We start from the raw sequence: 57671 nt of genomic DNA on the forward strand, positions 1-57671 counted from the left end.
TGGTGCAATCCGGTTCTACCATCGTTGGCATGGGCGAGGAAGAGACCGCGGCGGCGGAACCGGTGACCGAAACCAAGCCGTTGGGCGAGCGCGATCTCCGGGTGTCGGACGACGAACGGGAACACGTCGTCGGTGTGCTCCAGAAGGCGATCGGCCGCGGCATGATCGACCTCGACGAGTTCACCGAACGCACCGACCGCGCGCTCGCGTCGCGGACCCGCGGCGAGCTGAACGCGGTGCTGGCCGACCTCGCCGGCCTCTACCACCCGGCGGCAGCCATGGCTGCCGCTCCGTCGTACGCGCCTCCGGTGGGTTACGGCGGCGGCTACTCGACCGGGCAGCGGTTCGAGCTGAACGCGAAGTACTCGTCGCTGCACCGCGGCGGCCCGTGGGTGGTGCCGTCCGAGCTGGTCGTGCGCAACAAGTACGGCTCCACGAAGCTGGACTTCACCGAGGCCCAGGTGCAGTCGCCGGTGGTGCACATCGAGCTGGACGCCAAGTGGGGCTCGGTCGAGATCATCATCCCGGAGCACGCCGCGGTGGACCTCAACGCGATCAGCGACGTCAAGTTCGGCGCGATGGAGGACAAGACCCGCAGCAACGGGCGGATGGGCAACCCGCGGTACGTGCTGACCGGTCGCGTGCACGGCGGCTCGCTGGTCGTCCGCCACCCGCGGCGCGGGCTGTTCGGCTAGCCGGGGCCCCTCTGCCCCCGGCGTCAAGAAGGCCTCCCCACCCAGGCATCGGGTGGGGAGGTCTTCGCCCGTCAGGCGGCCAGCGGCCGGATCGACCGCAGGTGCCGGGCGACGAACCAGATCAGGGTGGCGAAGGCGACGGCGGCGAGCCCGGCGACGACGTGCAGCCCGTCGGGCAGGCCGTGGGTACGGACGACGGCGTTGCCCAGCGTGCCGACGGTCGCCAGGCCGAAGGCGTAGCCGAACTCGTTGACGGTCTGGGCCAGCGAAGCGGCGGCGCCGGCCTTGCGCACCGGAACCGACCCGACGACGAGGTCGGTGCCGAGGGCGACCATCGGCCCGACCCCCAGCGCCGTCACGGCGAACCCGAGCGCCGGCCACACGGGCCCGGCGGCGGGGTCGACGAGCGCGAGGACGACCATCCCGGACGCGGCGAGGGCGATGCCACCGGCGATCAGCGCACCGGGCCGCACGCGGCGGGCGAGCACGGGCGCGGCGAGGAAGCTGACGGTCGAGCAGGCCATCCCGGGCAGCAGCCCCAGCGCGGCCCCGACCGGCGACAGGTGCTGGGCGAGCTGGAAGAACTGCGCGACGAAGAGCATCGTGGTGCCGCCGAGCATGCTGAACACCAGCATCCCGCCGAGCGTGGTGCGGAACGCCTTCGCGGCGAACAGGCTGAAGTCGATCAGCGGGTCGTCGAGCGTCCGCTGCCGCTTGACGAAGACGTAGCCGACGGTGACACCGATGACGAGGGCGACGACGGGAGCGGTCCGGACGCCGTCGCGGGCGAGTTCCTTGACGCCGTAGACGGTGGGCAGGATCGCGGCGAGGGAGAGGCCGACGCTCGGCAGGTCGAGCCGCCCGGCGGTCTCGTCGCGGTATTCCGGCAGCAGCTTCGGCCCGACGACCAGCAGCAGCACCATGGCGGGCACGCCGAGCAGGAAGACCGAACCCCACCAGAAGTGTTCGAGCAGGAAGCCGCCGACCATCGGCCCGACGATCGCCCCGACGGAGAAGCAGCCGGCCCAGATCCCGATGGCTTCGGCCCGCTGCCGCGGGTTTTCGAACAGGGTCCCGATGAGCGAGAGGGTCGACGGAGCGAGCGTGGCCCCGGCGATCCCGAGCGCGGCCCGGGCGGCGATCAGCATGCCGGCACTGGTGGAGAAGGCGGCGACGACGGAGGCGCTCCCGAAGGCGGCGGCCCCGATGAGCAGCAGTTTCCGCCGCCCGATCCGGTCCCCGAGCGTCCCCATGGTGACCATGAACCCGGCGACCATGAAGCCGTAGGTGTCCATGATCCACAGTTGTTCGGTCCCGTCGGCGTGCAGGCTGACGGCAAGCTTCGGCAGGGCGAGCACGAGCACGAAGACGTCCAGCGAGACGAGCAGGGTGGGCAGCGCCAGCACGGCCAGCCCGGCCCACTCCCGGCGCCCGGCCCGTACGGCACCGGCCGGCGCGGCGATGGTGGCGGTCATGGTGAGGTCCTCTCGGCTCGATCGTTCCCTTTCACCCCTGCGTCGAGCGGCGACGGACGGGATCGACAACCAGCCGAGAGTTTTTGAAGGGAAGTCCGTGAAGGCCACTCGGGATGGCCGAGCAGGCCTTCACGGACTTCGGGCGAGTTGCCCACACCCCTCGATCAATGTGGACAACTACGCCGGTCCAGGTTCGCACAAGCCGGCACGGTCGGTGATGACCGATAGACTGAAAGTGGGGGGGCGCCCCTGCGGGTGGGTTGATTCGACGGGGGTCGAATAGAAGCGGCGGCCTGCCAACCCGCACGCAACAAGCGGCGCCGAGCCGCCCGAGGTCACCCGGCCACGAACAGCCGCGCGCCTACCCAGCCGTCGCCGACCGCCGACGCATCCCAGCCCGGCAGCGCCGTCAGGGGCGGGCCGCCGCGCGGGCTGCCGTCGGATCCGATGTCGCCAACGCCGCTTCCGCCAGGGCTTCGCACTCCGCGAGGCTCGTCGCCGCCAGGCTGGCTCCCACCGTGCGGATCGCCGGGGCGTTCATCGACAGGCTCGTCAGGCCCAGGCCCGTCAGGACCAGCGCCAGCCGCGGGTCGGCGGCCGCTTCGCCGCAGACGCCTGCCGGTTTGCCCGTGGCCTTGGCCGCGTCGCCGATCAGCTTCAGGAGGCGCAACAGGCCCGGCTGCCACGGGTCGTTGAGCTTGGCCACCGCGCCGAGCTGGCGGTCCGCCGCGAACGTGTACTGGGCCAGGTCGTTCGTGCCGACCGAGACGAAGTCCACCGCTTCGAGGATCTCGCGGGCGCTCAGCGCCGCCGCCGGGATCTCGATCATCACGCCCGCCCGGCTGATGCCCGCCGCGCGGACGCGGTCCGCGAACCACGCCGCCTCTTCGACCGTCGCGACCATCGGGGCCATCACCGAGACCTCGGCGCCCGAGTCCTCCGCGGCGCCCGCGATGGCCTCGAGCTGGCGGTCCAGCACCTCGGGGCGGTCGAACGCCACGCGCAGCCCGCGGACACCGAGCGCCGGGTTCAGCTCGGCGTCCGGCGACAGGAAGGCCAGCGGCTTGTCGGCGCCCGCGTCCAGGGTCCGCACGATCACCGGCTTGCCCGCGAACGGCGCGAGCACCGCCGTGTACGCGGCGCGCTGGTCGGCCACCGACGGCTCGTCCGAGGCGTCGAGGTAGCAGAACTCGGTGCGGAACAGGCCGACACCTTCGGCGCCCGCGTCGGCCGCGGCCTGCGCGTCGGCCGGGGAGCCGACGTTGCCGTAGACCTTCACGCGGTGACCGTCGGCCGTCGCGCCGGTGCCGTTCCACTCGGCCAGCTGCGCCACCGTCGCCGTGACGACCGGGGCCGACGGGTCCGCGACCTCGACCGCGCCCGTGTCGCCGTCGACCGCAAGCGCTTGCGCGTCCAGGGCCAGCAGGCCGCGGACCGCGACGACGGCCGGGATGCCGAGGGCACGCGCCAGGATCGCCGTGTGGCTCGTCGGGCCGCCCTCTTCGGTCACCAGGGCGAGCACCTTCGCCGGGTCGAGGCCCGCGGTGTCGGCCGGGGCGAGGTCACGCGCGACCAGCACGCTCGGCGACGCCAGCTCGGGCACCCCCGGCGGCGCGATCCCGAGCAGCTCGGCGATCAGCCGGTCGCGAACGTCCCGGACGTCGCGGACGCGCTCCGCCATGTACCCGCCGGCCGCGGCCAAGGCTTCGGCGAAGCCTTCGGCGGCCTGGTAGACGGCTCGCGCGGCGGGCAGCCCCTGCGTCTTGACCAGCGTTTCGGCCTGCGACGCCAGCGCCGGGTCGGCGGCCATCGCGGCCGTCGTGATCAGGATGGTCGCCGCTTCGCCGGTCGCGGTCTCGGCCTGCTTCTCCAGCCGGCCGGCGACGATCGCGGCCGCGGGGGCGATCCGGGCGGCTTCGGCGGCCGGATCGGCCGGGGCCGGGGTGGCTGCGGGCTCGCCGAGCGGCTCCGCGACACGAACGACGGGACCACTCGCACGGCCGGGGCTGACGGCGACCCCGGACAGAAGCTCAGACGACATGGTCTAGACCATAGCTCAGATAGGTGCGGATATCTCGTGGTGGCGGGCACAAACCGCGTTGACGCACCTGTTCGAACACCGGCCGGACCTCCTCGTGCCCCCAGGCGTCGGCCAGCTCGTCTCGGCTGCGCACCGGCCGTCCGGCCAGCATACGACGGAGGCTCCACGCCTCGGCCGAGCCGCATGATCGCGACGTGGTCCGGCCGCGATTGATCATTCCCCCAGGTCGGCGGCGGTGGGGTAGGACGGCTGGGCGCCGCGCCGCGTCACGCTGAACGCCGCGACGCGCACCGCCCGCTTCGCCGCCGAGACCAGGTCAGCGCCGTCGGCGAGCGACGCGGCGAGCGCGCCCGCGAAGGCGTCCCCAGCTCCGGTGGTGTCCACGGCCTCGACCGCCGGCGACTCGACCCGGCTCACCGAACCGGCCTCGACGACCACGGCCCCGGCCGCCCCGAGCGTGACGACGGCCGTCCGCGGCCCGAGGTCGAGCAGTTCCCGGAAGTCGGCGCCGGGACCGGTCAGCCAGGCGGCCTCGTGTTCGTTGACCAACAGGACGTCGAGCTTGGCCAACGTCTCCGGGGACAGCTTCGCCGCCGGCGAAAGGTTCAGGAGCACCTTCACGCCCTTTTCGGCGGCGCGCGCGACGGCGTGTTCGACGGTCGGCAGCGGCACCTCCAGCGAAACGACCATGACCTCGACCCCGTCGAACACGGCCTCGACGTCGGCGGGCTCCACGCTGGAGTTGGCGCCCGGGGAGACGAGGATCGAGTTCTCGCCGTCCGGGGTGACGGTGATGTAGGCGATGCCGGTCGGCCGGTCGCTGGTCCGCACGAGGCCGGTGTCGACGCCGGCGGCGCGGAGCGAGTCGAGCAGCAGCCGGCCGTAGGGGTCGTCGCCGACGGCACCCAGCAGCGCGACGTCCGCGCCGAGCCGCCCCGCGGCGACCGCCGTGTTGGCGCCCTTGCCGCCCGGCGAGAGCACGGTGTCCCCGCCGAGCACGGTCTCCCCGCCACCCGGCCGCCGGTCCACCGCGACGACCAGGTCGGCGTTGGCGGATCCCACAACGAGCACGTCAGAGTTCATGCCTGGCACTGTGCCACGAAAGCCGTGCGGACCAGGCCAGCACGGGCAAGGAAGGGAAAGTGAAGGTTTTTGTAACTTATCCGGGGCTGAGTGCGACAATCATGCGAGCAGCGGAAGCCCGTCACTCGATCGGGGGATGACCGTCCCCCGGCCGTCACTACGTGGCCCGGTCCCGCTCTCCTGGTGCGTCATCGCGGAGACGTGATGACGTTGCCCCAACCGGCGCAAGCCGGGCAGGGCATCGGGTCGCCGGCGTCGATCACGTAGCCCCCCGAGTGATCGGCGTCGGCGGCGCCCCGCCCCACCCGAGGGTCAACACGATGCCGCGGGGCAGCACCGCGGGCGCGCACTTGCTGAACTTCCGCGCGGCCGCGGCGCTCAACGGCCACGGCAGGCGGTACCAGCCATCGCCCAGCGCGAGGCGCTCGGCCTCGCCGTGGCGCAGCGGGAAATCGAGGTCGGCCGGCCGGAATTCCAGGTGACCGCCTGCCAGCAACCGCAGTTCGGCGACTTCGCGCCAGCTCAGTTCGAGCTTCCGGTAGTACGTGTCCCACAGGAAGCCCGTGTTCGAGAGCCGCAGGTCGACTCGGGACTCGCGCTTCTGGGTGTTGTATTCGGCGGCGTGGACGAAGGCGGCGAGCACGACGACGGCGCCCAGCAGGATCCGGCAGGCGGTGTGCAGGAAGCCGGACGGCCAGAATTCGGCTCCCGCGTATGCCACGCCACCGAGCAGCACCATGGCGAAGTCGAAAAGCCACACGCTGCGGCGATCCCACCCGTTGACGTGGATGTTGACGTGGTTCAGCTCGGGCGCCGGGCCGGGCGTGAGCGGGGGCGATGGTGCGGGCGGCACCGCGGCGACCGGCCGTTCGGTCACGCCGGCGTACTTCCCGGCGACCTCGCGGACACGGGCTGCTTCGGTGACCGACAGGGTGATTCCGGGTACGAGAAACCCGCCCTCGGCCACCGGTGTCAGGCCCTGGTGGCGCTCTGCGAACCGGGCGTCGGCCGGCTCGAGCACGACCCGGAACGACTTGTCGCCGCCAGGCTCCGCCGGAACCGCGACGGCTCCCAGTTCGTTCCAGCGCACGGCCCAGACGACCCCGCCGATGATCCGCGAAATCCCGGAGGCGTCGAGAACCAGTTCGTCGACCACCGGTTCCGGCAGCGAGCGGAAGACCAAGATCAGCCCGATCAGCCCGAACCCCCCGCCGAAGACGCAGCCGGCCACGCGCGGGCTCTGCTGGGACGCCGACAAGCCCGCCCACACGATTCCGGCGCCGACGGCGAGGAGTACCGCGGCCAGGATCCAGTGCCGCCCGGCCGTCCGCGAGACGACGACAAGGCGGCCGCTCTCCGGCGCGGTCACTCGATCGAACCTGAGATGCGCCGAGCCCCCTGGTTGTCGAAGAGGGGTGCCGCGGCCGCGGTCTCCTTCTCCGGCGGCTCGTCATCGTCGTCGCCGTCCCAGCCCTCGGCCACGTGCTTCAGAACCTCTTTGCCCGCCTCCTTCTTGACCGCCTTCGCCAGTTCCTCACCGAACTCCGGACCGAACTTGTCGCCGAACTCCCGCCGGGCGTCGGCCGCGAACTCCCGCCCGACATCGCGGAGGTTGTCGCCGATGGAGTGCTCCGAGGAAACGACTTGACCCCAGGTCCGCCGGTTGGGCCGGCCTTCTCGCACCTTGTCGGCGAAGGACTTCGCGTCCTTCGACTCGAGCAGGCCGCCGACACGCCGCAGCGGGCCGGGCAGCCTTTCGGCACCCCTGCGCAGCACGTCCCGCACCCGGCCGAAGATGCCGGTGATGCGGTGAAAGAGATCCTGCGCCTTCTTGAAGGCCTTGACCAGCTTCTTGATCCACTCCATGCACTTGCTGCCGGTCTTCACCGCCTCCGCAGTGCCTTCGGTGGCCATGCCCGCGGGCAACGCGGGACCGGGATACCGGCAGGCGATGCTGATCAGCTTGCCGACGCATTCTGAGATCAGGTCCCGCACGATCGAGCGCACGACGCTCAGGATCGTCTTGCAGATCTCAACCAGTTTCGAGATCGCATCGGCCCCGGTCGCCACGCCCGCGTACGTCGCCGCGCGGTCTTCGGCGAAGGCGCGATAGGCGTCCGCCGAGGCGCCTTCCCAGGTCGCGCTGTCCTTCTTGACGGTGTCCTGGAGGGCGGTGCTGATCTTCTCCAGCTCTTTGCCGACGTTCTCCCAGGTGCCGACCATGTTCTCCAACGCGGTCTGGTCACCGGTGAGCCAGTCGAGCGGCTCCCGCAACCACGGGAAGAACTCCATCGCCCAGCCGACGGCCGCGGAAGCGAGCGTCCCGATCGGGTCCGCGACGAGGCCCACGATGCCGGTGGCGCCGAACCCGGCGTTCACCAGGCCCTCGGCCCAGTTGCCGTCGGCGACGGCGGTGCCCGCGTCCCAGAAGTCCTGCAGGAGGCCGGCGCCTTCGAGCGCGCTGCGGTCGTCCGCCGCGTCCGTCTTGATCAACGGGTTGTCGGCCACGCCTCAGTCCTCCACCTTGAACAGGTCCTTGAACTCCGCCTCGTCGGCTTCCTTCAGCTGCTCCCACAGCTGGATGCGCGCCGAGTGGTCGTACGACGACGTCGACGCCGATTCGATCGCCATCTCCGCCACCTGCTGGGCAAACGCGCAGATCGCCGCGAGCGGGATACCGAGCAGACCGAACGCTTCGGGGTGCTCGGTCGCGCGGGCGGCTTCCTTGCACTTGTCGATCCGGTCGGTGATCGCCTCGATGTTCTCCCGGTGTTTCCGCAGCTCCTGTGGGTCGACCGCGAAGCCGGGGCCGCCTGGTCCGGTCATGGTTCCCTCCCCCCTTTCCGCGCGTCAGCGCAGGTAGTCGCCGTCGCCGAAGTAGTCGTCGTCGTGGCCTTCCTCCGCTGCCGGGCGAGCGGGCCGCGGCGGCTTCGGAGACGGCGGCAGTCTGCGCTCGGCTTCGGGGACGAACCGGGCGCCGTCGTCCGCCGGCGGCGCTGGTGGTGCGGCGAACCCCTCCGGCTCGGGCTCGGGGAACTGCCGCTCGAGGCGGCTGACCAGCTCGTTCATCACTTCCGGGCCGACCGGGTGGGCGACACCCGCCTGCACCGCCGTGGCGAGCTTGCTCTGCGCGGCCTTGACCGTGCGGAGGATTTCCTCGGCCAGATCCGGTTTGTCACGCACGCTCGTACCGATCGTCAGCCCGACCAGGTTGCCGGCGTGGTCGACCTCGACGGCGATCTGGCCGTCCCGGCTGCGCTCGGAGACCGTCACCGCCTCGATCTCGCTGACCATCAGCTCAGCCTTGCGCCGGGACTCGGCCATCCGGGCCTCGAAGTCCGCGATCAGCTGCTCAGGGTTCGTCACGCGAACCTCCCCGTTCACGTCAGTAGCCGTACGGCGACCGAGTGTGGCACACCGCACCGACAGTTATCGGCGTTTTCGCGCGGTGTGACGAAGGCCCCGTCGTTCCTGCCGCCCTGAACTGGTCCATTCTTCGTACAGCCGGTAACCGATGGCGTATTGTCCGTGACGCAAGAGGGGAGATCGAACGCGAGGGGAGCGCGGTTCGGTGGGGTTGTTCGGTGACATGCTCGACGCTGCCAAGCACGTCGGGTCGGAGATCGCGCGCACCGTGGAGTCGGGCGCCGACGGTCTCGGCAAGGTACTGACCGGCGCGGGCGTCGGCCTGGTCGCGGGCGGACCGGTCGGCGCGGTCGCCGGTGCGTACGTCGCGTCGCAGACCGGGACCGGTGCGGACAACCCGCAGGCCGCGGGGTTGTCGCCGGGGCAGCTGGTCAGGGCCGTGCTGAACGGCCCGGGCACCGAGTCGCTGCAGCAGGTGCACCAGGCGGGCGTCGAACAGTCGGATTACCAGCGCCGGCTCGAGCAGGGCACGCGCGAACTGACCGCCGGCCTCGAGTCCGCGTGGACCGGCGGCGCGTCGGACGCGGCCCGGGAGCGGCTCCAGCCGTTGACTGCGTCGGCGGCTTCGGCGTCCACGACACTGGATCGCAACTCGACACTGGCCCAGGCGCAGATCGACCAGTTCCACCAGCTGAAGAACTCACTGCACCCGGACGTCACCGACCAGCCGCCGACGCGCAGCGCGTGGGACGTCGTGACGCCGTGGGACACCGACACCGAAGACAAGATCAACCAGTACAACCGGAAGGCCCAGGAGAACGTCGAGCGGTACAACGCGTACTCGCAGCAGTCCAGCTCGAACACCGCGGCCCGGACGACCGACTACGGCCAGCTCCGCGAGTACACCGGCGGCGACTTCACCGTGCAGGACCCGAAGAAGCCGGTCGAGCCGCCGTCCAAAAGGACGACGCGGACCGGTGGCGACGACCACCGGCCGATCGGGGCGCAGGTCCAGCCGCCGCCGGCGGTCCACCCGCCGGTCGCGCCGCCACCGCCGGGGCAGGTGACACCGCCGGGGCAGGTCCCGCCACCCGGGCAGGTCACGCCACCGGGATGGCACACGCCAGGCGTGGACGACAGCGTTCGCGCGCAGAGTTACGTGCCGCCGTCGACGCAGTTCCCGCCGGGCTACCAGCCACCGGGGACGGGCCCGGGCGGCTTCGGCCCCGGTTCCGGTCCCGGCGGCTTCGGGCCTGGTTCGGGTCCCGGCGGCTTCGGCCCCGGTGTCGGCGGCGGGTTCGGGCCGGGGTCGTCGTCCGGCGCGAGCGGCGCGGGTGCCCGCGGTCCGGGCGCGGCCACCGGAGCGGCCGTCCCGGGCGAAGGACGTCCCGGCGCGGCCGGCGGGGTCCGCGGCGGCACGGCGGGCAAGCCGGGCTCGCCGGGGATGGGCGGCATGGGGCAAGGCGCCAAGGGCGGCAAGGGTGAGGAGGACGCGGAGCACCAGCGCGCGTCCTACCTGGTGGAAGCGGATCCGGAGAGCATCTTCGGCGGGTCCGACGAGCGGACGGTGCCCCCGGTGATCGGGCTGTGATCTTCTTGCCCAAGGCCGCCCTGCTCACCGCGTGGGAGTGGGAACGGCACGGCCCACCGCCCGCCGTCCTCGGCGCCGCCAACCTCTGGCTCGGCGACGAGACCCGCAAAAGGCTCGACGCGAAGGTCCTCGACGTCCTGACGTCGCTTCGCCTCGCGACGGGCGGCACGTTGACGCGGGAGTTCCGCGACGTCCTGCGTGTCCTCGCGAACGGCGCCCACGAGTTCACGGCGTGGCTGGGCGACATCGAAGCGGACGAATCAGGCGCGGCCCTCGTCTCCGCCGACGGCCCCGACGCGCTCCGCCTGATCCGCAAGGACGACGACGTCCGGATCGACGTCGTGGAGCCGTCACGGATCGCGGAGTCCCTGGTGGACGTGCTGCCACCGGTGCCACCGGCCCGGATTTCGGCGGTGTCGATCCCGGAGGCGCGGTTCTCGGGCCGCGCGGAGGAGCAGTCGTACGATCTCGACGACCCGACCACCGACCGGGAGCGCGACCCGCTGCCCTGGGCCCGCCGGCTGATGGCCGCCCGCCGGACGGGGCTACACCAGTGCTACGCGCTCAAGCGGGGTGTTCGCAGCGCGCCGATCACCGCCGTGGACATCGCCGGGACCGGGCGGGTGCTGACGTACGTGTACCCGGGGCGGGAACGGATGGTCAGCTTCCAGCCGGGGACCCGGGGTGCGCTGACGGATGTGCTGTACGCGACCCTGAACGGGTTGGGGGGAGGACGATGACGAACTCGATCTTCAGCGGGATCGGTTTCTGGGCCACGGACCTGCCGAGCGGGGGATCGCAGCCCGCTGGTGGGCAGGGGTTCGCGATGAGCTCGGCCGAAATGCGCACGATGCTCGAAAAGGCCAAGAATCAACGTGAAACACTGGCCGAGCAGTTGCGAAAGGCACGGTACTTGTTGATGGCGAAGCCGCCGGCAGAAGAACCGGTCAGCCAAGCGGCGGTGAACGGCCCGAACGGCGTCAACGAGGCAGCTGCGTACTACGAAGGCCACCTGCACTACCAGTTCGATTACCTCACGGAGTTGATCCAGAAGTTGCAGCAAGCACTCGGCATCACCGAGGCCGCGGATCAGCAAGCAGCAGACTCGACCAAAACGATCAAGGGGTCGCTCGAATGAGGCGTCATGTTCTCCTGGCCGCCACTGCAGTCACCTTGGGAACTGCGTTGCTGACCTCGTGCACCGGCAAGACCCCGACGAACGGCACGGCCGGTCCCGTATCGACCAGCAGCGCGGAATTGCCGAACAGCGGGGCGCCGAAGGTAGGCAACCCGCTGCCGGCGGCCGCACTGGAAGGCAGCCCCTGCGACTCGGCTCTGACGGCCGAACAACTCAGGGGATACCTCGGGCAACCGACCGCCCCGAAGACGAGCGACACCGAACTCGGCCTCACGTGCGACTGGGCCAGCGCCTCGGGAACGGCAGCCGGCATTCTGGTCGGATACGACACCAAGTCCGGACAAGGATTGAGCCTCGCCTACAAAAACGTGAAGCCGAAGGCCAAGCGGTGGGTGGACGACCTGGAGCCGATCCAGGGCTATCCGGCGGTGGGTTACGTGGACGCCGGAACCACAGACAACCGCGCCTGCGTGATCGTCGTCGGCGTCGCGGACGATCTCACCTACTCCGTCTCGCTGAGCATCGGCGACTCCGCGGTCCAGGCCGGTAAGGACGCCTGTCAGCTCGGGCGGGGTGTGGCCGACACCGTGCTGACCAACCTCAAGGCGCGCGTCTGAGCTGCACTTTTCGTTACGGCCGACATCGCGTTGATGCAATATCTGTCGTACCAAACACCTAGACTGTTCGGATGAGCCACCCCACGCGGAGGGGTCGCGCGCGTGCGGCTACCGAACAGGACATCCGGCGGACCGCCCGGAAACTGCTCGTCGAGCAGGGGCCGGAGGCGGTCACCCTGCGTGCCATCGCGCGGGAGCTGGGGATCACCGCGCCCGCGCTGTACCGGTACTACGAGTCGCGGGACGACCTGGTCGAGAACCTGCGGCTGGACGTCTGCGCCGACTTGGCGGACGAGCTCGCCGAGGAGATCGCCGAGCTGCCGGAAGACGGTGTGCTGCAGCTGTTCGCCATCTGCAAGGGTTTCCGGCGGTGGGCGCTCACCCACACGAAAGAATTCACGCTGGTCTTCGCGTCGCCGACGGGCGGGGTCGGGTCGACGTCCGGGAGTGCGCTGAGCCGGGTCGACGAGCCGTTCGGGCGGATCTTCCTCGCCGCCGCCGGGCGGGTGCTCGCGCGGCACGACATCGTGCTGCCCTCGGCCAGCGGCGTTCCGGACGAGCTGCGTGACGACCTGCAGACCTTCCAGGAGTCGCTGGTCGCCGTGCTCGCCGAGTCCGATCAGGGTGTGCCGGTGGAGAAGATCGACCTCGGCGTGACGTACCTGATGATCCAGTTCTGGGCCCGGCTCTACGGGCACGTCACGCTCGAGGTCTTCGGCAACTACCCGATCCCCATGTCGAAGCCGGACGTCCTGTTCGAGGCCATGCTCATCGACCTCGCCCGGGAGATCGGGCTGTACTCCGGCTAAGCCGCGTGGCCGCCGTCCACCGAGAGGACCGCGGCCGTCACGTATTCGGCGCCCGCGGAAGCCAGGTAGGACACCGCCGCGGCCACCTCGGCCGGCTGTCCGTAGCGGCCGGACGCCGTCATCGCGGCCTGGTCCGCCGCGTACGGGCCGTCGGCCGGGTTCATGTCCGTGTCCGTCGGGCCGGGGTGGACCAGGTTGACCGTGATGCCGCGCGAGGCCAGCTCCCGCGCCAGCGCCTTGGTCAGGCCGACCATCGCCGCCTTGCTGGTCGCGTACAGCGCCATGCCCGGGCCGGGCACGCGGTCCGTGACGCAGCTGCCGATCGTGATCACGCGGCCGCCGTCGCTCAGCACGCCGGCCGCCGCCTGCGTCGTCGCGAAGACCCCGCGGACGTTCACCGCCAGCACGCGGTCGACGTCTTCCAGCGAAGTTTCGCCGAAAGCGCCCACGAACCCGACGCCCGCGTTGTTCACCAGCACGTCCAGCCGGCCGAACTCCGCCACCACAGCCGAAACGGCGGCCGAAACCGCCGCCGCGTCCGCCGAATCCGCCTGGATGGCCAACGCGCGGCGGCCGAGGGCCTTGATCTTGTCGACCACCTCGGCCGCCCGCTCGGCGTTGTGCACGTACGTCAGCGCGACGTCCGCGCCGTCCTCGGCGAGCCGCAGAGCCGTGGCCGCGCCGATGCCGCGGCTGCCGCCCGTCACCAGGGCCACCTTGCCGTCGAGGGTCATTCCCGGTTCTCCTTCGATCGAGCCGTTTTCGTTGACTGCTCAATCAAATCGGGAACGCCCGCGAACTACCGGCGGCTTTCCGACGCGGCGTTAGAGGACGATGTTGACCAGCCGCCCCGGGACCACGATGACCTTGCGGGGCGAGCCGTCGCCGACCATCGCCGCGACCTTCTCGTCCGCCAGCGCCGCGGCCTGCACCTCGTCCTGAGACGCGGAAGCCGCGACCGTCACCCGGGACCGGACCTTGCCGTTGACCTGGATCGGGTACTCGACCGAGTCCTCGACCAGGTACTTCTCGTCCACCACCGGGAACGGGCCCTGCACCAGCGAGTCCGCGTGGCCCAGCCGGTGCCACAGCTCCTCCGCCAGGTGCGGGGCCAGCGGCGCCAGCATCAGCACCAGCGGTTCGGCCAGCTCACGAGGTGTCGACGCGGCCGCGCCGTACACCTTCGTGACGTGGTTGTTCAGCTCGATCAGCTTCGCGCCGGCCGTGTTGAACCGCATCTCCGCGTAGTCCTCGCGGACGCCGGCGACCGTGCGGTGCAGCACCTTCCGGTCGGCGTCCGTGGCCTCGTCGGCGGACACCCGCAGCTCGCCGGTCTCCTCGTCGACGACCAGGCGCCACAGCCGCTGCAGGAACCGGTGCGCGCCCACGACGTCCTTGGTCGCCCACGGGCGCGACATGGCCAGCGGGCCCATCGCCATCTCGTAGAACCGGAACGTGTCGGCACCGTAGTTCTCGGCCATCTCGTCCGGCGTGACGACGTTCTTCAGGCTCTTGCCCATCTTGCCGTACTCCTGGGTGACCTCTTCGTCGTTGAAGAAGTACTTCCCGTCGCGCTCCTCGACCTGCTCGGCCGGGACGTAGACACCGCGCGAGTCCGTGTACGCGTACGCCTCGATGTAGCCCTGGTTGAACAGCTTCCGGTACGGCTCCTTGGAGCTGACGTGGCCCAGGTCGAACAGCACCTTGTGCCAGAACCGCGAGTACAGCAGGTGCAGCACCGCGTGCTCGACGCCGCCGACGTACAGGTCGACGCCGCCGGTGTCGTCCGCGCCGTGCTCGCCGGGCCGCGGGCCCAACCAGTACTGCTCGTTCTCCGGCGCGCAGAACGTCTCGCTGTTCGTCGGGTCCACGTAGCGCAGCTGGTACCAGCACGAACCCGCCCAGTTCGGCATCGTGTTGATGTCGCGGCGGTACTTCTTCGGGCCGTCGCCCAGGTCCAGCTCGACCTCGACCCAGTCCGTCGCGCGCGCCAGCGGCGACGACGGCATCGAGTCGCGGTCCTCCGGGTCGAACGTCACCGGCGAGTAGTCGGCGACCTCGGGCAGCTCGATCGGCAGCATCGACTCGGGCACGGCGTGCACTTCGCCGTTCTCGTCGTAGACCACCGGGAACGGCTCGCCCCAGTAGCGCTGGCGCGAGAACAGCCAGTCGCGCAGCTTGTACTGCACGGTGCCGGTGCCGGCGCCCTTCTCCGACAGCCAGTCGATCATCGTCTTCTTGGCCTCGGCGACGTCCATGCCGTCCAGGAAGCCCGAGTTGATCGCCGGGCCGTCACCGGTGAACGCCTTGCCGTCGAAGCCTTCCGAGGGCTGCACGGTCCGGATGATCTCCAGGCCGAACTTCTCGGCGAACTCCCAGTCGCGGACGTCCTGGCCGGGCACGGCCATGATCGCGCCGGTGCCGTAGCCCATCAGCACGTAGTCGGCGACGAAGATCGGGATCTGCTTGTCGTTGACCGGGTTCGTCGCGTACGCACCGGTGAAGACGCCGGTCTTCTCCTTGTTCTCCTGCCGGTCCAGCTCGGACTTCCGCGACGCGGCGACGCGGTACTCCTTGATCGCCTCGGCGGGCGTCTCCGCGCCGCCGGTCCAGCGGGAATCGACGTCGGCGGGCCACGCGCCGGCCGTCAGCTTGTCGACCAGCGGGTGTTCCGGCGCCAGCACCATGTAGGTGGCGCCGAACAGCGTGTCCGGCCGGGTCGTGAAGACCTCGATGCCGTCTTCGCCGGAGGTGAAGGTGACGCGGGCGCCGTGCGAGCGGCCGATCCAGTTCCGCTGCATGGACTTGACCTTCTCCGGCCAGTCCAGCAGGTCCAGGTCATCGACCAGGCGGTCGGCGTACGCGGTGATCCGCATCATCCACTGCCGCAGGTTGCGGCGGAAGACCGGGAAGTTGCCGCGCTCGCTGCGGCCGTCGGCGGTGACCTCTTCGTTCGACAAGACCGTGCCCAGGCCCGGGCACCAGTTGACCGGCGCTTCGGAGATGTACACCAGCCGGTGGTCGTCGATCACCTTCTTCCGCTCGGACGCGCTCAGCGCGGCCCAGTCGCGGCCGTCCGGCGTCGGCCGCGAGCCGTCGGCGAACGCGGCCTCCAGCTCGGCGATCGGCCGCGCCTTGCCCGCTTCGGTGTCGTACCAGCTGTTGAAGATCTGCAGGAAGATCCACTGGGTCCAGCGGTAGTACTCGGGGTCGATCGTGGAGATCCGACGGCGTTCGTCGTGGCCCAGGCCCAGGCGCCGGATCTGGCGCAGGTAGGTCCGGATGTTCTCCTCGGTCGTCTTGCGCGGGTGCTGCCCGGTCTGGACGGCGTACTGCTCGGCCGGCAGGCCGAACGCGTCGAAGCCCATCGTGTGCAGCACGTTGCGCCCGATCATCCGGTGGTACCGGGCGAAGACGTCGGTGCTGATGAAGCCCAGCGGGTGCCCGACGTGCAGGCCGGAGCCCGACGGGTACGGGAACATGTCCTGGACGAACAGCTTGTCGCTGGGCACCGGCTGCCCCTCGACGGCGAGCGGCCCGACGGGGTTGGGCGCGTGGAAGGTGCCCTGGTCGGCCCAGTGGTCCTGCCAGCGCTGCTCGATCTGCCCCGCCAGCGCGGCCGTGTACCGGTGCGCCGGGACGTCGGTCCCTGTTGTCTCGGTCATCGCCGTCTTCCTCCGTGGGAGCTAACTCGAGGCACGTTTCCCGCCGAGAGTTCATCCAATACCGCCAGAAACAACTCGACCCCTCAGCCACCAGGGCATGAGGGGTCGCCGCGCCGGCCGGGCCGGGCCCGGTCAGCGCGGCAGGCTAAGGAGCAGCCGAGCCGTGTTCATGTGCACATCGTAACTTGCTGGTCAAAGCCGTTCGGAGGGGACCGCCAGTGCGACGAACTGCGTGACCTGCGTCGGCGAGAAGTTGTTGTCGCTGACCAAGATCAAGCTGCGCTCGCCGCCCGGCAGCTTCGGGCCCCACGTCATGCCCTCGATGTTGTCTACAGTGGACAGGCCGAGGTCGGCGGCGTCGAAGAGGAACCGCTTCTTCACCGGCTTGACGTGCTTGGCGTCGGCCAGGGACTTCACGTTCAGGACGTTCGTCGCGCCGCTCGTGTCGATCTCGTAGACGCGGACCTTGTTGCCGACGCCGGTGACGAACGAGCGCTCCATCATCAGGAACTTCGTCGGGTCGGCCTGGTCGACGGCCAGCATCGAGGACACGCCCGTGGTGGCGAACGCGCCATCAGGCACCGGTGACGCGAAAATCGGCTCTTGCGGGTAGGCGTACTGCGCGAAGACCGGACCGAACCGGGACTGCAGGGTGATCCGCGACAGCGCGCCGGCGGTCGTCGTCGGCATCGGGCCGTCCTGCAGCAGCGGGCCCTCGACCTCGCTCGCCAGTAGCGAGCCGAACCCGGTGAACGTGATGCCCTCGAGCACCAGGTTCTGGCGCGGGCCCGCCGTCGGCGTCATCTTCTCGTTGGCGGGAATCGGCAGGTCACGGACGTATTCGCCGGTCCGTCGCGCCTCGCGGATCGACGGGTCGATCAGCGTCGTCGCTGTCCGCTCGCCCTCCTGCGACCAGTAGTAGTCGCCGGTCCACGGGTCGACGCGCAGCTCTTCCGGATCGACCGTCTGCTCGTTCTGCGGCTTCGCCGGGTCGTTCTGCGCGAGCGGCGGGTACGGCGTGCCGTCCGGGCGCAGCAGCGGCTTCGTGCCGGTGAGGGTGACGTCGCCGACGCCGTGGGCGGTGACCGGGAAGGTCGCCGTGTAGAAGCGGGCCGGGTTGATCGCCGACCGGTCGTCGCAGATCAGCGCGTAGCCGCCGGTCCGCGGGTCGTAGTCGATGCTGGACAGGCCGCCGACCGTCGTGCCCTGGAACTGCAGGGCGTTCGGGACGATCTTTTCGCCGAGCAGCCGGATCGGCCGCTGGTGACTCTCGGTGGCGCTCGCCGGCGCGGCGGCGAGGATTCCCCCGATCAGGGCAGCGGTCAGGACGGTGGGCAGTACACGCGGTGACATGGCCTGTAGCACAGTCGATCAGGGTATCCGGCAGGTTGCCGGGACGTCACGCTTATCCTTGACCCCGTGTTCGCTATCGCGCTGGTTCCGGTCGTGCTGGGTCTGCTCGTCGGTTTTGGTGGGTTCCTCGGGTTCCGCGAGCGCTTGACGCGCGAGGGCGGCACCGGGGTGCGCACGGAAGCGGCATTGCGCAGCGAAGAAGCTTTCAAGCTGGCCAACCGCGTCGCGGGCCTGCCGACCATGGCCGGGGGCGCGATCGCCGTGCTCACCGGGCTGGCCGGGCTGGCCATGCCGACGACCGGTGGTCTCGTCTCGGCCGCGGTCGCGGGCGTGCTCGCCATGGTGCTGCTGGTCATGGGCGGCGGCATGCTCGGCAACCGGGCCGCGCTGACCGTGCCCGCCCCGGCTCCGGCGGCGCCGGCCGGCTGCAGCGGCTGCGCGTGCGGCGCCGGCGGCTGCGGAGTCTTCAAGAAGGACGAAGCCTAATTCCGCTGGAGGTCGCCCGGATGGGTGGCCAGTAGCGCGAGCGGGATGCCCTGCCGGCGCAGGACCTGGCTCCACAGGTCACCGTCCGGCGAGGCCAGGATGTCGCTCGGCAGCGCCGGCACGATGACCCAGTCCTCGCGCTCGATCTCGCCGGCCAGCTGACCCGAGTCCCAGCCCGCGTACCCGGCGAACACGCGCACGCCGCGGACCTTCGGCACCAGCACCTCGGGGTCGGTGTCCAAGTCGACCAGCGCGACCGGCCCGCGGACGGCGATCACGCCCGGCACGCTCGCCGCCGTCTCGCCGGTGCGCAGCGCGGCCAGGCACAACGCCGTCTTCTTCTCCACCGGACCGCCGACGAACACCGCCTGCGGCTCGGCGACGTGCCCGCCCCAGCTGGGCAGCACGTCGTGCACGGCGACGTCGCTCGGCCGGTTCAGGACCACGCCGAGCGTGCCCTCCGCGCGATGATCGATGACGAACACCACGGTCCGGCGGAAGTTGGGGTCGACCATCGTGGGGGCGGCGACCAGGAGCGTTCCCGGTTCAACCTCGGCGTCCGCTGGCACGCGACCCATGATCCCACCCCTGGCCCTGCGAATTACTTCGGCTCGGGAACAATCGCCCCACGAGCCCCGTTTGAAACATGTGGTCGGCGCACTCCGTGTCCCCCGGGCTCACTGAAGAACCGCCTTTGTGGAATACCGTCCGGCTGGAGCCACACTGCGCATAGCCGCCGAGAGGCGACCTCAGTGCGCCGGCCACCCGAATCTCTTGACCGGTCTCCCACGGCCGGGCCTTAACCTTGACTCCGTGACGATCAGCGCCCGGACGGCGACAGTGCGAAGAGGGCCCAGGGAGCTGCTGAAGGACCCGGACTTCCGGCGTCTGCTCTTCACGCGCTTCGCCGCCAGCTGGAGTGACGGCGTGTTCCGCGCGGGCCTCGCCGGAGCCGTGCTGTTCAACCCCGAGCGCGCCGCCGACCCGCTGGCCATCGCCGGCGGGTTCGCCGTCCTGCTGCTGCCGTACTCGGTCGTCGGGCCGTTCGCCGGTGCGCTGCTGGACCGATGGGACCGGCGTCGCGTGCTGATCTTCGCGAACCTCCTGCGCGGGCTGGCGATCGTCTGCGCGGCGGGCGCCGTCGGCTTCGGGTTCGGCGGGATCGGCCTGTTTTCGCTGGCCCTGGCCGCGGAAGGCATTTCCCGCTTCATCGGCTCCGGGCTGTCGGCGTCGCTGCCGCACGTCGTCGAGGAGGAGAGCGTCGTGACGGCGAACGCGTTCGCCACGACGCTCGGCTCGGTGGTCGCCGTCCTCGGCGGCGGCTGCGCGATCGGCCTGCGGGCGCTGTTCGGGAGCAACGACGTCGGATCGGCGGAGACCACGGCGTTCGCCGTCCTCGGCCCCCTGGTCGCGGCGTTGCTCGCGCGCGGGTTCGCCCGCGGCGTGCTCGGGCCGACGGTGGTCGACGAGCCGCCGCACCCGGTGCTGGCCGTCGCGCGCGGGCTGGCCGACGGCGCCCGCCACGCCTGGCGCGCGCCGAGCGTCACGGCCGGGTTCGTCGCGCTGTTCGCGCACCGGGCGTCGTTCGGGGTGTCGCTGCTGGTCACGGTGCTGCTGATGCGCAACTACTTCACCGACCACGGCTTCTTCCGCGCCGGCCTGCCCGGGCTGGGGCAGATGGCCGCGCTCGCCGGGGCCGGGCTGCTGCTGGCCGGGCTGCTGACCGCGCGGATCATCCGCCGGTTCGGGCGGCTGCGCGCGGTGCTCGGGGCGCTGGTGCTCGCCGCGATCGCACAGTCCGCGCTGGGCCTGCCGATGGTGCTGCCGCTGGCGCTGCTCGCGTCGTTCGTCATCACCGGGGCCGGGCAGGTGCTCAAGCTCTGCGTCGATTCGTCGATCCAGCTGGACGTCGCCGACGAAGCCCGCGGCCGGGTGTTCGCGCTGTACGACACGCTGTTCAACATCACGCAGGTAGCCGCGGTTTCGCTGGGTGCGCTCGTCGTACCGGACGACGGCCGTTCGCCGGGCCTGCTCATCGCCGCGACGGTCTGCTACCTCGTCGGCGGGGCCGGCTACCTGCTGGCTCGACGCCGCGTGATTCGCTGACGCAAACACCCGAACCGGTCACGATGACTGCTCCATTGGCATTAGGGTGACCGCAAGTCATTAGTAGGTTCGAGGGACACCGGGGGCACCTGTGACCACCGCGGGCGACGACCGTGCACGGCTCGAAGCACGGAATGCCGCGATGAAGGACCAGATGGACACCCTCCTGGAGAACTTCGAGCGGCAGACGGCGCAGCTGCGCGACGCCCAGGCCGCGGCGGCCGAGACCACCGCCCAGGTGAGTTCCCCCGACGGCCTCGTCCGCGCCACCATCGACGCCGGCGGCAGCCTCGCGAAGCTCGAATTCGCGCCCGCCACCTTCGAGCGCACGACGCCCGCGCAGCTCGCGAGCACCGTCCAGACGCTGGTGCGTCAGGGGTCGCTCCAGGTCAAGCAGAAGATCGCGGACCTGATGGCGCCGATCACCGAAGGCCTGCCCGACCTCGCCGACCTGGTCGAAGGTGCGCCGTCGCTGGCCGGGCTGGTGCCGCCGATCCCCGCGTTCGACGAGTTCGCCGAGGCAGCGCCGGCACCGCGGCCCGAGTCGTTCGAGGACGGCGGTTCGATCCTGCGCAACGAGCAGGCGCCGATGCCGATGCCCGCGCCCAAGCCCGCGCCCAAGCGCGTCCGCCCGCCTCGTGACGAGGACGAGGAGCCGCCGTCGTCCTGGATGACAAGGGGCGACTGATGCCGGACGGGGGTTCCGGCTTCACCGCGGAGCCGGACGCGGTGCTGCGCGCGTCGAACGGCCTGGTGACGGCCGCCGACGGCCTCGACAACGCGGCGAAGGCGCTGCAGGCGGCTCTCGACGCCCAGGGCGAGTGCTGGGGCGGCGACGACTCCGGCAAGGAGTTCGCCAAGGACTACGTGCCGGGCGCGCAGGGCGCCGTCGAGGGGTTCACCAACCTCGTGCAGGGGTTGCGGGGGATGCAGCAGAACGTCGCCAAGTCGATGAAGGCCCTCACGGGCGCCGACGAAGACGTGACGTCCCAGCTGGGCAAGGGGCATTGACGCGTGGGGATGGAGATGCCCGACGCGGTCAAGTGGCTGCTGCCGATCGTGGTCGGGGAGAGCTGGCCCGAGGGCGACGAGACGAAGCTGCGCGCCCTGCGGGACGCGTGGCACACGGCATCGGCGTCGATCGGCCCGGTGTCGGAGACGGGCAACCAGGCGGCGTCCGGCATCCGCGACAACTGGACGGGCGACGGCGCCGACGCGTTCGCGGAGCAGTGGAAGAAGTTCGTCGAAGGCGACGAGGCCTACTTCAAGCAGCTGGCCGACGCCACGAAGGCCCTGGGCGATTCGTGCGACCAGACGGCACTGGACGTCGAGTACACGAAGTACATGATCATCATTTCGCTGATCATCCTGGCGGCCCAGATAGCGGCGATGATCGCGGCGGCCGCGGTGACGTTCGGCGGCTCGACGGCGGGGATCGCACCGGCCCAGATCGCGACCCGGATGACCGTGCAGATGCTGTTCCGGCAGCTGCTCGAGAAGCTGGCGCAGCAGGGGTTCAAGGAGGTCGCGAAGGAGCTGCTGGAGAAGCTGCTCAAACAGGGCCTCAAGAAGATCGGCATGGAGGTCCTCAAGAACGAGGCCATCAACCTGGGCATGGACGCGGGCATCCAGGGCCTGCAGATGGCCAAGGGCGACCGCAAGAGCTGGGACTGGTCGAAGACATCGGACGCGGCGATCTCGGGCGCGGTCGGCGGAGTGGTCGGCGCGGCATCGGGATCGATCGGCCGCGGAGCGACCGAGGGGCTGTCCCACAGTGCGGGCGGCCAGGTCGCGGACGCGGCCCTCCGTGCGGGAGCGCGTGGCGCGGTCGAGGGGGTCGCGCAGACGGTCGGCCAGGCGGCGGTCACGGGCGATCTGGGGTCGCTGACACCGGAGCAGCTGCTGATGGGGGCGTCGAGCGGAGCCGTCGGGGGCGCGGTCGGGGGCGCGAAGGAGCAGCTGCACTCGGTTCACGAGGCGAATATCCCGCGGGAGGCGGATGGGGCTTCGCCAGAAGGTGAGGCTTCGGAGCCTGAGTCGCGGCGGGAGGCGGCTGGGGCGGAGGAGTCGCGGCAGGAGGCATCGTCCGAGGCTGGGGCGCGAGGGGATGAGCCACGGTCGCAAGCTGAGGGCCAGGGTGAGGAGCCTCGGGCGCAAGCTGAGACCCGAGGCGAGGAGCCGCGGCACGAAGCATCGTCCGAAGCCGGGGCGCGGCAGGATGAGTCACGGTCGCAGGCTGAAGCCGGGGGCGAGGAGCCTCGGGCGCAAGCTGAGACCCGAGGCGAGGAGCCGCGGCACGAGTCTGAGGCTGCGCCGCGAGGCGAGGAGCCTCGGGCGCACGCTGAGGCCCCGGGCGCCGAGCCCCGGCAGGAAGCATCCTCCGAACCCGGGCCGCAAGGCGACGAGCCACGCCCGCACGCTGAGTCCCAGGGCACCGAACCTCGGCACGAGGCTTCGCCCGAGCCCCAGGCGCGGAGCGAAGGACCTCAGCACGAGGCTTCCTCCGAACCCCAGGCGCGAAGTGAACAGCCTGCGCACGAGTCGTCGTCCGGGCCGAGGCGTGAAGAGCCGCCGTCGGTGCCTTCCGAAGCGGAGATCCGTCGGGAGGCTGCGGCGCCGCGGCCGGGTGTCGACCACGCCCACCAGCCGGAGGCAGTCCGGGCGGTGGATTCGCCGCAGGCGACGAGCTCGTCGGGTGGGCCGTCGCAGGGCGGTTACGGCATGGCCCCGCCGCCGGGATCCGGACCGGAGCCGGGACGGCAGAGCGGTGGACGTCCGCAGGACAACGTCGGCGCGGCCGGGTTCACCGGTGGGGCGAGCCAGCCGTTCGCGGCTGATGCGGGGATGTTGCAGAACGGTCCGTCGCCGCAGCAGGCAGCGCCTCCGCCGGGCGGTGGGTTCGCGCCGCCGCCGGGCGGCATGCCGAACGGTGGTGGTGGTTCGGGACGTGCCGGTGGTCCGCAACCGGGCGGGTCGGTGCCGCCGCGGGGTGGGCAGCTGCCGCAGGATCCCCGCCGGTTGTTCCAGAGTGGACAGTTGCCGGGCCGGCCGGGTGGGCAGGCGCCGGGTCGGCCGCACCAAGGCGGACCGGTTCACCCGGGTGGGCAGGGACCGGTTCGCCCGGGAACGCAACCGTTCCCGGGCGGCCAGCCGCCGGCTCATCCCGGTGGACAGCCGCCCGTTCAGCCTCACCAGAACGGACAACCCCCAGCTCAACCACACCTGGGCACGCAGCCGTGGCAGGGCGGCCAGCCACCGATTCACCCCCAGGCGCAGCCGCTCCGGGGCGGTCGGCCGCCTCATCTCGGCGGACCGACCCATCAGAACGGGCAACCACCCGTTCACCCGGGCACGCAACCGTTCCCAGGGGGACAGCCGCCAACTCATCTCGGTGGGCAACAGCACCCGGGCGGGCAACCTCACCAGCACGGACAGCCACCGGCTCACCCGGGCGCGATCCCTGCCGGACCGCCACCGAATCATCCCGGCGGGCACGCCCACCAGAGCGGACCGCCACCGGCGCAGGCGTTCCCGGGTGGGGCGCCTCATCAGCGTGGGCCGCACGTTCCCGGTCCGGCACCGCAGGGCGGGTTCCATCCGCAGGATCCACGACGGATGCCGCCTCCGGGCGGGCAGCGTCCTGGTGGGTACCCGGCTCAGCCGCGGGGTCCGCAGGGGCCCGGCTCGCATCCCGGTGGACGGCCGCCGATGGCGCCTCCGCCCGGTGGGCGGCCTGCGGTGCCGCCGCATGGTTCTCGTCCGGGGCCGCCTGTTGTTCCGCCGCCGCGGTTCGGGGCGCCGGGGGAGCACCTTGCTCGTGGGCCCGTTGAGCAGCCGCGGGCGTTCGAGCCACCTGCTCAGGAACGCCCGGCTGGGGCCGAACCGGCGGTGTACCGGCAACCGGCCGAACACGCTGCACCGGAGCAGCCGCTCGATCACTCCGCCGCGCCTGCGGGCGAACACGCCCCTGTCCAGGAGCGATCTGCCGAGCAGCCCGCGCACGAACAGCCGCCGGCCGAACCCGCCCCGGCACACGAGCCGCCCGCTGACGTGCACGACGTCCCTGAGCCGGCCGGCGCCCCCGAACACCCGCGACCCGACGAGCCCTACCTCACCGACCAGCGGTTTCACACCGAGGACCCCGTCGGAACCCGGCGGATCGAGGACACCTTCATGGACTCCGGGCGGCACAGCCCCGAGTCCGGCGAGTGGCGGCACGAACAGGTGCGCCGGGAAGCCCTTGCCAAGCGGGACGAGTTCCACCCCGGTGTCTCCGATGCCGGCGCGCTCGCCGTGCACGCCTACACGCGGTACGAGATGGTCGGTCCGCTCAACCGGGCGCTGCGGATGGGCGGCTCCGAGCTCGTCGACCTCGCGCCGCAGGCCGGGGCGCTTGTCTCCGGGCTGAACGAGCTTCCGCCGCACGTCGGGACCGTGTCGCGGCGGGTCGACTTCCAAGGGGATCCCGGGCGGCTGCAGGCCTTCCTCGGCCGGTTCCACGAAGGCGCGCACATCACCGAACCGTCGTTCCTCAGCTCGTCGAAGGTCGACGCGGAACATCCGCGCAGCTCCTTCCCCGGCGAGGTCGAGATGCGGATCCAGTCCAAGACCGGCCGTGACGTCGAGGCCATGGCCAGCATCGGGCACGAACGCGAGGTCCTCTTCAAGGCCGGGACGCAGTTCGAGATCACCGGCGTCGAGAAGGGCCCCGGCCACCCGGACAACCCTCACCGGCGGCCCGGCGACCCGCAGTGGATCGTGCACGCCGAGGAGGTCACCGCCGGGCATCCGCGGCACCTCGCCGAGGCCGATGCCCGGCAGGCGATCGAACGGCGGCGGGCCGACGAGCGCGCCGACGAGGCACGTTTCCAGCGTGAGGCCGACGCCGAGCTCGAGCAGTTCTACGCCGAACACCCGCACCTGCGGCCGAGCGGCGACATGTCGAAGCTCACCGCCTTCGACGACCCGAGTGCGCCGCCCCCGCCCGTTCGGCGGCCGCCCGCCACCGGGGCTCCCGAGGGTGGCTGGGCGCAGCTCGCCGAGCCGCTCCGGCCGGGTGGGACGCCCGTGCTGCACGCCGGGTCCGTCGAGACGCCACAGCAGCACGCCCGCCTCGTCCGCGACGCCGTTCCCGAGCTCGGTGCGGTCAACACTCGCAACCACTACGCGCCGGACGCCCTCGAAAACGGCTTCCGGACGAACGCCGCCGAGTCGATGGCCGCCTTCGAGCGGCGGATGAACGGCGAGGACGTCGTCGCCGGGCCCGCGCGGGGTGAACGCCTCGACGGGCCGTGGAGCAGCCGGGGCAGCTTCGACGACGTGGCCCGCGACCTCGGCGAACGGCCCGTCGGCGCACGGTCCGCCGTCGCCTTCGAACACGGTGGTGCGGAACGGCTGGTCGCCGCCGTGCACACCGAGCACGGCATCGTTTTCGCCGATCCCGTCAGCGGGCGGCTGGCCGAGCTGCCGCACGACGCCGCCGGGATCCGGGAACTGCCGCTCGGGCCGCCGCACGAAACGCCGGCGATCGCCGACCGCCTGAACCCGGCGTCCGAGCGGGTGCCGCACGACGAGGGCTACCTCTTCGACGGCGACCACCGCGGCACCCCGGCCGACCACGAGAGCATCCGCCGCGCGGTCGGCAGCGAGGACGTCTACCAGCAGATCCACGACCGCGCGCTGGCCCGGCAGGACGCCGCCGGGCTGCCGCTGTCCGACGAGGGCGCCGTCGCGGTGCACGGCTACACCCGCGGCGAGTACGCCTACGACGTCAACGAGGCCCTGCGCCGCGGGCCCGGGCACCCCGGTTTCGAGCTCGCGCAGGCGAACGCGCGGGCCGTCGTCGACGGCCTCAACCAGGTTCCGCGCACGTCCGGTGAGAGCATCCGCGCCTTCGACGTCGGTGGCGATCCGCGGCTGGCCGAGCTCGTCGCCGGGCCGTACGAGCCGGGCGCGGTGGTCGTCGAGCCCGCGTTCTCCAGCGCGTCCATCAAGACCGGCGAGTTCGCCACCAGCAAGTTCGGCGACGACGTCGAGCTGCACGTCCGGTCGGACAACCTCCGCGACATCTCGAAGCTCGCCGAGAACCCGTCCGAGCGCGAGACGCTCTCGCCGCCCGGCACGCAGCTGCTGGTGCACGAGCGGCGGCTGGAGATCACGCCCGAGGGCCGCCGCAAGTGGGTGATCGAGGCCGAGGAGATCGGACCCGGCCACCCGCGTCACCTCGATCCCGAGGCCGCGCAGCACAAGATGGCCGAGCGGCGCGCCGAGAACGAGCACAACGCGGCCGAGTTCGAACGGCGGCGGCAGGCCGCGCTGATGGAACGCCTCGGTGGCTTCGGCGAAGCCGAGCCGGCGCAGCACCACCAGCCCGGACACCAGTCGGTCGGCGACGTCCTCGACGGCACCGCCGAGACACCGCACGCTCCCGAAGCACTGCCGGACTACTCGACGCTGGCGCGCGCGACGAACCCGCCGTCCGAGCCGGCCATCCACGCCGACACGGCGACGCCGGCCGAGCGAGCGGCCTACGTCCAGGACCGGCACCCGCACTTGCGCGAGGTCAACCCGGGCTTCCACCAGCCGGGCGCGCTGGAGAACGGGTACATGTCCAACTGCACCCGCGGGCCCGAGGCGTACCTGGACCGGCTGCGTGGCGGTGACATGACGGCCGAGCCGGTCCTGTTCCACGAGATGGGCACGCGCGGCACGCTCGAGCACATCGAAGGCCGGTTCGGCGAGACGTTCTCCGAGCGCGGCAGCTACGACGACGTCATCCGCGAGATGCGGGACCGGCCGCTGGACCACCACGCCGTGGTCGCGGTGAAGTACGAGGGCCCGAACGGTGTCGTCTACGGGCACGTCGCGATGGTCGTGCACACCCGTGACGGCGTCGCGTTCATCGACCCGCAGTCCGGCGACCTCATGCACCTGCCGCAGCCACCGAAGGGCATCAAGCTGATGCACGTCGGCACGCCGGAGGAGGTGCACGTCCAGCCCGAGCACGCCCCGGGCGAGGCGCACGGCGGCTACGGCCACGCCCCGCAGTCCCGGCTCGACGAGCTCCTGGCCCAGCCGCGGGTCGCCGAGGCGCTCGCCGGCGCCACCACCGACCTCATCGTCAAGGACCACGAGGGGAACCCGCAGAACCTCGGGCCGGTCGGCGAGTTCGTCCGGACGCGGCTGGCCGGGCACCCGGAGCTGGTCGACCTGCTCCACGACCCGGCCAACGAGTTCCTCACGCGGTCGCTGCTGCGCAAGCCGGAGACGATCGCCAGCCTGCTGGTGCACGACGAGGCCATCCCGATCCTCGCCGACGCCGTGCACGAGGTCCACCACCCGGATCCGGACGCGGAACCGGTGGGCCCGCACGCGGAGCCGACGCCGCTCACGCCGGAGCAGGCCGAGGTGTCGCGGGAAGTGATCGACCAGGCGGAGGGCCGCCCGAACGCACACCGGAAGCAGGCACCGTTCGACCAGAGCAGGCTCGGGGACGAGGCCTACACGCGGGAGTACCTCGCCGAGCGCTACCGGGAAGCGGCCCGAGCGGACCTCAGGCTGAAGGAGATCCTGCCGCCGCTGGCCGAGGAAACCGGCGGCCACGCCGGGTTCCGGCCCGGACCGAAGTCCGAAGGCCGGGCGATGGACAAGATCAACACCAACTACGACGGTGACGCGTCGCGGCTGGTCGACCTGGCCGGCGCGATGATCCAGTTCGAGCGCGTGCAGGACGCCTACGCCGCGTTGGCGCGGATCGCCGAACACCCCGACCTGGAGATCGTCGACTTCGACGACCGCTTCGCCAACCCCGCTCCGGCGGGTTACCGCGACCTGCAGATGAGCGTCCGCATCGACGGGCACGTCGCCGAGCTGCGCCTCCACCTGAAGGCACTGGACGATGTCTCGGCGTACGAGCACTCGCTGTACGAGGTGCGACGTGACCTCAAGGCGCTCAAGAAAGCCGAAGACCGACCACACACCGACGAGGAACAGGCCCTGATCGACGGGCTGATCAAGCGCGAACGGGACCTGTTCTGGGACGCGCTGCAGGGGAGTCTTTAGATGGTCCAGACGCCGTCCTACTTCGAGTACTACGACCACACGTACGTGGTGGAGAGCACGCCCGACGGCGGGCTGACCGGTCGCATCCTGAACTGGAAGACCGGGGATTTCGAGGAAAAACCGGAACACGTCATGGACGTGCTCTTCGACCACGGCCCGGACATCCGCAGCCTTGACCGCGAACGGTTCGTGCGCCGGACCGAGGAGGAGCGGCACAACTACCTCCGCGGGGACGGGCCGATCTTCGCGCTCTACCAGACCATCGACGCGATCTGGGCCGCGACCGAAGAAGAGAACCGCAAGATCACCAAGGAAGAGCGGGCGCTGATCGACTCGATCTACCGGCGCACCTTCAAGATGTGGGAGGACGAGTTCGCCCGCCGCGCCGCCGGTGAAGCCCCGACCTTCACGTTCACCTCGGTGATCCCGCAATGATTCACGTGGAACATCGGCTTTCGCCCGAAGCGCAGCGGACCCTCCTGGTACGCCTGGGAAAGCTCGTCCGCGAGCACAGCGTGGACGCCGCCGCGCCCGCCGTCGTCGACTTCCGGCAGGTCGGCGCGCACTCCGAAGTCGCGGGCCACAACACCGCGACGCCGGACGAGCTGACCGGCCTGTTCACCGAACTGCGGGCCGGGATGTACACCGAGGACCGCGGCACCTGGCTGCAGGCGCGGTTCACGCTCACCCCCGACGGCGCCTTCGACTTCGACTTCGCGCTCGACGACGATCCGCAGTGGACGGACGCGCCGGAGCCGGCCGCCTACCCGGCGGAGCTCGCCGCGTTCCCGCGGGCCGACGAGCACATCCCGGACTGGTGGCGGCTGCGCGCGCAGCTCCCGCTGGGTGTGGTGTTCCGGCACGCCGACGCCGGCGGCCCGGACGTCGAGCGGCCGCCGCTCACCGACACCGAGGTGCCGCTCGTGCTGCAGTACCTCGAGCGCGAAGCCGTCGTCCACGAAGACGGCGACGAGCGGTTCCACACCGACGGCACGTGGATCTGGTCCGAAGCCGTCCCGCTCCTGCTCGCGAAGCACGGCGTGCCGCCGGAGCCGGACCTCGTCGCGCACATCCGCCGGAACCACTTCCAGCCGCCGTACGTCGAGCCGCTGGTCCGCCGGACCGCGGAGGCGGACCTGCTGGGCAAGCCGCGGCCGAAGCCGGGCCGCGCCGACGTGAAGAAGACCACCGGGGACGTCGCCGCCGAGCTGGAGACGACGCCGGACCCGAAGCTCGGTGACGAGGAGCTGCTGATCGTGCTGGTCCAGCGGCTGGGCGAGCACGGTGTCTGGCCGGAGGCGTACCGGGTCGGCGAACGCGCGGACGGCGCGTGGTGCCTCAACTACACCCCCGACGGCTGGGAGGTCGCCGCGTACGCCGGCGGCAAGCCCCGCGAGCCGAAGCACTTCGGGCGGCTCGAAGACGCTGCCCAGCAGCTACTCGGCGCGTTGCTGCTGCACCCGGCCCGGATGACGGCCGGGCACGAAACGCCGCTGGAAACGGCCAAGGAGCTGGACGACTGGCCGGTCCACCCGGCTCCGGGTGAGCCTCCCCTCACCCTGCTCCGCAACAAGCGCATCACCAGGCTGGTGGCGGGTACGGTCGTTCTGCGCTTCGGCGAGGAACCCGGCAATCTCGTTCACCACGGCGAGGTACGGTTCGCCACGACGTCGCTGCCGCTGGAACGCGAGCGGGTGCGGCGGACCTACCGGCTGAGACGCCCGCTGCACGTGATCACCGGCATCACGGTCCCGTGGGCGAACCTGCCGGGTGGTGCGGTGGCCTTCGTGCTGCCGAAGACGATCGCCGAGCACGAGTCCGACGGAAGCCTGGAGAGGATCGAGTAGGTGGAAGCGGCGGAAGCGATTGCCAAGGTCGGCCAGTGGCTGCGCGCGGTGCACGGCCCGGACGTCTCCGGTCCCGCGGGCTTGCGGGTGGACACCGAGAAGGTCCTGCGCATCCCCGAGGGCTGGTCGGTGCCCTACAACACCATCGCGTTCCTCGACGAGGGCCGGCCGGAGAAGGAGATCTTCCCGCCGCCGTCGGTCGTGGTCCGCGAGCCGGACGGCGAGCTGCGGCAGGCGCACCCGCACCCGGGCGGGCTGTCGGTGCCGGTGGCGTTCCCCGGCCAGGAGAACTGGCGCGAGGTCGTCGACCCCGAGTACGTGAAGGCCGGGCTCGGCGAGCTGGGCGTGCCGCTGCAGGCCGTCGCGGGCTGGGTGAAGGTCGACGCCGAGGGCAACCAGACCGGCGAAGAGCGCGAAAACCCCGAGTACAAGGCCGGCCCGATCCGCCGCGGCTACCCGAAGCCGGAGAACACCCTCGAGACGCTGCTGTCGTTCGGCAGCGTCGGCTGGCTGACCCGGGAGCTGCTGCTCATCGGGCTGATCCGGTGTGAGGTGTTCGTCCCGCTCGACCTGGAAACCGGCAAGACCGACCGGTTCTACTTCGCCGAGGAACGCAACGAGCTCAAGGTGTTCAGCTCGACCCGGCACCTGCCCTCGCGCGAGCACGGCTGGTGGAAGGTCGACGTCGCGACGCTCGCGGAGTTCGAGCACCCGCCGAACCTGGTGATCAACGGCGGCCCGACGACCATCGAGGACGTCTCCAGCGGCGAGCTCGCCGAGATCGTCAAGCGGTTCCCCCGCCACGAGCCGCGCATCGACGTGCACGGCCGCTGCCCGGAGGCCGAGGAGGACCTGATCCGGGTCGCCACCGAAACCGCGTCCCGGATGGGGCTGCCGGATCCGGTGAAGCCACCGCTGCTGGCGGCCGAGAAGGCCCGCCGGCGCGGCTTCGAGCTGACCGCCGAGGAGTGCGCGAAGACCGTGCTCGGCGAGTCCTGGCTGAAGCGGTTCACCATGCCGGAGCCGCCGCGCAGCAAGCCCAACGACCTGCGCGCGAACGGCCTGGCCCCGGCGTACGACAACGCCGGCCGCACGGTGCCGCGGCTCGACACGTTCGGCAAGTACTTCGAGCAGGACCTCGAGGGCTTCCGCTACGGCTGGCAGCGCGTCACGGGCGCGTACGTCGGCTTCGCGCTCGGTGAGGCCCTCGGCGCGGCCGTGGACCGGATGATGTTGCACGACATCCACGCGAAGTACGGCATCGAGGGCGTCGCCGACCTGGTCCCGGCGTTCGACCAGCCCGGCCGGATCGGCTCGCTGACGCAGCGGCTGCTGTTCTACACCGAGGCCGCGATCCGCAGCCCGCACCGCGAGCGGCCGGAGTCGCGCGAAGCCGAGCAGCTCTTCCCCGACGTCGTCCGCGGGGCGCTGCAGCGCTGGCTGCGCACCCAGGGCGCGCCGATGGACGCCGTGGACGGCTGGCTCGTGCAGGTCCCTGACCTGCACGCCCGGCGTGACGCCGACGACGCCGAACTCAACGCCTACCACCAGCTCGCGACCGGGGCCGCGGGTGCGCAGCCGATGACCGGCCCGGCCGCGCTGATCCCGGCGCTGCCGGCCGCGCTGACCATGGCCGGGCCCGGCAGCGGGTTGAGCGGCGGTGCGCGCCAGGCCGTGCGCGAGCTGGCCGGCGTCACCCACCCGACCGAGCCCGACCTGGCCGCCGCGACCTACCTGACCTGGCTGTTCGAGCACGCGCTGACCAAGGACCCGTTCAGCTTCCCGATCTGGAACACCAGCCGCGAGGTGCTCAACCCGGACAACCAGTTCCAGCAGGGCCCGGAGTGGACGGCGATCGCGGAGATGGTCGCCGAGTCGGTGCCGTTCTTCGGCGAGCACGGGCTGCCCGACCTGCGGATGCCCGAGCTGATCGGCGACGGCAAGACGACGCTGTCGGTGCTCGGCCGCGCCTTCGCCGCGTTGTCGGGCTTCGAGAACTACCCGGAGCAGGCGCTGCTGCGCGCCGTCAACCACTCCGGCCGCAGCGCGCTCACCGGCGCGATCGCCGGCGCCCTGCTCGGCGCGCGGACCGGGATTCCCGGGCTGCCGCAGAAGTGGGTCGACCAGCTGGAGCTGCGGTACCTGGTCGAGAACGTCGCTTCGGACGCCTACTGGCACTTCGACCGGCATTCGGCGCTGAGCGCCCTCGGCGACCAGTGGATCGAGCGCTACCCGCGGCATTAGCGCGAGGATGGGGAGAATGACAGAAGCGGAAGCCGGCGGCTTCGTCGAGTGGCGCCCCGACGTCGACCCGGAGTTCGACGAAAAGGCGTTTCCCGGCCTCGGCATCCCGGTGCGCGCCATCCGCGGCTGGACGCAGTACACGCTGTTCGGGGAGCCGACCGGCCCGCGCCGGGGCAACGACCAGTACACGCCCGGCCCGGTGTGGCGCGGGTTCCCGGTGCCGACGACCGACGCCGAGAAGCTGCTGAACTACCTGAGCGTCAACTGGATCAGCCGCGCCGACTTCGCCCGGGCTCTGCTCGACTGCGAGGTGTTCGTTCCCCTGCTGGACGGCGAGCCGCTGCTGCGGCCGGTGCCGGCCACCGGCGGCCGGGAAGTCATCGCCTACAGCTCGTCGGCGAAGGTGCCCGGGCGGTACCCGCGCCGGTGGCGGGCGACCGTCCGCGAGCTGCCGTCGTCCGGGCTGACCCTCGACCCCGGCACCGGGCAGGTCCGCAGCCTCACCGCGGCCGAGCTGACCGAAGCCCGCGGCGGAGCGCCCGAGCTCCGGCCCCGCGTCGAGGAACTCGCCCCGGAAGCCGGGCCCGAGGTCGCCGAGGCCCTGCCCGGGCTGGTGGCGGAGTTCGGCATCGAGCCGCCCGACCTGCTGGAACGCCACCTCCGGTACGCCGTGGACCACGCCCGCGATCACCACTTCGAGCTGACGCCCGCGGAGTGCGTCCGGTACTTGCGCGGCTTCGCGTGGCAGTACCGCAACGGCGTCCGGCGCCGGGCCGGGCAGTACCCGGAATGGCCCGCCGACCTGGGCGCCAACGGTCTGATCGCGCACGTGGACGAGGACGCGCGCCCGCGGCCGGTGCCGTGGACGTTCGGGAAGTTCTCCGCCTTCGGCACGCTCGCCGGGCGCTTCGCGTGGCACCGGATCGTCGGCGCGTACGTCGGCTTCGCGATCGGTGACGCGCTGGGCGGCGGCGCCACCGGCCCGCTGCCGATGGGCGGCCTCACGCGGCACCTGCTGTTCCACACCGACGCGGTGCTGCGCGGCCTGCCGCCGGTGCCGACCGGCGAGGTCCCGGCGACCCTGCCCGAGCCGGACCCGGTCGGCTGGCTCGCCGTCGCGACGCGGCACGCGGGCCCGGCGCCCGCCGAGTTCTCCGCGCTGCTGGCCACGGCGTTGGCCGCGACGCCGGCCGGCGCGGTCGCGCTGGCCGACGTCGACGGTGAGCAGTACGCGAAGGACGTCGCCCGGGAGCTGACCGGCACGGCGGCCGGCGCCGAGGTCACCGAAGGCGTCGAGCTGCTGGTTTCCCTGTTCCAGGCCCTGCTGACGCGCGACACGTTCGCGTTGCCGGTGCACGTCCGCCTGCGGGAGGTGGGCGGCGACCTGGCCGCGTCGACGCTGGCGCTGCGCGAGGACCGCGACGCCGACGACGTCGCCCAGCTGGAGAGCATCGGCGACGGCCGGGGCGTGCGGTCGGTGCTCGGCCGCGCGCTGTTCGCCGCGGCCAAGCGCGGCTACGACCCGGAAGCGGCGATCACGCTCGCCGCGCGGTCCGGCCCGGTCGCCGGGGCGCTCGCCGGCGCCATGGTGGGCGCGCGGCTCGGCGTGCCCGGCCTGCCCGCCGCGTGGGTGGCCGCGCTGCCCGACCTCGGCCTGCTCGACGACGTCGCCAGCGACGTCTTCTGGTACTTCAACCGCAACGGCCTCCAGACGGAGACCGCCGAACACCCGCGGTGGGAGCGCCGGTACCCGAGCGGCCGGTTCACCACGGAACCGAAGGGACCCGACTTGCGATCGCGACTCCGCGGCAGCCTGCTGGCCGGGGCGATCGGCGACGCGCTGGGCGCGAAGACGGAGTTCGACTCGATCGACCGGATCCGGGAGATCGCCGGCCCGGCCGGCATCACGGACTTCATCCCCGCGTACGGCGGCGTCGGCCGGATCACCGACGACACGCAGATGACGCTCTTCACGCTCGAGGCGCTGATCCGGGCGCACGCGCAGCAGCGGCGGACCGGCTCGGCCGACGTCGTCCACTCGCTGCAGCTGGCCTACCAGCGCTGGCTGCACACCCAGGGCGTCACGTGGGACCGGGCGCGCGGGCCGCAGTCGGCCGTCGAGGCGCCGGACGGCTGGCTGATCACGCACCAGGAGCTGTTCAGCAGGCGTGCTCCCGGCCTGACCTGCTTCGGCGAGCTGGAGGCGTACGGCCGCTCGGGCGTCCGCGGCACCATCGAGCGTCCGGTGAACAACTCGAAGGGCTGCGGCGGCGTGATGCGCGCGGCGCCGATCGCGTTGTGGTCGGACGACCTCGCCGAGGTGTTCCGGCTGGGCGCCGAGAGCGCGGCGCTGACCCACGGTCACCCGAGCGGGTACCTGTCGTCGGGCTGCTTCGCGGTGATCGTCCACGAGCTGCTGCACGGGAAGCCGCTGCTCGACGCGGTCACGACTGCGCGGAGCGAGCTCGTGAAGCACGCGGGGCACGAAGAGCAGAGCGCGGCGCTCGACGCGGCCTTGGCGATGCCGGGACCGCCGACGCCGGAGAAGCTCGAGGCGCTGGGGCAGGGCAACGTCGGCGAAACGGCGTTGTCGATGTCGGTGTACGTCGCCCTGACCACCACGGACGCCGACTCGGCGTTGCTCGCGGCGGTCAACCACAGCGGCGACAGCGACTCGACCGGCTCGGTCTGCGGCAACCTCGTCGGCGCGATGTACGGCGAAGAAGGCCTGCGGAAAAGCTGGCTGGACCAGCTGGAACTCCGCGATGTCATCGTCGGCTTGGCGGACGACGCGCTCACCGAGTTCGGCCCGGATGCGCCGGGCGACGACCGGTGGTTCGCTCGGTACCCGGTCGACTAGATTTTGGGCTACTGGGGACGGGGAGGACAAACGTGCGTTACCGGGTTGAAGTAGCCGAACGCCCGGACGGCCTGTATGCGACGTGGGGTGAGGGGACCTTCCGCGCGCAACGGTCGACCACGGACGGCACGGTGCTGCTGTCGGTGCTGCCGGAGGAAGAGGCGCCGGAGGGCTTCGACAAGGAGTTCGAGGGCCGGCCGGCGAAGGTCGTCCCGGCGAGCGAGGTGCCGTCGACGTTCACGCTGCGCACCTTCGCCGAGTACGACGGCGAGGTCTTCGAGGTCGCGCCGGGTCCGCGGCCGGAGCTGACCCTGCGCTGGGTCCACGACGACGCCGTCCGCGCGGCGCAGCTGGGGCTGACCGACTTCTCGGTCACCGTGCCGGCCAAGCAGGTCACGGCGCTGTGGCAGACGCGGCTGGACTTCACCGAGGCGCTCCAGGCGCGGCCGCAGCCGGGCACGGGCGACCAGAACGCGCTGCTGCGCGCCATCGGCCGGACGCTGCTGCACACCGTGCCCGGCGGCTGGGCGCGGGTCGGCGCGCAGTTCCGGCAGGTCGGCGACTACGCGGAGATCGAGGTCCGGGCGGTCGGCGACGAGGACGGCCCGGTGTCAGTGTCGCTGCCCGCGGTGCCCCGCCTCGGCGGGCTGTTCGCGCGGCTGCGGGCCGCGATGTTCCAGGCCGAGGCCGGCACGTGGTTCCAGGGCACGTTCACCCTCGACGCCGAGTCGCAGTTCGACTTCGACTTCGACGCCGACCGCGAGCCGGACTGGCGGGTGCCGCCCAACGACGGCGGCCGCCCGTCGACCGCGGCCTACGAGCTGGAGCTGGCGACCTTCCCGCGGTCGCCGAAGCACCTGCCGGCGTGGCTGACCGCGAAGGCCGGGCTGCCGCTGGACGTCGTGTTCCGGCACGCGCGGATCGCCGACTCGCACGCCGAGGGCGAGCGGCCGGTGGTCAACCGGCCGCCGGTGCCGCCGGACCAGGTCCGCGGCCTGCTCGACTACCTGTTCCGGGCGCCGGTGGCGCTGCACCGGCCGGCGCCGCTGCCGGACATCTTCGGCGGGCCGGCCGCGAAGCCGGACGTGCCGAACGCGTTCCACACCGACGGCACCTGGATCTGGCCCGCCGCCGTGCCGCACTACCTGCGCAAGTACGGCGTGCCGCCGGAGGCGGAGCTGGTCGAGCACATCCGCGCGGCCGGGTTCCGGCCGCCGTTCGTCGGGGAGCTGGTGCGCGCGACGGCGGAGGCGGAAGTGCTCGGGCAGCCGCGGCCGCCGCAGACGACCGCGGACCTGCCGGACGAGCGCGCGCTCACCCGCGTCGCCCGCGGTGAGCAGGTGCGGAACCTGCGCGGCGCGGAGACGCTGGAGCTGCTCCAGCAGCGGCTCGCCGAGCACGGCGTGCCCGCCGCGGCCTACCGGATCGGCGCGAACGAGATACCGGCCGAAGGTGTCTGGACGCTGCGCCGCGCCGAGAACGGCTGGGAGGTTTCCCGGCCGCCGTCCGACGAGCCGGTGGCGTTCGGCTCGCTCGGCGACGCCGCCCGGTTCCTGCTCGGCGTGCTGCTGATGCTGCCGCCGCGGCCGGCGGAGGAGTCCGACCAGCCCGCCGACTGGCCGATCCTGCCGATGCGCGGCGAGCCGCCGTTGAACTTCTACCGCGGCAAGCGCCTGATCGTGCTGCCGCCGGGAACGACGGTCGTCCGGTTCGGCAACGAGACCGGCAACCTGGTGCACGCCGGCGGCTCGCGGTTCGTCGAGACGGCGCTGGCGTTCGAGCGCGAACGCGAGAAGCGGCTGTACCGGGTGCAGCGCGCGATCCGGGTGCTGACCGGCGTGACGGCGCCCTGGGGCGGGATGCCGGGCGGCGCGGTCGCCTACCTGCTGCCCCGGCCGCTCGCCCAGCACCTGGAGACGGGCTCGCTCAGCAGGCAGTGATCAAGACGGCGGGCGACCACCAGTAGTCGGCGAGCGGTTCGACGCCGACCTCGGTGAAGCCCGCCGTCCGCAGCTGCTCGGCCCAGGCCGCGGCCGGGTGCTCCCAGTTCGTCCGCTGCTGTCCCGACACGATCCCGAGCAGCACCGGCAGCAGGAAGCCCTGCGCGACCAGCGTGGCGTCCTCGCCGTATTCGGCCACGCCACGCTCGTAGCGCTCGACGAGCGACCGCAGGTGCTCCGGCGAGCCTTCCTCGAACTCCGGGACGTCGAACTCGGCCAGCACCAGCGTCCCGGTGCGCGGCTGCAGCGTGCGCAGCACCTCGGCGCGCTGCTCCGGCTCGATGGACTGCAGCGCGAACGTCGACTGGACGAAGTCCCACCCCAGGTCGTCGCGCGCGAGGAACTCCTGCGCCGTCGACTGCCAGCACTGGGCCGACGGCACCCGCTCGTGGACGCCGTCGAGCAGCGCGGCCGACGGCTCGACCAGGTCGATCCGCGGCGGCAGGTGCGACGCCTGCTCCAGCGCGGGCACCACGGCCAGGCCGTCACCGCAGCCCAGGTCGAGCAGCGACTCCGGCTTCCCGGCGTCGTAGCGCGCGGCCAGCTCGGCGCTCAGCGCCCGGTACAGCTCGACGTTGCCGCCGCCGCGGATGAACGCCGTGAACGCGCTCGGCTGGTCGTACACCGGCGCCGAGCCGTCGCCGGCCAGGTACGTCCGCAGTTCGTCCGCCAGCGTGGAGCCGGCCAGCCCGGCGTGGGCGGCGAGTTCAGCGGCCTGGTCGCGGTCACCGGAGCGGTAGGCGGCCAGAGCGTCGGCGAGCAGCTCGATCGAGGTCATGTTCCAGGAGATATCAGAACGGGACCCACAACGTCACTCGCGTGCCGCCCCCGGCGAGTCCCGACTCGACCAGCGACGTCCCGCCGACCTCGGCCAGCCGCGCGGTGATCGACTCGCTGATGCCGAACCCGGCCGGGTGCTCGGCCGCGCTGAACCCGCTCCCGTGGTCGCGGATGATCACCGCGATCCCGCCTTCCTGCTCCTCGACCCGGACGACGACCCGGTCGGTGCCGGAGTGCTTCATCGTGTTCCGCAATGCCTCGCGGACGGCGTCGCGGATGGCGATCTGCCGGACCTCCGACAGCGTGTCGTCGTCCAGTTCGGCCACCACGAGCTGGGCGCGCAGGCCGTCGCGGGCCATTTCGGCGGCCAGCGCGGCGAGCTTCTCGCCCAGCGGCCGGGCGCCGGCCTCGGCCCGCTCGGACGCCGCCGACTCGATCGTGTGCCGGATCTCCATCGCCTGCGCCCGCGCCAGCCGCTGGATCTCCACCAGGCGCTGCTCGGCGTTCGCGGTGCCGGACAGCGCCATCGCCTCCAGCGTCTGCAGCACGGTGTCGTGCAGCATCCGGTGCTGCTGGGCGCGCTCGGCGAGCCGTCCGTTGCGGGTGCCGTAAGCCAGGGCCAGCCGCGTGCCGAGCCCGGTCAGCACCAGCGCGGCGGTGGCCAGGAACAGCTCCGCGAGCAGCACCGAGTACGTCGAGAAGGCGGCCGGGACCTGGAACCGGCCGGTGTTCAGCCAGTTGGCCAGCATCCGCAGCGGGAAGCCGAGCAGGCCGAACACCACGCCGCTCGGAAGGCCCAGCGCGAGCGTCAGCAGGCCGATCTCGCCGAACAGGTGGACGCTGGTGACCGCGAGTGCGTCGAAGTACACCGGCGTCGGCACGGTCAGCGCGATGACCAGCGGCGAAAGCACCGTGAAGGCCAGGTCGACGGCCAGCAGCTTCCCCGCGTTGCGGCCGCGGAACGGCGCCGAGCGGAACATCCAGCGGAGGCCGGCGACGTTCAGCGCGACCGACAGCAGGGTGAACACCCCGACCGGCAGCAGCCCGGTCGCGCCGTGCTGAAGGACGTAGACGCCGAACTGGCCGGGCACCGCGAGCAGCCGGTAGGCCAGCGGGATGAGCACGACGTACCGGGTGGCGCGCAGCAGCAGGCCGTCGCGCTCGGTGGGGTCGATCGGGCCCGACATCCGCGAGATCCGCCGCAGCGCGTGCATCGGCGCCGGGTCGGCGATCTCGTCGGGCAGCTCACTCGTGGCGGTGGCGATCGCGGGGGCGCCGCGCCTCAGCAGCGCCACCAGGAAGCTGCCCCCGCCCGCCACGGCTCACACGTCCCCGACGCCGTTTTCCGCGGCCCACTTCTTCAACTCGGCGACGGCCTCGTCGTGGTCGAGGGGCCCGCGGTCCAGCCGGAGCTCCTTGAGGAACTTCCACGCCTTGCCGACGTCCGGTCCCGGCTTGAGGCCGAGCAGCTCCATGATCTGCTCGCCGTTGAGGTCCGGCCGCACGCGGTCCAGATCCTCCTTGGCCTTGAGCGCGGCGATGCGGGCCTCGAGGTCGTCGTAGGTCGCCTGCAGCGCGGCCGCCTTGCGGCGGTTGCGCGTGGTGCAGTCGGCGCGGACCAGCTTGTGCAGCCGGGTCAGCAGGGGCCCGGCGTCGGTGACGTACCGGCGGACCGCCGAGTCCGTCCACTCGCCCTTCCCGTAGCCGTGGAACCGCAGGTGGAGGAACACGAGCTGAGAGACGTCGTCGACGATCTCCTTCGAGAACTTCAGCGCCCGCAAACGTTTGCGGGCCATCCGCGCGCCTACCACCTCGTGGTGGTGGAAGCTGACGCCCCCGCCCGGCTGGAACTCCCGCGTCGCGGGCTTGCCGACGTCGTGCAGCAGCGCCGCCAGCCGCAGGACGAGGTCGGGCGCCGACGTCGGCTCGTGCGTCTTCTCGAGGTCGATCGCCTGGGCCAGCACGGTGAGGGAGTGCTGGTAGACGTCCTTGTGCTGGTGGTGCTCGTCGATCGCCAGCCGCATGCCGGGCACCTCGGGCAGCACGCGGTCGCCGAGCCCGGTGTCGACCAGCAGCTCCAGGCCCGGCCGCGGGTCGGCCGCCAGCAGCAGCTTCGACAGCTCGGCCTGCACCCGCTCGGCGGTGATCCGGTCGATCTCGCCCGCCATCGACGTCATCGCGTCGACGACCCGTGGAGCGGCGGTGAAGCCCAGCTGCGCGGCGAAGCGGGCGGCCCGCAGCATCCGCAGCGGGTCGTCGGCGAAGGACTCCTGCGGCGTCGCCGGGGTGTCCAGGACCTTCTCCCGCAGCGCGCTCAGCCCGTCGTGCGGGTCGATGAACGTCTTGGACGCCAGGTCGACGGCCATCGCGTTGACCGTGAAGTCGCGGCGGAGCAGGTCGCCCTCGATGTTGTCGCCGAAGGTGACCTCGGGGTTGCGACCGACGCGGTCGTAGCTGTCGGCGCGGAACGTCGTGATCTCGAGCTGCATGCCCTTCTTCGTCACGCCGACCGTGCCGAAGGCGATCCCGACGTCCCAGACCGCGTCGCCCCAGCCGCTGACGATCTTCAGCACCCGGTCCGGCCGGGCGTCGGTGGTGAAGTCGAGGTCGCCGGACCGGCGGCCGAGCAGCGCGTCGCGCACGCTGCCGCCCACGAGGTACAGGCGGTGCCCGGCGCTCGCGAACCTTTCCGCCAGCTCCTCCGCCAGTGGAGCGACCTCCATCAGCTCCACCACCTGCTTCTCGACCACGTCGTTCACGAAAATCCCACTACGTTCCAGGTGCGGTTGCTCCAGGCACCGCCGGACACGGACACGGAGAGCCAGCCTACCGGGGCAACCGTTTGCTCTAGCATCGCAGCATGTCCGGATCAGCCGGCCGCCCCGGCGCCTCGAAGCCGCGCAGGCGGCGGAGGCGTCAGCGCGGCCGGCGCCTGACCACGGTCGACGAGACGTCGGCCGGTGGTCTCGTCGTGGACCCCGATCGCGAACAGGCGGTGCTGATCGGCCGGCTCGACCGGCACGGCAGACTGCTGTGGTCGCTGCCCAAGGGCCACATCGAGGACGGTGAAACGGTGGAAGAGACAGCCGTGCGCGAGGTGAAGGAGGAAACCGGCATCTCCGCGCGCGTCCTGCGGCCACTGGGCACCATCGACTACTGGTTCGTGGCCGAGAAGCGGCGCATCCACAAGACCGTGCACCACTTCCTGCTCGAAGCGCTCGGCGGTGAGCTGTCCGACGAAGACGTCGAGGTCACCGAGGTGGCCTGGGTCCCGCTGGCCGAGCTGGAAGCCAAACTCGCCTACTCCGACGAGCGCAAGCTCGTCCGGAAGGCCAAGGAACTTTTCGCGCGCCCGGACGTCCACGGACGAGACGAGCACGCCCCTGAGGGAGCCCCCGAGTGAAGCGGTTCGCCGCAGCCTTCCTTTCCGTCCTCTTCCTGGCCGTCCCCGCCCTCGCCGGAGCCTCGGTGGCCCAGGCCGAGGAGGGTGCCCGCCTGCGTGTCGACCTGAGCGGGCTCAGCCCGCGGGTGATCACGACGTCGACGACGACGCTGACCGTCACCGGCACGGTGACCAACACCGGCGACCGGAAGGTCACCCGGCCGCAGGTGCGGCTGCAGGTCGGTGACCGGGCGACGACCGAGCGCGGCGTCGGCGACGTGCTCTCCGGCGCCGTCATCAAGGACACCCCGCTGACCGACTTCACCTCGGTCGCCGAAGTGCTGGAGCCCGGGCAGAGCGCCCCGCTGAACATCAGTGTCCCGCTGACCGGGACGCGGGCGGAGCGGTTGAGCCGTCCCGGCGTCTACCCGCTGCTGGTCAACGTCAACGGCACGCCGGAGTTCGGCGGGCCCGCCCGGCTCGGCGCGGTCAGCATGCTGATGCCGGCGCTGACCGGCCCCGGCAAGCAGGCGCCCAGCCGGTCCGGCGCGCCGAGCATGACCCTGCTCTGGCCGCTGACCGGCAACGTCCCGCACGTCTACGCGTCGCCGTACGGCAGTCCGCTGGTGCTGGCCGACGACCGGATGGCCGCCGAGATCAGCGGCGACGGACGGCTGAACGCGCTGGTCACGGCGGCCGCGTCGGCCGTGCGGACCAACTCGGACCTGGCGAAGTCGATGTGCTTCGCGCTCGACCCGGACCTGCTCGCCACCGTCGACGCGATGAGCCGCGGCTACCTCGTCCACACCGAGTCGGGGAACGTCGACGGCAAGGGCGCCGACGCCGCGAAGGCGTGGCTGTCCGACCTCCGTTCGCTGGTCGGCAGCCGCTGCGTGGTGGCGCTGCCGTTCGCCGACGCCGACCTCGACGCGCTCACCCGCATCCACCCCGGCGACACGGGCCTGGTCACCCGCGCGGCCGCCGGCGCGGCGACCATCCAGCAGCTGACCGGCGTCACCCCGCAGACCGGGGTGCTCTGGCCGGACGGCACGCCCAGCGCGTCGGTGCTCTCCGCGCTCAGCGAGGCGGGCGTCCGGACCGTGCTCGCCGACGCGGGCAAGCTCGCTCCCGCGGCCGGCGGCGGGGTCACCGTGCAGGGCAGCACCGTCCGCGTCCAGCCGACCGACTCGCTGATCTCCGCCGCGATGACCGGCGTCCCGGCCGTGCCGGACTCGGTCACCGTGGCCGCCACGACCGAGCGGGCGGTCGCGAGCCAGAACGGTCTCGGCGCGCTCGCCTTCCGCGCCGGGCTGGGCCAGCCGGCCGGGCAGCAGCGGCCGAACCACCTGCTGATCGCGCCGCCGCGGCGCTGGGACGCCTCGGCCGAGGAGTTCACCGCCTACCTGCGGCAGGTCGGCGACTTCCTCGACGCGGGCCTGGTCACCGCGACCGGGCTCTCGACGCTGCTCGCCGCCGGCCCGGCGGCCTCCGGCACGGTCGGCGACGGCGGCCAGGACCCGGCCGGCATCGACGAGGGGGTCGTCTCGACGCTCTCGGCGCTCGACGTCCAGGCCACCGGGCTGGCGTCCGCCATGCAGCTCGACCCGACCAAACGGGTGAAACCGGACGACGTCGTCGAGCCGGTCCGGCTGGCCGAGGTGCGCGGCGCGTCCACGGCGTGGCGGGGCCTGCCCGCGGACGCGGCGACCGCGAACGCCCAGGCCGAGCTGGCGTCGATCAGCGGGCGGGTGACCGTCTCGCAGCCGAAGCAGACCATCGCGCTGGCGTCCGGGAACTCGCCGCTGCCGGTGTACGTGAGCAACGACCTGCCGGTCGGCATCAACGCGCGGTTCACCCTGAACAACAACACCGGCCTGCGCCCGGAGGACGCCAAGGACTGGTACTTCCCGGCCAGCGGCGGCAAGAACTACTTCCTGCCCGTCGAGGCGCTGCGGGCCGGCCGGTTCAGCGTCGATGTGTCGTTGAGCACGCCCACCGGTACCCCGCTCGGGTCATCCGCGCGGTTCGAACTGACGTCCACGGAGTACGGCGCGATCACCATCATCGCGACCGTCGCCGCAGGTGTGGCCCTGCTTCTGCTCGCTTCCCGGCGCATCTACCGACGGGTGAAGGACGCCCGCGCCGGCCGGGACGTCGTGGGCTGATCGCTCGGCCTTCGAGTGTTCCGGGCCGTTCACGATTACCCTTGGTCCGCACGTGCGCGGCACCCGGCCGCGGCACCGGAGACGAGCACCGAGGATTGGGCACGCGTTGGAGAGAGAGCCGGGCTTACCACCCGAGCGTGCGGGTCGTCCTCGGCGCGAAGGCCCCCCGCCCCCGCAACGCGGGGACGGACCGCCACGCGCGTCGCAGCCGGTCCGCCGCCAGCCGCCGCAGCAGCCGCCACCGGAGCGCGGCCGCCGCCAGCCGCCCCGCAACGGCCAGACCCGCCACCTGCCGGCGCCCGACGAGGCGCCGCCGCGTGACCGCCGCGACGTGCCCCCGCGCCGCCCGGCCCGTGATGACGACCCGGCCCGCCGCCCGGCCCGCGACCAGCGTCGGCCGCGCGACGACGCGCCCGCCCGCGGACGCGACCAGCGGCCGCCTCGCGATGAGGGCTGGCCCGTCCACGACGAGCCGCCGGTCCGCGACGGCCGCCCGCCGCGGGACGGTCGCCCGGCAGGCGACGAACCGCCCGTTCGCGACGGCCGTCCGGTCCCGGTCGACGGCCCCGTCCGCGATGGCCGCCCGGTGGGCGACGACGGCCGCCCGCCGCGGCGCGTCCCGCCTCCGCAGGGGCCGCCGCCGCGCGGCGCCCAGCCCCCGCGGGCCGCGGCCCCGGCACCCACCCGCGTCCAGCCCGTGCCGCCACCGAACCCGCCGGGTCCGCCGCCGGGCGCCCCGATCCAGGGGCGGCTGCCGCAGCCGGTTCCGCCGCCGCTGCCCCCGCCCACGACGCCGCCCCCGGGCAATCCCGCCGTCGGCACCCCGCCGGGTGGTCCGGCCCCCGGCACTCCGCCGCCGGGCACGCCGGTGCCGCCGCGCGGCCGCGGCTCCCGGCGTCCGGCGCCGGTCCGGCCGTGGCAGGAGGAGGCCACCCAGGTCCAGCGCCCGCCCGACCCGGAGGCGACGCGGTTCATCCCGCGCACCGCCGGCGTCCCGATGAACTCGCGCTGGCCGGTCGCCGACCCCGACGTCATGCGGCCGTACGACGCGCTGGCCACGCAGGTCATGCCGGCGCTCAAGGGGCCGCTGGTCAAGCCCCGCCCCGACGGGGAAGCGCCGGAGGCGCCCGCCAAGGCGCCGTCGCTGGCGAAGGCGTCCGGGCGGATGGCGATCGCGTCGCTGATCAGCCGGATCACCGGCTTCCTGTGGAAGCTGCTGCTGGTCGGCGCGATCGGCCAGGGCATCGCGAACGACTCGTTCAACGTCGCGAACACGATGCCGAACATCATCTTCGAGCTGCTGATGGGTGGCGTGCTCGCCAGCGTGGTGGTGCCGCTGCTGGTGCGTTCGCAGGACGACCCCGACGGCGGCGCGGCCTACACCCAGCGGCTCATCACGGTGGCGTTCACGCTGCTGCTGGTCGGCACGGTGGTGGCGGTGATCGCGGCGCCGGCGTTCACGAGTCTCTATGTCGACTCGTCCGGTCAGGCGAGCGCCGACCTCACCACGGCGTTCGCTTACCTGCTGCTGCCCGAGATCTTCTTCTACGGCGTGTTCGCGCTGCTCTCGGCGGTGCTCAACGCCAAGCAGATCTTCGGCCCGACGGCGTGGGCACCGGTGATCAACAACCTGGTCGTCATCTTCACGATCCTGGTCGTCTGGATCATGCCGGGCGACATCGACACCGGCCACGTCTCGATCACCGACCCCAAGGTGCTGACGCTGGGCATCGGCGTCACCGGCGGCATCGTCGCCCAAGCGCTGCTGCTGGTGCCGCCGCTGCTGCGGTCCGGCTTCCGGTTCAAGTGGCGCTGGGGCATCGACAAGCAGATGAAGGAGTTCGGCGGCCTCGCGCTGTGGATCCTCGGCTACGTCGCGGTCAGCCAGATCGGCTACACGATCAACACCCGCGTGCTGACCAGCGGTTCACCCGGTGGTGTGACCGCGTACAGCAACGCCTGGCTGCTCTTCCAGCTGCCGTACGGCGTCATCGGCGTCTCCCTGCTGACGGCGATCATGCCGCGGATGAGCCGCGCGGCCGCCGACGGCGACCACAAGAAGCTGATCGGCGACCTGTCCTACGCGTCGCGGATCTCGACGGTGATGCTCGTGCCGATCTCCGCGGTGATGACCGTGGTCGGCGGCTCGATCGGCATCGCGCTGTTCACCTTCGGCAAGGGCACGGTCGCCACGGCCGAGCGGCTCGGCGACGCGCTCGCGATCTCGGCGTTCGCGCTGCTGCCGTACGCGCTGGTGATGCTGCAGATGCGCGTGTTCTACGCGATGAAGGACGCGCGCACGCCGACGCTGATCATGATCGTGATGACGCTGGTCAAGGTGCCGCTGCTGTACCTGTGCCCGGTGCTGCTGTCGCGGGACAACGTCGTGCTCGGCGTGATGATGGTCAACGCGCTGACGTTCGTGGTCGGCGCGATCCTCGGCCAGGTTTGGCTGTGGGTGACGCTGGGCAACTTGCGCAGCAAGCGGGTGATCGGCGTGATTCTCTTCACGGTCGTCGCGAGTGTCCTGGGTGTCGCCGCCGCGTGGGTCGCGGGCAAGCTCGTGCCGGACTCGTTCGGACCTACTTTCGGTGCCTGGGTGAAGCTCCTGCTGCAGAGCACCGTGGGCATCGTCGTCTCGTTCGGCGTGCTGATGGCGCTCAAGGTCGAAGAGCTGAGACCGGCCACTTCGAGGTTCACCCGGTTGATCAAGCGCGGGTAACGATTGCGGTACGGAAGGCGACGACTCCCGCGTCGTATTCTGGGTAACCTTGGAGCGGGGAGCTAACGGGAGAGTGCGGGTGGACACGAGGCGGAGCGAACAGGCGGGGGGTGCGAACCACGTGGGCAAGGCCCAGGTCGGATCGCTCGCCCCCGGGCGTGTGGTCGGCGACGGCCGCTACCGCCTCCTCGCGCAGTTCGGCGTGGACGAGCGGGGGGACGCGCACCTCTGGCGCGCCCGGGACGGGCAGCTGAAGCGGGACGTCGCGCTGACCCTGCTGGTCGGCGACCCCGCGGACCCGGAAGCCGCCCGGCTGGCCCGGCGGACGCTCGAGCGCGCGACGCACGCGTCCAAGTTCGGGCACGGCGGCGTCGCCCGCGTGCTGGACGTGCTGGCCCTCGGCAGCGGCATCACCTCGAGCGAAGGCCTGCTCGGCGTCGTCGTCGCGGAGTGGACCAAGGGCAGCGACCTGGTCGACCTCGTCGCGCAGCGGCCGGTGGCGCCGGCCGCGGCCGCGCGGATGGTGCAGGCGCTGGCCGAAGCCGTCGAGCAGGCGCACCAGAACGGCCTCGTCCTCGGCCTCGACCACCCCCAGCGCCTGCGGCTGACGCCGAACGGCGCGCTCAAGCTCGCGTTCCCCGGCCCGCTGCCGGAGGCGACGCTGCGCGACGACGTCAAGGCGCTCGGCGCGGTCCTGTACCTGCTCCTGACCGGCCGCTGGGCGCTGCCCGGCGGCCCGCCCGCGATCCCGGCGGCGCCGATGACGCCGCAGAATCGGATCGTCCCGCCGCGCCAGCTGGTGCCCACGGTCCCGGCCGACCTGTCGTCGCTGGCCGTCCGCACGATCGAGGACGGCGGCAACGGCGGCATCCGGACCAGTGCGGCCATCCTGCGCGTCCTCGACCAGGTGGCCGAGGAAGAGGAGCGCACCCAGCTGATCAAGGCCGTCGGCGGTGACCCGGCCGAGGCCGACGGCACCATCTGGACGACGAAGAAGCCGGTCAAGGACGTCGCCCGGCGGCGCAAGCTCGCCCTCGGCGTCACCGTGCTGGTGGTCGCGACGGTCGTCATCCTCGCCTGGGGCGGCCTGATGCTGATCAACGTCTTCCAGGGCGACTCGAAGGCGAGCGGGCCGTCGATCAACGTCGCCGCGCCGCCGGCGTCGAGCCAGTCCGCGGCACCGCCGCCCGCCTCGTCGTCCGCGCCTGCCCCGCCGGCGGCACCGAAGGTGGGCGACGCGGTGAAACCGAAGGCGGTGACGGTCTACAACCCCGAGGGCAAGGGCGACAACCCCGGCCGCGCGAAGAACGTGATCGACGGCGACCCCGGCACGGTGTGGAAGACCGAGCAGTACAAGCAGCAGTTCCCGACCATCAAGCCGGGTGTCGGGCTGGTCGCCACCTTCCAGGACCCGATCAACCTCAGCCAGGTCAAGATCAGCGGCGGTACGCCGGGCACGAAGGTCGAGATCCGGTCGGCGACCGAGAAGGACCCCGACCTGGCCGACACGAAGGTGGTCGGCAACGGCGACCTCCAGGACGGCGACACGACGATCCAGCTGGCGCAGCCGGCCCAGGGCGAGTACTTCATCGTCTGGATCACCCAGCTGGGCGGCGACGACGGCGAGCACTTGTCCCAGATCGGTGAGCTGAGCTTCCTGCCTGCGGGGTGACGCACCCGACAGGGTCAGTAGGCTCTGCCGGGTGACAGCTGCAGCTCCCACGGATGCGGATCTGATAGCGGCTCACGCCGCGGGGGACCCTCATGCGTTCAGCGAACTCGTCCAGCGACATCGCGACCGCATGTGGGCGGTCGCCCTGCGCACGGTCCGCGACCCGGAAGAGGCCGCCGACGCGCTGCAGGACGCGTTCATCTCCGCGTTCCGGGCCGCCGACAAGTTCCGGGCGGAGTCGCAGGTCACGACGTGGCTGCACCGGATCGTGGTGAACGCCTGCCTCGACCGGATCCGCCGCCGCCAGGCGCGCCCGACCGTGCCGCTGCCGGAGACCGGCTTCAACGAGCCGGCCACCCCGCGCGACTCGATGGCCGAGCGCGAGACGAGCTTGCTGGTGCGCGAGGCGCTCGACCAGCTGCCCGAAGAGCAGCGTGCCCCGATCGTGTTGGTCGACGTCGAGGGATACTCCGTGGCCGAGACGGCCAAGCTGCTCGGGATCGCCGAAGGCACGGTGAAGAGCCGGTGCGCGCGGGGCCGGGGAAAACTCGCGAAGGTTCTCGGGCACCTGCGGAACCCCGATGCGATTGCGAACGTCCCAACTCACGAAAGCAAACGGGCCGGGCGTCAGCCGGGTAGCGGGGAGGGACGATGACGGACGAAAGCCGGGGGATCGGGGGGACCGTCGGTCCGCCCTGGTCTGTCGACGTGCTCGCCGATCTCCACGCCGGCGTCCTGGACGAGGCGCGGGCGGCCGAGCTGTGGCCGCTGGTCGACGCCGACCCGGAGGCCCGCGAGATCCTGGCCGCCCTCGACGCCACGCAGGCCGACCTGGCCTCGCTCGCCCACGCACCCGCCCCGCGGATGCCCGCCGAGTTCGCCGCCCGGCTGGACGCGGCGCTGGCCGCCGAAGCAGCGGCCAGGTTTCCCGATGCCGGGCAGACAGCTTCGGCATCGCAGGACGCCCAGGTGGTGGACCTCGCGGCGGCCCGGCGCAAGCGGAACAAGCGGCTCGGCTGGGCCGCCGGCGTCCTGACGGCGGCTGCGGCGGCGGTCGTCGCCGTGACCGTCGCGCTGCCCTCGACGTCGCAGCAGACAGGCACCCCGAACGTCGCCGCACCCGCCCCGACGGGCCCGTCGGTCGGCAACGACGGCGCCGGCGCGCAGGCCCTGATCGGCAAGGCGGTCGGCGTCCGCGACTTCGGCCCGCTGCAGAACGAGGACCGGCTCGACGCGTGCATCGCGGCGGCCGGGCTGGACCCGAAGGTGCGCCCGGAGGGCATCCGCCCGGTGAACGTCGGCGGCAAGGCCGGGGTGATGATCATCCTGACCACCGGCAAGCTGGCCCAGTTCCGCCTGGTGGCCTTCGGCGCGGACTGCGGACCAGGGAATCCGGCCGTGTTGTTCGACAAGGTCGTCGGGGAGAAGTAGCAGCTGTCACGGCCGGGAACATGGCCACCTACGATCGTGTTGAGCCTGGTACACGGGTCACTACGAGCGGAGGTCACGGGTGGCTGCCGAGGAAATCAGGAACCTGATCATCGTCGGGTCGGGTCCTGCCGGATACACCGCTGCCGTTTACGCGGCGCGGGCCCAGCTTGAACCGCTGGTGTTCGAGGGCACGCAGTTCGGCGGCGCGCTGATGACGACGACCGAGGTCGAGAACTTCCCCGGGTTCCGCGACGGCATCATGGGTCCGGACCTGATGGAGGAGATGCGCAAGCAGGCCGAGCGCTTCGGCGCCGAGCTGCGCGCGGAGGACGTCGAGTCGCTGGAGCTGACCGGGGACGTCAAGTACGTCGTCGCGAACGGCAAGCGCTACGCCGCCCGCGCGGTCATCCTCGCCATGGGTGCCGCGGCGCGGTACCTGAACGTGCCGGGCGAGCAGGAGCTGCTCGGCCGCGGTGTGTCGGCCTGTGCGACCTGTGACGGCTTCTTCTTCCGCGACCACGACATCGTGGTCGCCGGTGGCGGCGACTCGGCGATGGAGGAGGCGACCTTCCTGACGAAGTTCGCGAAGTCCGTCACGATCGTCCACCGGCGCGACGAGTTCCGCGCATCCAAGATCATGATCGAGCGCGCCCGCGCGAACGAGAAGATCAAGTGGAAGCTGAACTCGCAGATCACCGGCGTGCTCGGCGACGGCAAGGTCGAAGCCCTGCAGCTCAAGGACACCAAGGACGGCTCGGAGTCGACGCTGGACGTGTCCGGCTTCTTCGTCGCGATCGGCCACGATCCCCGCAGCCAGCTGGTGAAGGGGCAGGTCGACCTGGACGAGGACGGCTACGTGCTCACCCAGGGGCGCACTTCGTTCACGAACCTGGACGGCGTCTTCGCGGCCGGCGACCTGGTGGACCGCACCTACCGGCAGGCGATCACCGCCGCCGGCTCCGGCTGCAGCGCGGCGATCGACGCGGAACGATGGCTCGCGGAGCACGGCGAGTCGGACGCGCACGAGGCGGCCGAGCTCGTCGGCGGCGGCTACGGCGCGGGCACCAACTGACTTTCCGGCGTTCACTCACCCTGAAGGAGAAACCATGACCAACACCGTGAAGGTGACCGACGCGACGTTCGTCGACGAGGTCCTGACCAGCGAGAAGCCGGTCCTCGTCGACTTCTGGGCCACCTGGTGCGGGCCGTGCAAGATGGTCGCCCCGGTGCTCGAGGAGATCGCGGCCGAGAACGGCGAGAAGCTGACCATCGCCAAGATCGACATCGACGAGAACCCGAACACGCCGCGTGACTACCAGGTGATGTCCATCCCGACGCTGATCCTGTTCCAGGGCGGCAAGCCGGTGAAGCAGATCGTGGGCGCGAAGCCGAAGGCCGCGCTGCTGTCGGACCTCGCCGAAGTCCTCTGAATCGAACCACCCCGGCGGACCCGGGGCCTGCGGGAATCCCTCCCGTGGCCCCGGGTCCGTCGCCGTTCGGGGGAATCTGCGCAATGTGGGTGAATCGTGCGTGACGACAACGCGGGCGGGTACTCCACGAACGGGCCCTTGACCTACCTACCGGGCCTGCGCTGTCACCCAGAGTTGGCAAGGCACAATAGAGCACCTGGGCCCGTCCCAGCGAAGGTTTTCCCAGTCCTGCCACGCACCGGATCCCCCGAACCGGTGCCTGAGGAAGAGCGAGGAGTGCATGCGGGTACTCCGCCGCGGTGACGCCGGTCCGGACGTCGCCGAGATCAGGTCCATCCTGGCCGGGATGGACCTGCTCCCGCCGGTCACCGGTACCGACGCCTACGACACCTTCGATGTCGCCGTCGAGAACGCCGTACGGGCCTTCCAGCAGAGCCGTGGGCTGATGACCGACGGCATCGTGGGTCCGGCGACGTTCCAGGCGCTCAAGGGCGCCAGCTACCACCTGGGCAGCCGCCCGCTGTCGTACATGATCGCGTCCCCGGTTCACGGCGACGACGTCTTCACGCTGCAGGAGCGGCTCACCGAGCTCGGCTTCGACGCCGGCCGCCCCGACGGCTACTTCGGTCCCCAGACCGAGCGCGCGCTCAAGACGTTCCAGCGCGACATGCGCCTGACGCCGGACGGCATGTGCGGCCCGGCGACCATCCGCGAGCTGCACCGCCTGTCCTCGCCGCGTGCCCGCGGCGGCCGCCCGGTCTTCCTGCGTGAGCAGGAGCAGGTGCGCCAGGCCGGTCCGCGGCTGCGCGGCAAGCGCATCGTGATCGACCCCGGCCACGGCGGCGACGACCTCGGCGTGGTCGCCGGCGGGCTGCGCGAGGCCGACATCGCGTGGGACCTCGCGCGCCGCCTGGAGGGCCGGATGAAGGCCACCGGCATGGAGGCGCTGATCTCCCGCGGCCCGAACCACAGCCCGACCGAGCTGGAGCGGGCCAAGTTCGCCAACGACGCGGGCGCCGACCTGTTCCTCTCGCTGCACAGCGACAAGAACCCCTCGCCGCGCGCGCAGGGTGTCGCGAGCTTCCACTTCGGCAACGGCAACGGCACGACGTCCACGGTGGGGGAGCTGCTGGCCGGCTTCATCCAGCGGGAGGTCGCGGCCCGCACGGGCATGCTCGACTGCCGCACGCACTACAAGTCGTGGGACATCTTCACCCGCACCCGTTGCCCGGCGGTCCGGGTCGAGATCGGCTACCTGACGAACCCGGACGACGCCCGCAAGCTCGGCGACCCGGGCTTCCGCGACATCGTCGCGGAAGGCATCCTGATCGCCGTCAAGCGCCTGTACCTGCTCGGCGAGGGCGACCAGCCGACGGGCACGTTCACGTTCGCCGACGTCCTGGCGCACGAGCTCGCGAAGGCCGAATAGGGTCGACCACAACCCCTAGCGGCTCTCCTTCACCTGCCCCACCACCCCTGGGGACGCCATGCGTGCGTCCCCAGGTTTCCGGGCAGTTCTCCACAGCTTGTCCACCGCTCCTAGCAGGGCTCTGTGGATAACTCGGCACTTATTCCACAGTTGTGCACACACGCCTTTCAGGCGTGCCGAAGCACAGGCGCAAACGTTTGCGGATCCGGAATCAGGCGCGGCCGAGGCTCGGCTCGGCGGTGGTGATGGTCACCTGGCCGAGCAGCCGCTCCAGGGCCGCCTCGACGTCTTCCTTCCAGGTGATCGCCGACCGCAGCTCGAGGCGCAGGCGGGGCCACTTCTGGTGCGGGCGGACCGTCTTGAAGCCCACGCTCTGCAGGAAGGCCGCCGGCAGCACGCAGCTGTGGCCGCCGTCGGGGTCAGCCTCGTCGGGGCGGGCGTCGCCGAACGCCTCGATCGCGCGGACACCGCGCTTGGTCAGGTCCTTGGCGACCGCTTGGACGAGCATCCGGCCCAGCCCGCCACCGCGGAACTCCGGCAGCACCTGGAACGCGGTCAGCAGGACGGCGTCGGCGCTCGGCGGCGACGTCGGGAAGGCCAGCGCGCGCGGGACGGCGTTCGGCGGGGCGTACAGCACGAACCCGACCGGCAGCGTGTCGCTGTAGACGATGCGGCCGCAGGAACCCCACTCGAGCAGCACGCTCGACACCCAGGCTTCCTTTTCGACCTCGGTCGCGCCGAACTCCTCGGCCTGGTGCTTCAGGTGGGGGGCCAGCTCCCAGTACACGCACCGGCGGCAGCTCTTCGGCAGGTGCTCCAGGTTGTCCAGTGTGACGCCCACGACGCGACGCGACACTCGTGACCTCCCTGACCTGCGCTCCCGACCGGCCTCCCGGTCGTCAAGCCGCGCAAAAGCCACGGCACGAACACGGGAGCCATGGTCGAGGATAGGCCGATGTGACAAGCACCGAAAGGCCAGGGGGCCCTGATGGGTGCCCGGTTACACTCGATGGGATCTACCAGCTCCCGCGGGAGTGACCGTGTCCGCCTAGCCCCGGGTGAACGTCGATGAGCGAGAACCGCCCCAGCAAGCCGCACAGTGGTCTTCAAAAACACAGCGGCCGCCAGAACCTCGACCCGCACCTCGAGCGGTACGCCGCGCGCACCGCCGGGATGACCGCCTCGGAGATCCGGGCGCTGTTCGCGGTGGCCAGCCGGCCCGAGGTGGTTTCGCTGGCCGGCGGCATGCCGAACCTGGCGGCACTCCCGCTCGACACGCTGTCGGCGCAGGTGGCGGAGATCATCGCCGAAGACGGCCTGGTCGCGCTGCAGTACGGCTCGGCGCACGGCGTCCCGGTGCTGCGCGAGCAGATCTGCGAGATCATGGCCCTGGAGGGCATCAAGGCGCACCCGGACGACGTCGTGGTGACCGTCGGCTCGCAGATGGGCCTGGACATGGTCACGCGGCTGTTCTGCGACCCGGGTGACGTCGTCATCGCCGAAGGCCCGTCGTACGTCGGCGCGCTGGGGTCGTTCGCCGCGTACCAGGCGCAGGTCGTGCACGTGGCGATGGACGAGCACGGCCTGGTGCCCGAGCTGCTGCGCGAAGCGCTCGACCGGACCGAGAAGGCCGGCCGCCGGGTCAAGTTCCTGTACACGATCCCGAACTTCCACAACCCCGCCGGCGTCACGCTCGCCGTCGAGCGCCGCGCGGAGATCCTGGAGATCTGCCGCGAGCACGGCGTCCTCGTCGTCGAAGACAACCCGTACGGGTTGCTGGGCTTCGACGGGCAGACGTACCCGGCCCTGCGCTCGACCGACCCCGAGAACGTCGTGTACCTCGGGTCGTTCTCGAAGACGTTCGCCTCCGGCCTGCGCGTCGGCTGGGTGCTCGCGCCGCACGCCGTGCGCGAGAAGCTCGTGCTGGCCGCGGAGTCGGCGACGCTGTGCCCGCCGACGTTCAACCAGATGATCGTGTCGCGCTACCTGGCCACGCACGACTGGAAGGGCCAGATCAAGAAGTTCCGCGAGAACTACCGCGAGCGGCGGGACGCGATCCTCTCCGCGCTCGACCAGTACCTGCCCCCGGGCTGCTCGTGGACCAAGCCGGACGGCGGCTTCTACGTCTGGGTGACGGTGCCGGAAGGCGTCGACACGAAGGCGATGCTGCCGCGCGCGGTGACCGCGCGGGTGGCGTACGCGTCCGGCACCGGCTTCTACGCCGACGGGTTCGGCAGCCGGCAGATGCGGCTCTCGTACTGCTACCCGACGCCGGAGCGCATCCGCGAGGGCGTGCGGCGGCTGGCGGCCGTGCTGGAGTCCGAAATGGACCTCGCGCGCACCTTCGGTAACGTGAGCGCGCGCCAGATGCAGGGGCCGCAGAACCCGTCCCCGGACACGGTTTAAACCTTCTTAAGGAGTTCCCACGGTGGTCGACCGTACCGTTGCCGTGCTCGCCGGCGGTCTTTCGCACGAGCGCGACGTCTCACTGAGGTCCGGGCGACGGCTGTCCGCAGCGCTCAAGTCCGCGGGCTTCGGCATCGAGGAGTGGGACACCGACGCGGGCCTGCTGGAGCGGCTGCGCACGCAGCGCCCGGACGCGGTGGTCGTCGCGCTGCACGGCGGCGAGGGCGAGAACGGCTCGGTGCAGACGGTGCTGGAGATGCTGGGGGTGCCGTTCGTCGGCACCGGCTCCCAGGGCTGCCGCCGCGCGTGGGACAAGCCGACCGCGAAGGCGCTGCTGCAGAACGCCGGGTTCGTGACGCCGGGCTGGGCGGTGCTGCCGCACAGCACGTTCCGCGAGCTCGGCGCCCAGGCGGTGCTCGACGCGATGGTCGAGACGCTCGGCCTGCCGCTGATCCTCAAGCCGGACCAGGGCGGCTCGGCGCTCGGCACTCAGGTGGTGCGCGAGGCGGCGGAGCTGCCGGCGGCGATGGTCGGCTGCTTCGCCTACGGCGACACGGTTCTCGCCGAGCGGTTCGTGGACGGCGTCGAGGTGGCCGTGACGGTCATCGAGAGCGAGGGCGGCCCCGAGGCCCTCCCCGCGGTCGAGATCGTCCCGGAGAGCGGCGTGTACGACTACACGGCTCGCTACACGGCCGGCCTGACCGACTTCTTCACCCCGGCCCGGCTCGACGACGCCGCGGCCAAGGCGGTGGCCGAACTCGCGGTCGCCGCCCACCGCGTCCTCGGCTTGCGGGACATCTCGCGGACCGACGCGATCGTGGCCGCGGACGGCACGGTCCACTTCCTCGAAGTGAACCCGTCGCCGGGACTCACCGAGACGTCGACCGTCCCGATGGCCATCGACGCGGCGGGCAAGTCGCTCGGCGCGGTGTTCGCCGAACTGATCGCGCGGGCGATCTCCCGCTGACTTTTCTACGCGAAAGGCCGCCTCGGAAGTTCCGTGGCGGCCTTTTTCGTGTGATCACTTCGCGTGGTCGTCAGGACTGCGATGAGCAATCATCACCGTGACGAAACACCCTGGGGTGGATCCCTAATCGGTTTTCGGTGTCTGATTTGCCCCGTTCGCATCGATGATCGCGACGATCCGTTCGAGGTCGTCGACCGACCCGAACTCGAGGGTGATCCGGCCCTTGCGGCGGCCGAGGTCGACCTTCACGCGGGTGTCGAACCGGTCCGAGAGGCGGTTCGCGAGCTCCTGCAGTCCCGGCGCCTGGATCGGCTTGCGCGGCGCGGGCTTCGGCTTGGCCGGCTTCTCGCTCTTCTTGAGCGTGACGGCTTCCTCGGTCGCCCGCACCGACATGCCCTCCGCGACGATGCGCGCGGCGAGCTCCTCCTGGCTCTCGGCGTCCTCCAGCGAAAGCAACGCGCGCGCGTGCCCGGCGGACAGGACGCCCGCGGCCACCCGGCGCTGCACCGGCAGGGGGAGCTTGAGGAGCCGGATCGTGTTGGTGATGACCGGGCGGCTGCGGCCGATCCGGCTCGCCAGCTCCTCGTGGGTGACCGCGAACTCGTCGAGCAGCTGCTGGTACGCCGCCGCCTCTTCGAGGGGGTTCAGCTGGACGCGGTGGATGTTCTCCAGGAGCGCGTCCCGGAGCATCGACTCGTCGGCGGTCTGCCGGACGATCGCCGGGATCGCGTCGAGGTCCGCCTGCTGCGACGCGCGTAGCCGCCGCTCGCCCATGACGAGCTCGTACTCGTCGTTGCCGAGCTCGCGGACGACGATGGGCTGCATGAGCCCGAACTCGCGGATCGAGTGCTCGAGTTCGGCGAGCGCGTCTTCGTCGAAGACCTGGCGGGGCTGCTTCGGGTTCGGCTTGATCGAGCTGACCGGGATCTCGCGGTAAACCGCGCCGGCGACCTCGCCGCCGTGCTGCTGCGCCTGCCCGTTGGCCGCGAACCAGCCCTTCTCCTCGGCCGTCTTCTTGTCCGCCGCCGCGCTGTCGGTGGGCGCGGGGAGCGGACCACCGCCGGTGGGTCCGGTCGGGATCAGGGCGGCGAGGCCGCGCCCCAGCCCTCCTCGACGCTCGGTCATGTCGAACTACCCTTCTCCATCTGTGCGCCGCGCTCGGCGATCTCCTTGGCCGCGTCGACGTAGCTCATCGCCCCGCGCGAGCCGGGGTCGTAGGCGAGCACGGTCTGGCCGTACCCGGGCGCCTCGGACACCTTCACGCTGCGGGGGATGACCGTCTTGAGGACGGTGTCGCCGAAGTGGTTCCGCACCTCGTTCGTCACCTGGTCGGCCAGCTTGGTCCGGCCGTCGTACATGGTGAGGAGGATCGTCGAGACGCGGAGTTCACGGTTGAGGTGCTGCTGCACGAGCTCGATGTTGCTCAGCAGCTGCCCCAGTCCTTCGAGCGCGTAGTACTCGCACTGGATGGGGATGAGCACTTCCTGCGCGGCGACCATCGCGTTGACCGTCAGCAGGCCCAGCGAGGGCGGGCAGTCGATGAGGACGTAGTCGACGCCGATCTCGTCGAGGATCTCCGAGGAGATGGCTTCCTTGAGCCGGGACTCGCGGGACGCCATCGAGACGAGCTCGATCTCGGCGCCGGCGAGGTCGATCGTCGCCGGGACGCAGAAGAGGTTGGGGGACTGCTCGGTCGGCTGGGCCGCTTCGGCGAGCGTCACCTCGCCGATGAGCACCTCGTAGATGGAGGGCGTTCCGGACCGGTGGTCGACGTCGAGCGCGGTGCTCGCGTTGCCCTGCGGGTCGAGGTCGACGACGAGGGTCTTGAGCCCGTGGACGGCCAGCGCGGC

General features: G+C 71.7%; 47 protein-coding genes (2 of these 47 cut by a window edge). 27 read left to right on the forward strand and 20 right to left on the reverse strand.

All coding sequences use genetic code 11. From position 1 onward, the window contains the following. Positions 1-8: the start of a hypothetical protein gene (locus tag AB0M93_RS21385; RefSeq protein WP_364275915.1), read on the reverse strand. Its footprint begins 1072 nt before the window's first position; only the first 8 of its 1080 coding nucleotides appear in the window; the start codon lies at positions 6-8; the stop codon falls past the left edge of the window. A gap of 21 nt (positions 9-29) precedes the next feature. On the opposite strand from AB0M93_RS21385, the gene AB0M93_RS21390 reads away from it, so the two are divergent. Continuing rightward, positions 30-695 (forward strand): DUF1707 domain-containing protein, encoded by a 666-nt coding sequence (locus AB0M93_RS21390; RefSeq protein ID WP_364275916.1) that lies wholly within the window; start codon positions 30-32, stop codon positions 693-695. A 71-nt stretch (positions 696-766) separates the two neighbouring features. On the opposite strand, the gene AB0M93_RS21395 is transcribed toward AB0M93_RS21390, so the two are convergent. The 7 genes from AB0M93_RS21395 to AB0M93_RS21425 all read right to left on the reverse strand — a co-directional run bounded on the left by AB0M93_RS21395 (position 767) and on the right by AB0M93_RS21425 (position 8660). Beyond that, on the reverse strand, positions 767-2170 hold the full coding sequence (locus AB0M93_RS21395) for an MFS transporter (protein ID WP_364275917.1): 1404 nt from the start codon (positions 2168-2170) through the stop codon (positions 767-769). Positions 2171-2579: 409 nt separating this feature from the next. Then, complete coding sequence (ptsP, locus tag AB0M93_RS21400) at positions 2580-4211, reverse strand: phosphoenolpyruvate--protein phosphotransferase (RefSeq protein ID WP_364275918.1); 1632 nt, start codon at positions 4209-4211, stop codon at positions 2580-2582. A 213-nt stretch (positions 4212-4424) separates the two neighbouring features. Further along, positions 4425-5294 carry a ribokinase gene (locus AB0M93_RS21405; protein ID WP_364275919.1) on the reverse strand — a complete coding sequence of 290 codons (870 nt, stop codon included), beginning with the start codon at positions 5292-5294 and terminating at the stop codon, positions 4425-4427. Between the two features lie 259 nt (positions 5295-5553). Then, positions 5554-6663: a hypothetical protein gene (locus AB0M93_RS21410; RefSeq protein ID WP_364275920.1), complete on the reverse strand. Its 1110-nt coding sequence runs from the start codon at positions 6661-6663 to the stop codon at positions 5554-5556. Further along, complete coding sequence (locus AB0M93_RS21415) at positions 6660-7802, reverse strand: hypothetical protein (RefSeq protein WP_364275921.1); 1143 nt, start codon at positions 7800-7802, stop codon at positions 6660-6662. Before AB0M93_RS21415 ends, AB0M93_RS21410 begins: the two co-directional genes overlap by 4 nt. Before the next feature lie 3 nt (positions 7803-7805). Next, on the reverse strand, positions 7806-8120 hold the full coding sequence (locus tag AB0M93_RS21420) for a hypothetical protein (RefSeq protein ID WP_364275922.1): 315 nt from the start codon (positions 8118-8120) through the stop codon (positions 7806-7808). Between the two features lie 24 nt (positions 8121-8144). After that, positions 8145-8660, reverse strand: a complete 516-nt coding sequence (locus tag AB0M93_RS21425; protein WP_364275923.1) for a YbaB/EbfC family nucleoid-associated protein — start codon at positions 8658-8660, stop codon at positions 8145-8147. A 205-nt stretch (positions 8661-8865) separates the two neighbouring features. Here AB0M93_RS21425 and AB0M93_RS21430 point away from each other — a divergent pair, with 205 nt between their 5' ends. From AB0M93_RS21430 to AB0M93_RS21450, 5 genes are all read left to right on the forward strand, one after another. Then, a complete protein-coding gene (locus AB0M93_RS21430; RefSeq protein WP_364275924.1) occupies positions 8866-10251 on the forward strand; it encodes a hypothetical protein in 1386 nt (461 codons plus the stop codon). Next, complete coding sequence (locus AB0M93_RS21435; RefSeq protein WP_364275925.1) at positions 10248-10991, forward strand: ESX secretion-associated protein EspG; 744 nt, start codon at positions 10248-10250, stop codon at positions 10989-10991. The genes AB0M93_RS21430 and AB0M93_RS21435 overlap by 4 nt, the downstream gene beginning before the upstream one ends. Then, a complete protein-coding gene (locus AB0M93_RS21440; RefSeq protein WP_364275926.1) occupies positions 10988-11389 on the forward strand; it encodes a hypothetical protein in 402 nt (133 codons plus the stop codon). Before AB0M93_RS21435 ends, AB0M93_RS21440 begins: the two co-directional genes overlap by 4 nt. A gap of 47 nt (positions 11390-11436) precedes the next feature. Beyond that, entirely contained in the window at positions 11437-12006 is a 570-nt protein-coding gene (locus tag AB0M93_RS21445; protein ID WP_364275927.1) for a DUF3558 domain-containing protein, read from the forward strand. 71 nt (positions 12007-12077) lie between these two features. Then, positions 12078-12815 (forward strand): TetR/AcrR family transcriptional regulator, encoded by a 738-nt coding sequence (locus AB0M93_RS21450; protein ID WP_364275928.1) that lies wholly within the window; start codon positions 12078-12080, stop codon positions 12813-12815. Here AB0M93_RS21450 and AB0M93_RS21455 read toward each other — a convergent pair. The 3 genes from AB0M93_RS21455 to AB0M93_RS21465 form a co-directional block, all read right to left on the reverse strand. Next, the gene (locus AB0M93_RS21455; protein ID WP_364275929.1) at positions 12812-13549 is read right to left on the reverse strand and encodes an SDR family oxidoreductase; all 738 of its coding nucleotides are present in this window, start codon (positions 13547-13549) and stop codon (positions 12812-12814) included. The genes AB0M93_RS21450 and AB0M93_RS21455 overlap by 4 nt on opposite strands. A 90-nt stretch (positions 13550-13639) precedes the next feature. After that, the gene (leuS, locus tag AB0M93_RS21460; RefSeq protein ID WP_364275930.1) at positions 13640-16480 is read right to left on the reverse strand and encodes a leucine--tRNA ligase; all 2841 of its coding nucleotides are present in this window, start codon (positions 16478-16480) and stop codon (positions 13640-13642) included. Positions 16481-16672: 192 nt separating this feature from the next. Beyond that, positions 16673-17833, reverse strand: a complete 1161-nt coding sequence (locus AB0M93_RS21465) for an esterase-like activity of phytase family protein (protein ID WP_364275931.1) — start codon at positions 17831-17833, stop codon at positions 16673-16675. 66 nt (positions 17834-17899) lie between these two features. On the opposite strand from AB0M93_RS21465, the gene AB0M93_RS21470 reads away from it, so the two are divergent. Then, positions 17900-18319 carry an SdpI family protein gene (locus AB0M93_RS21470; protein WP_364275932.1) on the forward strand — a complete coding sequence of 140 codons (420 nt, stop codon included), beginning with the start codon at positions 17900-17902 and terminating at the stop codon, positions 18317-18319. Here the strand turns inward: AB0M93_RS21470 and AB0M93_RS21475 are convergent. Then, entirely contained in the window at positions 18316-18897 is a 582-nt protein-coding gene (locus AB0M93_RS21475; RefSeq protein WP_364275933.1) for a YqgE/AlgH family protein, read from the reverse strand. The genes AB0M93_RS21470 and AB0M93_RS21475 overlap by 4 nt on opposite strands. A gap of 235 nt (positions 18898-19132) precedes the next feature. Here AB0M93_RS21475 and AB0M93_RS21480 point away from each other — a divergent pair, with 235 nt between their 5' ends. The 3 genes from AB0M93_RS21480 to AB0M93_RS21490 all read left to right on the forward strand — a co-directional run bounded on the left by AB0M93_RS21480 (position 19133) and on the right by AB0M93_RS21490 (position 21436). Beyond that, on the forward strand, positions 19133-20425 hold the full coding sequence (locus tag AB0M93_RS21480; protein ID WP_364275934.1) for an MFS transporter: 1293 nt from the start codon (positions 19133-19135) through the stop codon (positions 20423-20425). Between the two features lie 142 nt (positions 20426-20567). Beyond that, complete coding sequence (locus AB0M93_RS21485) at positions 20568-21113, forward strand: YbaB/EbfC family nucleoid-associated protein (protein ID WP_364275935.1); 546 nt, start codon at positions 20568-20570, stop codon at positions 21111-21113. Continuing rightward, positions 21113-21436 carry a WXG100 family type VII secretion target gene (locus AB0M93_RS21490; protein WP_364275936.1) on the forward strand — a complete coding sequence of 108 codons (324 nt, stop codon included), beginning with the start codon at positions 21113-21115 and terminating at the stop codon, positions 21434-21436. Before AB0M93_RS21485 ends, AB0M93_RS21490 begins: the two co-directional genes overlap by 1 nt. 248 nt (positions 21437-21684) lie before the next feature. Here AB0M93_RS21490 and AB0M93_RS21495 read toward each other — a convergent pair whose 3' ends face one another. Then, positions 21685-22005, reverse strand: a complete 321-nt coding sequence (locus AB0M93_RS21495; RefSeq protein ID WP_364275937.1) for a hypothetical protein — start codon at positions 22003-22005, stop codon at positions 21685-21687. Between the two features lie 2470 nt (positions 22006-24475). On the opposite strand from AB0M93_RS21495, the gene AB0M93_RS21500 reads away from it, so the two are divergent. Genes AB0M93_RS21500 through AB0M93_RS21525 form a run of 6 tightly spaced genes read left to right on the forward strand, consistent with a single transcriptional unit; the run spans position 24476 to position 37377 of the window. Next, on the forward strand, positions 24476-28486 hold the full coding sequence (locus tag AB0M93_RS21500; protein WP_364275938.1) for a toxin glutamine deamidase domain-containing protein: 4011 nt from the start codon (positions 24476-24478) through the stop codon (positions 28484-28486). Then, positions 28487-28921, forward strand: coding sequence for a hypothetical protein (locus tag AB0M93_RS21505; protein WP_364275939.1), 435 nt, complete (start codon positions 28487-28489; stop codon positions 28919-28921). After that, positions 28918-30333 carry a TNT domain-containing protein gene (locus AB0M93_RS21510; RefSeq protein WP_364275940.1) on the forward strand — a complete coding sequence of 472 codons (1416 nt, stop codon included), beginning with the start codon at positions 28918-28920 and terminating at the stop codon, positions 30331-30333. The genes AB0M93_RS21505 and AB0M93_RS21510 overlap by 4 nt, the downstream gene beginning before the upstream one ends. After that, positions 30334-32577: an ADP-ribosylglycohydrolase family protein gene (locus AB0M93_RS21515; protein ID WP_364275941.1), complete on the forward strand. Its 2244-nt coding sequence runs from the start codon at positions 30334-30336 to the stop codon at positions 32575-32577. Positions 32578-32593: 16 nt separating this feature from the next. Then, the gene (locus AB0M93_RS21520; protein ID WP_364275942.1) at positions 32594-35437 is read left to right on the forward strand and encodes an ADP-ribosylglycohydrolase family protein; all 2844 of its coding nucleotides are present in this window, start codon (positions 32594-32596) and stop codon (positions 35435-35437) included. Positions 35438-35469: 32 nt separating this feature from the next. Further along, the gene (locus AB0M93_RS21525; protein WP_364275943.1) at positions 35470-37377 is read left to right on the forward strand and encodes a TNT domain-containing protein; all 1908 of its coding nucleotides are present in this window, start codon (positions 35470-35472) and stop codon (positions 37375-37377) included. Here AB0M93_RS21525 and AB0M93_RS21530 read toward each other — a convergent pair. From AB0M93_RS21530 to AB0M93_RS21540, 3 genes are read right to left on the reverse strand one after another with little or no spacing between them, the layout of a single operon-like run. Further along, positions 37364-38215, reverse strand: coding sequence for a class I SAM-dependent methyltransferase (locus AB0M93_RS21530; RefSeq protein ID WP_364275944.1), 852 nt, complete (start codon positions 38213-38215; stop codon positions 37364-37366). The two genes, AB0M93_RS21525 and AB0M93_RS21530, sit on opposite strands and share 14 nt — an antisense overlap. A gap of 13 nt (positions 38216-38228) precedes the next feature. Further along, entirely contained in the window at positions 38229-39536 is a 1308-nt protein-coding gene (locus AB0M93_RS21535; RefSeq protein ID WP_364275945.1) for an ATP-binding protein, read from the reverse strand. Positions 39537-39539: 3 nt separating this feature from the next. Beyond that, positions 39540-40976 (reverse strand): CCA tRNA nucleotidyltransferase, encoded by a 1437-nt coding sequence (locus AB0M93_RS21540; RefSeq protein WP_364275946.1) that lies wholly within the window; start codon positions 40974-40976, stop codon positions 39540-39542. A 101-nt stretch (positions 40977-41077) separates the two neighbouring features. Here AB0M93_RS21540 and AB0M93_RS21545 point away from each other — a divergent pair, with 101 nt between their 5' ends. Both AB0M93_RS21545 and AB0M93_RS21550 read left to right on the forward strand, forming a co-directional pair. After that, positions 41078-41620 carry an NUDIX hydrolase gene (locus tag AB0M93_RS21545; protein WP_364275947.1) on the forward strand — a complete coding sequence of 181 codons (543 nt, stop codon included), beginning with the start codon at positions 41078-41080 and terminating at the stop codon, positions 41618-41620. Next, entirely contained in the window at positions 41617-43764 is a 2148-nt protein-coding gene (locus AB0M93_RS21550) for a DUF6049 family protein (protein WP_364275948.1), read from the forward strand. Before AB0M93_RS21545 ends, AB0M93_RS21550 begins: the two co-directional genes overlap by 4 nt. Positions 43765-43888: 124 nt before the next feature. Here AB0M93_RS21550 and AB0M93_RS21555 read toward each other — a convergent pair whose 3' ends face one another. Next, complete coding sequence (locus tag AB0M93_RS21555; RefSeq protein WP_364275949.1) at positions 43889-44230, reverse strand: hypothetical protein; 342 nt, start codon at positions 44228-44230, stop codon at positions 43889-43891. Between the two features lie 531 nt (positions 44231-44761). On the opposite strand from AB0M93_RS21555, the gene murJ reads away from it, so the two are divergent. From murJ to AB0M93_RS21590, 7 genes are all read left to right on the forward strand, one after another. Further along, the gene (gene murJ / locus AB0M93_RS21560) at positions 44762-46486 is read left to right on the forward strand and encodes a murein biosynthesis integral membrane protein MurJ (RefSeq protein ID WP_364276150.1); all 1725 of its coding nucleotides are present in this window, start codon (positions 44762-44764) and stop codon (positions 46484-46486) included. A 121-nt stretch (positions 46487-46607) separates the two neighbouring features. Further along, positions 46608-48158 (forward strand): protein kinase family protein, encoded by a 1551-nt coding sequence (locus AB0M93_RS21565; protein WP_364275950.1) that lies wholly within the window; start codon positions 46608-46610, stop codon positions 48156-48158. A gap of 31 nt (positions 48159-48189) precedes the next feature. Next, positions 48190-48813 (forward strand): RNA polymerase sigma factor SigM, encoded by a 624-nt coding sequence (gene sigM, locus AB0M93_RS21570; protein WP_033261039.1) that lies wholly within the window; start codon positions 48190-48192, stop codon positions 48811-48813. Beyond that, on the forward strand, positions 48810-49589 hold the full coding sequence (locus tag AB0M93_RS21575) for a hypothetical protein (protein WP_364275951.1): 780 nt from the start codon (positions 48810-48812) through the stop codon (positions 49587-49589). Before sigM ends, AB0M93_RS21575 begins: the two co-directional genes overlap by 4 nt. A 79-nt stretch (positions 49590-49668) precedes the next feature. After that, the gene (gene trxB, locus AB0M93_RS21580; RefSeq protein WP_364275952.1) at positions 49669-50661 is read left to right on the forward strand and encodes a thioredoxin-disulfide reductase; all 993 of its coding nucleotides are present in this window, start codon (positions 49669-49671) and stop codon (positions 50659-50661) included. Positions 50662-50695: 34 nt separating this feature from the next. Further along, entirely contained in the window at positions 50696-51019 is a 324-nt protein-coding gene (gene trxA, locus AB0M93_RS21585) for a thioredoxin (protein WP_364275953.1), read from the forward strand. Positions 51020-51299: 280 nt separating this feature from the next. Further along, entirely contained in the window at positions 51300-52448 is a 1149-nt protein-coding gene (locus AB0M93_RS21590) for an N-acetylmuramoyl-L-alanine amidase (RefSeq protein ID WP_364275954.1), read from the forward strand. A gap of 211 nt (positions 52449-52659) precedes the next feature. Here the strand turns inward: AB0M93_RS21590 and AB0M93_RS21595 are convergent, their stop codons facing one another. Further along, positions 52660-53304 (reverse strand): GNAT family N-acetyltransferase, encoded by a 645-nt coding sequence (locus AB0M93_RS21595; RefSeq protein ID WP_013231060.1) that lies wholly within the window; start codon positions 53302-53304, stop codon positions 52660-52662. A gap of 212 nt (positions 53305-53516) precedes the next feature. Between AB0M93_RS21595 and AB0M93_RS21600 the strand changes: the two genes are divergently transcribed. Both AB0M93_RS21600 and AB0M93_RS21605 read left to right on the forward strand, forming a co-directional pair. Then, positions 53517-54854, forward strand: coding sequence for a PLP-dependent aminotransferase family protein (locus AB0M93_RS21600; RefSeq protein WP_364275955.1), 1338 nt, complete (start codon positions 53517-53519; stop codon positions 54852-54854). A 22-nt stretch (positions 54855-54876) separates the two neighbouring features. Beyond that, positions 54877-55821, forward strand: a complete 945-nt coding sequence (locus AB0M93_RS21605; protein WP_364275956.1) for a D-alanine--D-alanine ligase — start codon at positions 54877-54879, stop codon at positions 55819-55821. A gap of 123 nt (positions 55822-55944) precedes the next feature. Here the strand turns inward: AB0M93_RS21605 and AB0M93_RS21610 are convergent, their stop codons facing one another. Beyond that, entirely contained in the window at positions 55945-56946 is a 1002-nt protein-coding gene (locus AB0M93_RS21610) for a ParB/RepB/Spo0J family partition protein (protein WP_364275957.1), read from the reverse strand. Then, a protein-coding gene (locus AB0M93_RS21615; protein WP_364275958.1) for a ParA family protein crosses the window boundary here: on the reverse strand, positions 56943-57671 show its 3' portion. Its footprint extends 216 nt past the window's final position; only the last 729 of its 945 coding nucleotides appear in the window; the start codon falls outside the window, past its right edge; its stop codon occupies positions 56943-56945. Before AB0M93_RS21615 ends, AB0M93_RS21610 begins: the two co-directional genes overlap by 4 nt.

Source organism: Amycolatopsis sp. NPDC051102 (assembly GCF_040682815.1).
Classification (GTDB): Bacteria; Actinomycetota; Actinomycetes; order Mycobacteriales; family Pseudonocardiaceae; genus Amycolatopsis.

Excerpts from the sequence above, each read along its gene's own strand:
- AB0M93_RS21390 (WP_364275916.1), top strand. The coding sequence starts at position 30 with ATGGGCGAGGAAGAGACCGCGGCGGCGGAACCGGTGACCGAAACCAAG.
- AB0M93_RS21395 (WP_364275917.1), bottom strand. The coding sequence starts at position 2,170 with ATGACCGCCACCATCGCCGCGCCGGCCGGTGCCGTACGGGCCGGGCGC.
- ptsP (WP_364275918.1), bottom strand. The coding sequence starts at position 4,211 with ATGTCGTCTGAGCTTCTGTCCGGGGTCGCCGTCAGCCCCGGCCGTGCG.
- AB0M93_RS21405 (WP_364275919.1), bottom strand. The coding sequence starts at position 5,294 with ATGAACTCTGACGTGCTCGTTGTGGGATCCGCCAACGCCGACCTGGTC.
- AB0M93_RS21420 (WP_364275922.1), bottom strand. The coding sequence starts at position 8,120 with ATGACCGGACCAGGCGGCCCCGGCTTCGCGGTCGACCCACAGGAGCTG.
- AB0M93_RS21440 (WP_364275926.1), top strand. The coding sequence starts at position 10,988 with ATGACGAACTCGATCTTCAGCGGGATCGGTTTCTGGGCCACGGACCTG.
- AB0M93_RS21450 (WP_364275928.1), top strand. The coding sequence starts at position 12,078 with ATGAGCCACCCCACGCGGAGGGGTCGCGCGCGTGCGGCTACCGAACAG.
- AB0M93_RS21455 (WP_364275929.1), bottom strand. The coding sequence starts at position 13,549 with ATGACCCTCGACGGCAAGGTGGCCCTGGTGACGGGCGGCAGCCGCGGC.
- leuS (WP_364275930.1), bottom strand. The coding sequence starts at position 16,480 with ATGACCGAGACAACAGGGACCGACGTCCCGGCGCACCGGTACACGGCC.
- AB0M93_RS21465 (WP_364275931.1), bottom strand. The coding sequence starts at position 17,833 with ATGTCACCGCGTGTACTGCCCACCGTCCTGACCGCTGCCCTGATCGGG.
- AB0M93_RS21475 (WP_364275933.1), bottom strand. The coding sequence starts at position 18,897 with ATGGGTCGCGTGCCAGCGGACGCCGAGGTTGAACCGGGAACGCTCCTG.
- AB0M93_RS21485 (WP_364275935.1), top strand. The coding sequence starts at position 20,568 with ATGAAGGACCAGATGGACACCCTCCTGGAGAACTTCGAGCGGCAGACG.
- AB0M93_RS21490 (WP_364275936.1), top strand. The coding sequence starts at position 21,113 with ATGCCGGACGGGGGTTCCGGCTTCACCGCGGAGCCGGACGCGGTGCTG.
- AB0M93_RS21495 (WP_364275937.1), bottom strand. The coding sequence starts at position 22,005 with ATGCCGATCTTCTTGAGGCCCTGTTTGAGCAGCTTCTCCAGCAGCTCC.
- AB0M93_RS21505 (WP_364275939.1), top strand. The coding sequence starts at position 28,487 with ATGGTCCAGACGCCGTCCTACTTCGAGTACTACGACCACACGTACGTG.
- AB0M93_RS21510 (WP_364275940.1), top strand. The coding sequence starts at position 28,918 with ATGATTCACGTGGAACATCGGCTTTCGCCCGAAGCGCAGCGGACCCTC.
- AB0M93_RS21520 (WP_364275942.1), top strand. The coding sequence starts at position 32,594 with ATGACAGAAGCGGAAGCCGGCGGCTTCGTCGAGTGGCGCCCCGACGTC.
- AB0M93_RS21530 (WP_364275944.1), bottom strand. The coding sequence starts at position 38,215 with ATGACCTCGATCGAGCTGCTCGCCGACGCTCTGGCCGCCTACCGCTCC.
- AB0M93_RS21545 (WP_364275947.1), top strand. The coding sequence starts at position 41,078 with ATGTCCGGATCAGCCGGCCGCCCCGGCGCCTCGAAGCCGCGCAGGCGG.
- murJ (WP_364276150.1), top strand. The coding sequence starts at position 44,762 with ATGAACTCGCGCTGGCCGGTCGCCGACCCCGACGTCATGCGGCCGTAC.
- AB0M93_RS21575 (WP_364275951.1), top strand. The coding sequence starts at position 48,810 with ATGACGGACGAAAGCCGGGGGATCGGGGGGACCGTCGGTCCGCCCTGG.
- trxA (WP_364275953.1), top strand. The coding sequence starts at position 50,696 with ATGACCAACACCGTGAAGGTGACCGACGCGACGTTCGTCGACGAGGTC.
- AB0M93_RS21590 (WP_364275954.1), top strand. The coding sequence starts at position 51,300 with ATGCGGGTACTCCGCCGCGGTGACGCCGGTCCGGACGTCGCCGAGATC.
- AB0M93_RS21600 (WP_364275955.1), top strand. The coding sequence starts at position 53,517 with ATGAGCGAGAACCGCCCCAGCAAGCCGCACAGTGGTCTTCAAAAACAC.
- AB0M93_RS21610 (WP_364275957.1), bottom strand. The coding sequence starts at position 56,946 with ATGACCGAGCGTCGAGGAGGGCTGGGGCGCGGCCTCGCCGCCCTGATC.